Annotated in this window: 48 protein-coding genes (2 of these 48 cut by a window edge); 16 read left to right on the top strand and 32 right to left on the bottom strand. The window is 57.5% G+C overall.

Features of this window, described 5'->3' with window-relative positions:
- Window positions 1-2,195, top strand: the 3' portion of a protein-coding gene (locus tag CKV99_RS02150; RefSeq protein ID WP_092257763.1) for a UvrD-helicase domain-containing protein. Its footprint begins 1,165 nt before the window's first position; 2,195 of the gene's 3,360 nt are visible here — the last part of the coding sequence; the start codon falls outside the window, past its left edge; it ends in the stop codon at window positions 2,193-2,195.
- On the opposite strand, the gene CKV99_RS02145 is transcribed toward CKV99_RS02150, so the two are convergent.
- From CKV99_RS02145 to CKV99_RS02115, 7 genes are all read right to left on the bottom strand, one after another.
- Window positions 2,192-3,100: a D-isomer specific 2-hydroxyacid dehydrogenase family protein gene (locus CKV99_RS02145; RefSeq protein ID WP_092257760.1), complete on the bottom strand. Its 909-nt coding sequence runs from the start codon at window positions 3,098-3,100 to the stop codon at window positions 2,192-2,194. The two genes, CKV99_RS02150 and CKV99_RS02145, sit on opposite strands and share 4 nt — an antisense overlap.
- 16 nt (window positions 3,101-3,116) lie before the next feature.
- A complete protein-coding gene (proB, locus tag CKV99_RS02140; RefSeq protein ID WP_092257757.1) occupies window positions 3,117-4,238 on the bottom strand; it encodes a glutamate 5-kinase in 1,122 nt (373 codons plus the stop codon).
- A gap of 37 nt (window positions 4,239-4,275) precedes the next feature.
- Entirely contained in the window at window positions 4,276-5,787 is a 1,512-nt protein-coding gene (gene obgE, locus CKV99_RS02135; protein ID WP_092257754.1) for a GTPase ObgE, read from the bottom strand.
- Between the two features lie 167 nt (window positions 5,788-5,954).
- On the bottom strand, window positions 5,955-6,233 hold the full coding sequence (gene rpmA, locus CKV99_RS02130; protein WP_092257751.1) for a 50S ribosomal protein L27: 279 nt from the start codon (window positions 6,231-6,233) through the stop codon (window positions 5,955-5,957).
- Between the two features lie 31 nt (window positions 6,234-6,264).
- Window positions 6,265-6,570 carry a 50S ribosomal protein L21 gene (gene rplU, locus CKV99_RS02125; protein ID WP_092257748.1) on the bottom strand — a complete coding sequence of 102 codons (306 nt, stop codon included), beginning with the start codon at window positions 6,568-6,570 and terminating at the stop codon, window positions 6,265-6,267.
- 171 nt (window positions 6,571-6,741) lie between these two features.
- Window positions 6,742-9,945 (bottom strand): translation initiation factor IF-2 N-terminal domain-containing protein, encoded by a 3,204-nt coding sequence (locus CKV99_RS02120; protein WP_092257746.1) that lies wholly within the window; start codon window positions 9,943-9,945, stop codon window positions 6,742-6,744.
- A 235-nt stretch (window positions 9,946-10,180) separates the two neighbouring features.
- On the bottom strand, window positions 10,181-10,753 hold the full coding sequence (locus CKV99_RS02115) for a TetR/AcrR family transcriptional regulator (protein WP_157728343.1): 573 nt from the start codon (window positions 10,751-10,753) through the stop codon (window positions 10,181-10,183).
- Window positions 10,754-10,983: 230 nt separating this feature from the next.
- On the opposite strand from CKV99_RS02115, the gene CKV99_RS02110 reads away from it, so the two are divergent.
- Window positions 10,984-11,292, top strand: a complete 309-nt coding sequence (locus tag CKV99_RS02110; protein ID WP_092257740.1) for a GNAT family N-acetyltransferase — start codon at window positions 10,984-10,986, stop codon at window positions 11,290-11,292.
- An 84-nt stretch (window positions 11,293-11,376) separates the two neighbouring features.
- Here the strand turns inward: CKV99_RS02110 and ndk are convergent, their stop codons facing one another.
- The 8 genes from ndk to CKV99_RS02070 form a co-directional block, all read right to left on the bottom strand.
- Window positions 11,377-11,787, bottom strand: a complete 411-nt coding sequence (gene ndk, locus CKV99_RS02105; RefSeq protein ID WP_092257737.1) for a nucleoside-diphosphate kinase — start codon at window positions 11,785-11,787, stop codon at window positions 11,377-11,379.
- Window positions 11,788-11,876: 89 nt separating this feature from the next.
- Window positions 11,877-12,185 (bottom strand): hypothetical protein, encoded by a 309-nt coding sequence (locus CKV99_RS02100; protein ID WP_092257734.1) that lies wholly within the window; start codon window positions 12,183-12,185, stop codon window positions 11,877-11,879.
- 54 nt (window positions 12,186-12,239) lie between these two features.
- Window positions 12,240-13,022 (bottom strand): ATP-grasp domain-containing protein, encoded by a 783-nt coding sequence (locus CKV99_RS02095; protein ID WP_157728341.1) that lies wholly within the window; start codon window positions 13,020-13,022, stop codon window positions 12,240-12,242.
- Window positions 13,015-13,911, bottom strand: coding sequence for a RimK family alpha-L-glutamate ligase (locus tag CKV99_RS02090; protein WP_231910140.1), 897 nt, complete (start codon window positions 13,909-13,911; stop codon window positions 13,015-13,017). The genes CKV99_RS02095 and CKV99_RS02090 overlap by 8 nt, the downstream gene beginning before the upstream one ends.
- Window positions 13,904-14,320: a DUF4233 domain-containing protein gene (locus CKV99_RS02085; protein ID WP_092257725.1), complete on the bottom strand. Its 417-nt coding sequence runs from the start codon at window positions 14,318-14,320 to the stop codon at window positions 13,904-13,906. The genes CKV99_RS02090 and CKV99_RS02085 overlap by 8 nt, the downstream gene beginning before the upstream one ends.
- Window positions 14,321-15,940 carry a bifunctional folylpolyglutamate synthase/dihydrofolate synthase gene (locus CKV99_RS02080; RefSeq protein ID WP_092257722.1) on the bottom strand — a complete coding sequence of 540 codons (1,620 nt, stop codon included), beginning with the start codon at window positions 15,938-15,940 and terminating at the stop codon, window positions 14,321-14,323.
- A complete protein-coding gene (locus CKV99_RS02075) occupies window positions 15,941-18,673 on the bottom strand; it encodes a valine--tRNA ligase (protein WP_092257719.1) in 2,733 nt (910 codons plus the stop codon).
- Window positions 18,674-18,754: 81 nt separating this feature from the next.
- Window positions 18,755-19,744, bottom strand: a complete 990-nt coding sequence (locus CKV99_RS02070; protein ID WP_092257716.1) for a malate dehydrogenase — start codon at window positions 19,742-19,744, stop codon at window positions 18,755-18,757.
- A gap of 361 nt (window positions 19,745-20,105) precedes the next feature.
- Here CKV99_RS02070 and CKV99_RS02065 point away from each other — a divergent pair, with 361 nt between their 5' ends.
- Window positions 20,106-20,915 carry a TetR/AcrR family transcriptional regulator gene (locus CKV99_RS02065; protein ID WP_092257713.1) on the top strand — a complete coding sequence of 270 codons (810 nt, stop codon included), beginning with the start codon at window positions 20,106-20,108 and terminating at the stop codon, window positions 20,913-20,915.
- A 106-nt stretch (window positions 20,916-21,021) separates the two neighbouring features.
- Here the strand turns inward: CKV99_RS02065 and clpX are convergent, their stop codons facing one another.
- Window positions 21,022-22,299, bottom strand: a complete 1,278-nt coding sequence (clpX, locus tag CKV99_RS02060) for an ATP-dependent Clp protease ATP-binding subunit ClpX (RefSeq protein WP_092257710.1) — start codon at window positions 22,297-22,299, stop codon at window positions 21,022-21,024.
- A 250-nt stretch (window positions 22,300-22,549) separates the two neighbouring features.
- On the opposite strand from clpX, the gene CKV99_RS02055 reads away from it, so the two are divergent.
- From CKV99_RS02055 to CKV99_RS14655, 4 genes are all read left to right on the top strand, one after another.
- On the top strand, window positions 22,550-23,770 hold the full coding sequence (locus CKV99_RS02055) for a benzoate/H(+) symporter BenE family transporter (protein ID WP_092257707.1): 1,221 nt from the start codon (window positions 22,550-22,552) through the stop codon (window positions 23,768-23,770).
- Window positions 23,771-23,787: 17 nt separating this feature from the next.
- A complete protein-coding gene (locus CKV99_RS02050) occupies window positions 23,788-26,085 on the top strand; it encodes a helix-turn-helix transcriptional regulator (RefSeq protein ID WP_231910139.1) in 2,298 nt (765 codons plus the stop codon).
- Window positions 26,086-26,357: 272 nt separating this feature from the next.
- Window positions 26,358-27,251, top strand: coding sequence for an MFS transporter (locus CKV99_RS02045; RefSeq protein ID WP_231910138.1), 894 nt, complete (start codon window positions 26,358-26,360; stop codon window positions 27,249-27,251).
- A gap of 8 nt (window positions 27,252-27,259) precedes the next feature.
- Entirely contained in the window at window positions 27,260-27,679 is a 420-nt protein-coding gene (locus CKV99_RS14655; protein ID WP_231910137.1) for an MFS transporter, read from the top strand.
- Window positions 27,680-28,118: 439 nt separating this feature from the next.
- Here the strand turns inward: CKV99_RS14655 and CKV99_RS02035 are convergent, their stop codons facing one another.
- The 3 genes from CKV99_RS02035 to catA form a co-directional block, all read right to left on the bottom strand.
- Window positions 28,119-29,540, bottom strand: a complete 1,422-nt coding sequence (locus tag CKV99_RS02035) for an MFS transporter (RefSeq protein WP_092257698.1) — start codon at window positions 29,538-29,540, stop codon at window positions 28,119-28,121.
- Between the two features lie 132 nt (window positions 29,541-29,672).
- Window positions 29,673-30,794, bottom strand: a complete 1,122-nt coding sequence (locus CKV99_RS02030) for a muconate/chloromuconate family cycloisomerase (protein WP_092257695.1) — start codon at window positions 30,792-30,794, stop codon at window positions 29,673-29,675.
- A 143-nt stretch (window positions 30,795-30,937) separates the two neighbouring features.
- The gene (gene catA / locus CKV99_RS02025; RefSeq protein WP_092257692.1) at window positions 30,938-31,801 is read right to left on the bottom strand and encodes a catechol 1,2-dioxygenase; all 864 of its coding nucleotides are present in this window, start codon (window positions 31,799-31,801) and stop codon (window positions 30,938-30,940) included.
- Between the two features lie 609 nt (window positions 31,802-32,410).
- Between catA and benA the strand changes: the two genes are divergently transcribed.
- From benA to CKV99_RS02000, 5 genes are all read left to right on the top strand, one after another.
- Complete coding sequence (gene benA / locus CKV99_RS02020) at window positions 32,411-33,934, top strand: benzoate 1,2-dioxygenase large subunit (RefSeq protein WP_169872592.1); 1,524 nt, start codon at window positions 32,411-32,413, stop codon at window positions 33,932-33,934.
- 75 nt (window positions 33,935-34,009) lie between these two features.
- Window positions 34,010-34,504, top strand: a complete 495-nt coding sequence (gene benB / locus CKV99_RS02015) for a benzoate 1,2-dioxygenase small subunit (RefSeq protein WP_092257686.1) — start codon at window positions 34,010-34,012, stop codon at window positions 34,502-34,504.
- A gap of 99 nt (window positions 34,505-34,603) precedes the next feature.
- Entirely contained in the window at window positions 34,604-36,208 is a 1,605-nt protein-coding gene (gene benC, locus CKV99_RS02010; RefSeq protein WP_092257684.1) for a benzoate 1,2-dioxygenase electron transfer component BenC, read from the top strand.
- Window positions 36,208-37,047, top strand: coding sequence for a 1,6-dihydroxycyclohexa-2,4-diene-1-carboxylate dehydrogenase (locus tag CKV99_RS02005; RefSeq protein WP_092257681.1), 840 nt, complete (start codon window positions 36,208-36,210; stop codon window positions 37,045-37,047). The genes benC and CKV99_RS02005 overlap by 1 nt, the downstream gene beginning before the upstream one ends.
- A 232-nt stretch (window positions 37,048-37,279) precedes the next feature.
- A complete protein-coding gene (locus CKV99_RS02000) occupies window positions 37,280-39,712 on the top strand; it encodes a LuxR family transcriptional regulator (RefSeq protein ID WP_231910136.1) in 2,433 nt (810 codons plus the stop codon).
- Window positions 39,713-39,721: 9 nt separating this feature from the next.
- Here the strand turns inward: CKV99_RS02000 and catC are convergent, their stop codons facing one another.
- Genes catC through CKV99_RS01985 form a run of 3 tightly spaced genes read right to left on the bottom strand, consistent with a single transcriptional unit; the run spans window position 39,722 to window position 41,466 of the window.
- Complete coding sequence (gene catC / locus CKV99_RS01995; RefSeq protein WP_092257676.1) at window positions 39,722-40,012, bottom strand: muconolactone Delta-isomerase; 291 nt, start codon at window positions 40,010-40,012, stop codon at window positions 39,722-39,724.
- Between the two features lie 57 nt (window positions 40,013-40,069).
- Window positions 40,070-40,723: a 3-oxoacid CoA-transferase subunit B gene (locus tag CKV99_RS01990; RefSeq protein WP_092257673.1), complete on the bottom strand. Its 654-nt coding sequence runs from the start codon at window positions 40,721-40,723 to the stop codon at window positions 40,070-40,072.
- The gene (locus CKV99_RS01985; RefSeq protein ID WP_092257671.1) at window positions 40,723-41,466 is read right to left on the bottom strand and encodes a CoA transferase subunit A; all 744 of its coding nucleotides are present in this window, start codon (window positions 41,464-41,466) and stop codon (window positions 40,723-40,725) included. Before CKV99_RS01985 ends, CKV99_RS01990 begins: the two co-directional genes overlap by 1 nt.
- A gap of 130 nt (window positions 41,467-41,596) precedes the next feature.
- On the opposite strand from CKV99_RS01985, the gene CKV99_RS01980 reads away from it, so the two are divergent.
- Genes CKV99_RS01980 through CKV99_RS01965 form a run of 4 tightly spaced genes read left to right on the top strand, consistent with a single transcriptional unit; the run spans window position 41,597 to window position 46,706 of the window.
- Window positions 41,597-42,379, top strand: a complete 783-nt coding sequence (locus CKV99_RS01980) for an IclR family transcriptional regulator domain-containing protein (protein WP_092257668.1) — start codon at window positions 41,597-41,599, stop codon at window positions 42,377-42,379.
- Window positions 42,376-43,605 (top strand): acetyl-CoA C-acetyltransferase, encoded by a 1,230-nt coding sequence (locus tag CKV99_RS01975; RefSeq protein WP_092257666.1) that lies wholly within the window; start codon window positions 42,376-42,378, stop codon window positions 43,603-43,605. Before CKV99_RS01980 ends, CKV99_RS01975 begins: the two co-directional genes overlap by 4 nt.
- 6 nt (window positions 43,606-43,611) lie before the next feature.
- Complete coding sequence (pcaD, locus tag CKV99_RS01970) at window positions 43,612-44,376, top strand: 3-oxoadipate enol-lactonase (RefSeq protein ID WP_092257663.1); 765 nt, start codon at window positions 43,612-43,614, stop codon at window positions 44,374-44,376.
- Between the two features lie 20 nt (window positions 44,377-44,396).
- Window positions 44,397-46,706, top strand: coding sequence for a helix-turn-helix transcriptional regulator (locus tag CKV99_RS01965; RefSeq protein ID WP_092257660.1), 2,310 nt, complete (start codon window positions 44,397-44,399; stop codon window positions 46,704-46,706).
- Window positions 46,707-46,832: 126 nt separating this feature from the next.
- Here the strand turns inward: CKV99_RS01965 and CKV99_RS01960 are convergent, their stop codons facing one another.
- From CKV99_RS01960 to tig, 10 genes are all read right to left on the bottom strand, one after another.
- A complete protein-coding gene (locus tag CKV99_RS01960; protein WP_092257657.1) occupies window positions 46,833-48,131 on the bottom strand; it encodes an MFS transporter in 1,299 nt (432 codons plus the stop codon).
- Between the two features lie 93 nt (window positions 48,132-48,224).
- Entirely contained in the window at window positions 48,225-49,418 is a 1,194-nt protein-coding gene (locus CKV99_RS01955) for a 4-hydroxybenzoate 3-monooxygenase (protein WP_092257654.1), read from the bottom strand.
- Window position 49,419: 1 nt separating this feature from the next.
- Window positions 49,420-49,833, bottom strand: a complete 414-nt coding sequence (gene pcaC / locus CKV99_RS01950; RefSeq protein WP_092257651.1) for a 4-carboxymuconolactone decarboxylase — start codon at window positions 49,831-49,833, stop codon at window positions 49,420-49,422.
- Window positions 49,830-50,945: a lyase family protein gene (locus CKV99_RS01945; RefSeq protein WP_092257648.1), complete on the bottom strand. Its 1,116-nt coding sequence runs from the start codon at window positions 50,943-50,945 to the stop codon at window positions 49,830-49,832. The genes pcaC and CKV99_RS01945 overlap by 4 nt, the downstream gene beginning before the upstream one ends.
- 2 nt (window positions 50,946-50,947) lie before the next feature.
- A complete protein-coding gene (pcaG, locus tag CKV99_RS01940; RefSeq protein ID WP_092257645.1) occupies window positions 50,948-51,568 on the bottom strand; it encodes a protocatechuate 3,4-dioxygenase subunit alpha in 621 nt (206 codons plus the stop codon).
- 25 nt (window positions 51,569-51,593) lie between these two features.
- Window positions 51,594-52,298, bottom strand: a complete 705-nt coding sequence (gene pcaH, locus CKV99_RS01935; protein ID WP_092257642.1) for a protocatechuate 3,4-dioxygenase subunit beta — start codon at window positions 52,296-52,298, stop codon at window positions 51,594-51,596.
- Window positions 52,299-54,119: 1,821 nt separating this feature from the next.
- The gene (locus tag CKV99_RS01930; protein WP_269457282.1) at window positions 54,120-55,592 is read right to left on the bottom strand and encodes an aldehyde dehydrogenase family protein; all 1,473 of its coding nucleotides are present in this window, start codon (window positions 55,590-55,592) and stop codon (window positions 54,120-54,122) included.
- Between the two features lie 195 nt (window positions 55,593-55,787).
- Entirely contained in the window at window positions 55,788-56,408 is a 621-nt protein-coding gene (locus CKV99_RS01925) for an ATP-dependent Clp protease proteolytic subunit (protein ID WP_092257633.1), read from the bottom strand.
- A 21-nt stretch (window positions 56,409-56,429) separates the two neighbouring features.
- Window positions 56,430-57,038: an ATP-dependent Clp protease proteolytic subunit gene (locus CKV99_RS01920; RefSeq protein ID WP_092257630.1), complete on the bottom strand. Its 609-nt coding sequence runs from the start codon at window positions 57,036-57,038 to the stop codon at window positions 56,430-56,432.
- 158 nt (window positions 57,039-57,196) lie between these two features.
- On the bottom strand, window positions 57,197-57,671 hold the 3' end of the coding sequence (gene tig / locus CKV99_RS01915; RefSeq protein WP_092257627.1) for a trigger factor. The gene runs 944 nt beyond the window's last position; the window shows 475 of its 1,419 coding nt (coding positions 945-1,419); its start codon lies beyond the right edge, outside the window — the gene reads right to left on this strand; it ends in the stop codon at window positions 57,197-57,199.

The raw sequence follows: 57,671 nt of genomic DNA, 5'->3' as shown, positions 1-57,671 counted from the left end.
CCATTGATGAGTTTCAGGATACAGACCCGGCACAGCTGGACATTATTAATAAGATTGTTGCTGGTCAACCTGGCCATCGCTTCACCGTGGGTGATCCTAAGCAGTCGATTTATCGTTTCCGCCGCGCCGATTTGGACACCTACCTCACCGCCAGGGAGGCGGCCGAGCAGCACGGTGAAGTGCTCAAACTCACCGCCAATTTCCGCTCAGACCAGGCGGTTGTCGGCGCTATCAACTCGCTCTTTGCTGGGATGTTCGACAACCTACCTGAACCGAACCCTGCCCTGCCCGCCTCGCCGAAGGCTGTCCCCTACGTTGCCATGGATGCGACCTCCGCCGCCCCTGGTTACGTGGCTTTTCTCTGCCCCGAATACGATGAAGCAGACGCAGAGCTGTCCATCCTCGATCATCAACGCGCCGAGCTAAACCACATCGCAGCAGCCGTGCGGCAAGCCTATGCCGGCACGCTGATTGGCACCCCTGTCCCACTTAATGACATTGCGGTGCTCGTGCCTACCCACAACAATGCCTTGGCCGTGGTGGAAAAACTCACTGCCGACGGGATCCCGGCGATCACGGAAGGCTCACAAAAGGTGTACACCGCACCCGAAATTGAGAACCTCACCTCGATCCTGCGCGCCATCGCTGATCCCGCCAACCGTTTAGCCACAACGATCGCGCTGCGCTCACCTTCGTTTGGTCTCAGCGACCAGGATCTCGCCGATGCCGCACAAGCACGCTTCGCAGGCAGCGAGCTTGCCGACGACCACCCCTACACGCTAGCCACCACCACACTGAAAGCCCTGCAGCGCGATGCGCAGCGTACTGATGTCGCCACAACGGTGCGCGCGGTAGTGAAAGCTGTAGGCCTCATTCCAGACTTGGCTGCCACCGGTGATGAGCTTGCGATTCGCCGGGTTCAGCGCGTCATCTTCGATGCTCAGGTCTTTTCCGAGGAGACCAACGCAGGCCTGAACGCATTTCTGCGTTGGACCGTGGAGCAAGCTGATGATCGCGACGGGGCCTCCGATCCCGTTCTTGATGACGGTTCAGAGGCAGTCCGTGTGATGACCGTCCACGCCTCGAAAGGCCGCGAATTCCCCGTAGTGATTCTCGGCGGACTAGCAGGCTCCGATTCATCCAGGGCCGGCGCGGTGGGCTTCCACCCCGTCACCCGAGCGGTGGAATTTAAGTTTAAAGACATCGCTACTGCCGGCTACGACGCGTTTAAAGAGTACGACAAGCTGGCTGACCAAGCAGAGGCCGTGCGCCGCCACTATGTGGCAGCCACCCGTGCAGAACATGCGCTCGTTGTTCCACTTGAGTTGAAACGCAACAAGCAGGGTACCCAGTACATGAAAACGAAGGGCAAGCCTTTCGCCGAGGTAGTCGCCCCGTTGAATCCAGACGGCTTGGTGCTTCCACCCGAATCGGACCACCTCGCAGCGATCAGTCCCAGCCAGTTTGGGGATGCCACCGTGGAGATTGCACTGCCGGAGACACCGCAGCCTGACCTGGAACGCATTACCGAAGAGTTTCAGGCCCGCCAAGAGCACCGATTCAACAATGCCAGTGACAGTGGGGGTAGAAAACTCACCGCGACGACCATCGCACACGCGCACCCTGAAACCGAAGACATCGGACACGGCGCATCGTCGCTGCGCGCTGTGGCCAGCAACAACGGGTGGATCAAGGCGGCGGGCCAACCAGAGGTACGCAGAATTGGTGATCACTCAGGCTACGGCTCTGTTTTCGGCACGGTGGTCCATGACCTCATGGACGCCTACACCACCGATGCCCACGTGCCCACCGACGCCGTCAACATTGCGGGCATCCACGAGCTCGACAGCGAGCTGATCCCGGCAGCCATCCGTGCCGTCCGGGCGCTAGCGGCCCACCCGATTGTGGCAGGCGCGTTTGAGGGCACGCACCATCGCGAGATTCCCGTTATTTCTACGGTGGGAGGGATTGCCGTCGACGGCATCATCGACCTGCTCTACTTCGATGACGTGGCCGGCGGCTGGGTCATCGCCGACTACAAGACTGACGCCTACGCGTCCTCACAGCTTGTCGACGATTACTTCACCCAACTGCAGATCTACGCACATCTATTGGGCGAGAAGTGGAAGATTGTGCGCTGTGAACTGCTCTTTATCCGCGGCGATGAGGTGGAGGTGCGCACCCTCAACCTTTAATAGCCAGCTTCGGTGTCTACTTCCGTCACCATTTTTTCGCCGGCCTCAAACGCCGCAGCATTAGCGATGATGCACGGGGCAATGAACTTTGGCGCCGTTGTCCAGGTCGTCGCGATATGTGGCGTAATCAGGCAATTCGGTAACTGCCACAACGGGTGATCCTCCGGCAGCGGCTCCGGGTCCGTCACATCCAATCCCGCACCCGCAATTGCACCGCTTTGCAGCGCTTCGGTCAACGCGTCAGTATCTACCACCGGGCCACGGCCCACGTTGACCAGGATGGCATTGGTAGGCATGGCATCGAATGCGTGCTTATCGACGAGGCCCCTGGTCTGCTGTGTCAAAGGAAGCAGATTGACCACCACATCGGCTGTCGGCCACACCGATTCCAACTGGTCAGTGGTGACCACACGGTCGGCCCCCTCGACGGGGTTACCAGACCGATTCACCGCCACCACGTTCACATTGAAACCGCGCAGCATCTCAATCAGGCGCTTACCAATTCCACCAGCACCCAAAATAACCACGGTGGTGTTATCGTCGGCAAGCAACTGCGTGCGCGAATCCAGCTCGGCGCGCACCCGGAAGGTCGGGGACATGGTGGCCGCCTTGTGCTGGTGCATCACCGACAACATCAAGGCAAGTGCTGCCTCGGCCACCGGGGTGGCATACACTCCGGCAGCATTTGCCCAGCGCACACCGCTTTTCTTAATGGTGGGCATGATGCCGTCGACACCCGAGTAGATAAACTGCACCCACTTGATGTTCTCAGGCAACTCCGGCAGCCGGCCGCCGGGGTACACCAGGAACTCGGCCTCGTTCACGTCATCCACATAGGTGTGGCCGGCGGCTTCAACCTCGTCGACGACGTTCTTCCACGGGTCACCAAGAAAAGTAAACTTCATGCCCCCACCCTAGCTATTACAGGCGGGAGGCGTAGTTGGAGAGGTAATCCGCATGGACCACTGGGCGACGCTGCCCGTCCGGGAGCTCGTCGGTGTGTTTGCCCAGCATCCCAGCCAGCACTCCCGCACTATAGGCCACCTCGCCGCGGCCCACGTTGTGGCCGTCCGGGCCCAGAATTTCCACGATGTCACCGGCATGAAAGTCACCTTCAATAGCGGTGATACCCACCGCGAGCAAACTGGTCCCACCACGGGTCACAGCCTGCACTGCGCCCTCATCAAGGCGCAGCACCCCTTCAGCATCCGCAGCATAAAGCGCCCAGAACTTCCACGCACTCAGCCGTTTGTCAAGGCGAGTGTGAAACACGGTGCCCACGGAGGCGTCGTGAAGCGCTACCTCAATGTTTTCTGCCGACGCCAGCAAAACGGGCACCCCACCACGCGCCGCCAAACGTGCCGCAGACACCTTGGAAGCCATGCCCCCAGTGCCCAGCCTGCCGCCGTCGCCGGCCGCCACGTTAGCCAGGTCATGTCCGCTGCGCACCTCGTCAATAAAACGGGCACCGGGTTCTGCTGGGTTGCGGTCATACAGGCCGTCCACATCAGAAAGCAGCACCAAAGCATCCGCTGCGGTGAGCGTGGCCACAATAGCCGAAAGGCGGTCATTGTCGCCGAAGCGCATCTCGGAGGTGGCCACGGTGTCGTTTTCATTGACGATCGGCACAGTGCCCAGCTGGCGTAGCCTGTCAATGGTGCGCTGGGCGTTACGCGCCCGGTCACGCCGCCCCGCATCGGCTGCGGTGAGCAAAACCTGGCCGGTGGTACGCCCATAGCGGGCGAAGGAACGCCCCCACTGGTGGGCCAAGTGCACCTGGCCGACGGCGGCCGCAGCCTGCTTCGTTGCCAAGTCCAGCGGGCGGGTTTTTAGGCCCAGGGGTTCCATGCCGGCGGCGATCGCGCCGGAGGACACGACCATGATGTCGGATCCACGCCCCATGCGTGACTCAAGAGCGTCGACGATGCGATCAATCTTGTCGCTGCTGACGGTGGAGTCCGGGTTCACTAGTGAGGAACTACCGATTTTCACCACGATCCGGCGGGCGGTGGCGATCTGGCTGCGAAGCTGCGAGCTGGTCATAGCCGTTTAGTCTATAAGACAGCAAAACCGGTTTCGTTTAGCCCTGCCACCGCTCGCGGTCCGCCTCTTCATCCTGGCCATAGTCGTATTCGTCGATAAGCCCGCGACGTACCTGCGATGCGCGTTTGCGTTCAGCCGCCGAGGTCCGCGTGGTGTGCTCCATGCGGGCATCACGGCCACGGCCAGCCAGGGTTGGGTCACCAGCCAGGCTGGGCTCCCAATCGAAAGAGATCTCGCCGATCGTCACCGTCGCACCCTCGCGCGCGCCAAGTTTGCGTAGCTGGTCCTCCACGCCGGCGCGGTTGAGGCGGTCGGAGAGATACCCCACGGCCTCATCATTTTCGAAGTCAGTCTGCATAATCCACCGCTCGGCCTTTTTCCCGGTCACGATGAACGCACCCGGTACCGCTGGGTCTTCTATGACCTGGATATCGGAGCCGTGGCGCTTATCGACGGCCTGCGGGCGCAGCACTGTCGCATTTTCAGCGGTGGCGCGCTGCGGCTTCGGCCGGGCCCGGCGCGCCTGTTTCACGATCTCCCACAACGCCCACTTCAGCTCGTCTAAACCTTCACGCGTGGCGGTGGAAATAATGTGGATGGGCCAGCCGAACTGGGCCTCCACATCTTCGCGCACAAACTCGGCGAGCTCCTTGGCCTCGGGCACATCCGCCTTGTTCAACGCAATGAGGCGGGGGCGTTGGCGGAGATCCCCAAGCCCGGTGTCATGCTCGAGGTCCTTTGCGTAGGCGTCGAGCTCTGCTTCAAGGGCTTCGATATCGGACTGTGGGTCGCGTCCAGGCTCGATCGAGGCGGTATCCACCACGTGCACCAGCACGGCGGTACGTTCGATGTGGCGCAGGAAGTCGAGGCCTAGGCCGCGGCCTTCGCTGGCGCCGGGGATAAGGCCCGGAACATCAGCAATAGTAAAGGTATCGTCGCCCACGGTGACCACGCCCAGGTTCGGTTCCAGGGTGGTAAATGGGTAGTCGGCGATCTTTGGCTTGGCCGCCGACAAGACAGAAATCAGCGAGGACTTCCCCGCCGACGGAAAACCAACTAGGCCCACGTCCGCCATGGATTTAAGTTCGAGTACGAGGTCACACATCTCGCCGGGTTCACCTTTGAGTGCGAAACCGGGTGCTTTGCGTTGCGCGTTGGCCAGTGCGGCGTTGCCCAGCCCGCCGTAGCCGCCTTCAGCTGCGACGAAGCGGCTGCCGGGCACGGTCAGATCAGCCAGGGTTTCACCGTGCTTAGTTTTCACCACGGTGCCTACGGGGACTTCCAACACGAGGTCCTCACCGCGTGCCCCGTTGCGGTGGTCGCCTTCGCCGTTATTGCCTCGCGCAGCGCGCAGGTGTGGCCGCCACTGGAAGTCCAGCAGCGTGTGTACCTGCGGGGATACTTCGAAGATGATGTCGCCGCCGTGCCCGCCGTTGCCACCGTCGGGCCCGCCGAGGGGCTTGAACTTTTCGCGGTGGACGGACACACAACCATGTCCCCCGTCCCCGGCTTGGAGGTGGAGGACTGCGCGGTCAACGAACTGCGCCATGAGTTCTCCTTTCTGCAGCTAACGTATCGGTTGATGGTATCAGGGCGCGCGTGGAGAAAAAAGGCATCCCGCACCAGAGCAAAAAGTTCACCTCCCCGCGGATGATCGTGCGAGGAGGTGAACTTCTTGAAATTCAGCGAGCGAAAACTCTCGCGGCAGCGAGAAGCTTAAGCGGTTGCCGCAGCGGCCTGCTCTTCAGCAGGAACGATGTTCACTATGCGACGGTTGCGCTTGATTCCGAACTTGACGGAACCAGCTGCCAATGCGAACAGGGTGTCGTCGCCGCCACGGCCCACGTTCTCACCTGGGTGGAACTTGGTGCCGCGCTGACGGACGAGGATCTCGCCTGCTTTGACCTGCTGGCCGCCGAAACGCTTGACGCCAAGACGCTTTGCCTCGGAGTCACGACCGTTCTGAGTGGACGATGCGCCCTTCTTAGTTGCCATGTTGTTTCTCCTTTGAGATTACGTTCTCGGCTTACTTGATGCCGGTGATTTTCAGAACAGTCAGTGGCTGACGGTGGCCGAGGCGGCGCTTGTAGCCTGTCTTGTTCTTGTACTTCATGATGTCGATCTTACGGCCCTTGCCGTGATCGACGATCTCTGCAGCGACACTGGCCTTAGCTAGGTCGTCTGCTTTGGTGGTGACGTTGGCACCGTCGACAAGCAGAACCGGGGTGAGAGCCACGGTGTCGCCTGGCTCACCCTCGATCTTCTCGACCTTGACGAGGTCGCCTTCGGCAACCTTGTACTGCTTGCCGCCGGTCTTGACGATCGCGTACATAGAGGGTTACCCCTTATCTATACTCGTGAGACACCGCCACGCATTCTTTAGCAGGCATCCCCAGTGGACATGTAATAAATGTGTTTTGCGGGCAGAATGCGCCCCAAAACAGCGACTGTCAAAGACTACACCGTAATGGGGCCAAACTCCAAACCGTCGTTACTGCTGCAACTAACGCATGCTCCGGCGGACCGCTCGACGCCGTCCCCGGCCACGCGGCGAGGAAGTCTTCGACGAATCTGCCCCCAACTCTTGAGCCTTCGCGGACTCCGCTTTGTCGACATCCCGGTTGCGCGTGGAATGCTCTTTCCGCGGACCCAAGTTCGATGTCCGGGCGCGGCGCACTGCTCGCCTCCGCCCGCGTCGCGAACGGCCTGAAGTGTCACTTGATCGCTTTTCGACGACCACCTCTGTCTTCTGCGACGTGGATTCTTCCACCGGCTGTTGGAAATCTTCACGGCGTGGGCGGTGATCTGACCGCGAGTTCCCACGGGTGCGGCGCTTCCGGCGTGGAGACTTCTCAAACTCGGCGACTGCTTCCTCGTAGGTTTTCTCACCTTCTCCGATAGTGCCTGCACTGTCGTCTGCCACTGCTGGATCGTCAGTATCGTCAATATCGTCAATATCGTCAATATCGTCAACGTTGTCCACGAGATTGTCGGACTGTTCTGGTTGGCGGCCCCGACCACGTCCGCGGCCACGGCGTCCGCGGCGTCGCGACGCGCGGCGGGCCGACTCCTCGAGCTGCTCAGAATCTGCCTCTTCGCCGTCACCATTATCAGTATCAGTATCAGCGTCAGTCTTGGTGCCGATCACAGAATCTGCAAGTTCTTCAAAGTCGCGGTTGCTCCGCCTGCGGCGACGCGATGATCGTGGCTGATCGGCTGCGTCACCGGTGTCATTGTCACCAGCCTCAGCCCCCGAGGTGTCGTCAACGCCCTCAAAGGACTTGTCGTCGTCACGCGCACGCATGGCCTGAGCTGCGGGATGCTCCCCTGCCTTGCGCGCTGGCTTACGGCGGTGTCGAGGCTCGTGCTCGAAGGTATGCTCGACCGGATCATCACTCAGGATGATGCCGCGTCCACCACACGCCTCACACTCGTGCGAGAACGTTTCCAAAAGGCCGGTACCCAGGCGCTTACGCGTCATTTGCACCAAGCCAAGCGAGGTGACCTCAGAAACTTGGTGGCGGGTGCGGTCGCGGCCCAGCGCCTCCTTCAGGCGACGCAGGACGAGTTCCTGGTTCTCGGGCAGGATCATATCAATGAAATCAACGATGATCATGCCACCGATGTCACGCAGACGCATCTGTCGCACGATCTCTTCGGCGGCCTCCAAGTTATTAGACGTAACGGTCTCTTCGAGAGAACCACCAGAGCCGGTGAACTTTCCGGTATTCACGTCGATCACCGTCATGGCCTCAGTGCGGTCAATGACCAGCGAGCCACCAGATGGCAGCCACACCTTCCGGCTCAGTGCCTTCTCCAGCTGCTCATCGACGCGGTGCTCCGCGAAAGCGTCCGCCCCGTCGTGTTCATCGCGATCAAACTTGACCAAACGGTCCTCGAGATCCGGTGCGACCTTCGAGACGTAATTGGAGACCACGTTCCATGACTTCTCGCCGTCAACAACAAGTTCTGTAAAGTCCTCATTGAACAAGTCGCGTACGACCTTGACCAGCATGTTTGGCTCTTCGTACAGGGTGACAGGCTTAGCACCCTTCGATGCCTTTTCCTTCGCCGCCTGTTCCTGAATCGCTTCCCATTGGTTGTGCAAACGGTTGACGTCAGCGCCGATGGCCTCTTCCGACACCCCTTCGGCGGCGGTACGAATGATGGCACCGCCCTTTCCGGGCACAACGTTGTTGAGGATTTCCTTCAAACGGCTGCGTTCAGGTGCTGGCAGCTTGCGGGAAATACCAGCACTGCGGCCACCCGGTACATACACAAGGTAACGGCCAGCCAGGGAGATTTGCGTCGTTAAGCGCGCGCCTTTCTGCCCGATTGGGTCTTTGGAGACCTGCACAACCACCTGGTCGCCGGACTTCAGTGCGTTTTCGATGCGACGCGACCGTCCGCCAAGGCCAGCGGCTTTCCAGTCAACCTCACCAGCATAGAGCACTCCGTTGCGGCCCTGGCCGATATCAATAAACGCCGCTTCCATGCTCGGCAACACGTTTTGTACGCGCCCGAGGTAGATATTGCCAATCATTGAGGTGTTTTCCTCGCTGGTGACAAAATGCTCCACCAACAGCCCGTCCTCGAGTACTCCCACCTGAGTGATGCGTCCGTGATGGTCGTGGCGTTCACGTTCGCGCACAATCATGGCGCGCTCGACAGATTCACGACGCGCCAGAAATTCCGCCTCGCTCACGATGCGGGAACGCTTGCGCCCCTCCGCACGCTTCTCGCTGCGTCGACGGCGCTGTGCCTCTAGGCGCGAGGAGCCCTTGATGGCCCGTGGCTCGTCGATAACATCAACTTCTGCCTCGGGCGCCTCGTCGCGGCTTTCGTCTTTGCCCTGGTGGTTGCCCTGGTCCTTGTCGGGACCCGAGTCGCCAGCGCGATTTCCGTCCAGTTGCTCAGCACCGGTGCTGGAGCTCGTGCGACGCGCGCGACGGCGGTCTGAGCGCGACGGAGCCTTGAAGACGGGCGCGTGCGCGTCCACTGCGGACTCTTCTGCCGGTGGAGGGGTGACATCAGGAATTATTTCGGCCAATAGCTCATCGTCGGTGGCCCCGTCCGTTTCCTTTGATGAGGCGAGGTCTGCATCAACTTTGTTTTGGATTTGGTTGATCTCATTGGCCACGTCCTTACGGACGCGGTCGCGAATCTTCTCGCCTGCTTCGGCGGCGACGTCGTCGGGCACGGTTGTGTCCACGTTGGGATCCGCGTCGGTACCCTGGAGCACATCGACGAGCTGTTCAGCCTCAGCACGGGTCAGCGAAGACTGAGCAACTTTGACCAGACCCATCCCATTGAGGGCTATAACCAGGTCTTTCGACGGCAGACCCAGCTGTTTTGCCAGCGTGAACACACGCGTCTTGTCGCCAAGTTGAGAGCGGTCGAAGCTTTGCAGCGCACTCGTAGTGGTAGTCGCGCTAGTGCCTCTCTGTGTTTGCGTTGCCTTTCTCGCAGTCTTTTTCGCGGTCTTTTTCGCTGTTTTCTTCGCAGTTTTCTTCGCGGTCTTTTTCGCTGTTTTCTTCGCTGACTTACCGGACCTTTTCTGGCCTTCTTTGTTGGTAGTAGCCTTACGCGAGGCCTTCCGGCTGGCCTTCTTGGTAGCCCTCCTCTTTGCGGGCTGGTCAGGGTTTCCGGCTGTGTTTGTTGTGCCAGAATTATCGGTTTGTTCGGTATTTTCGCTGGTATCAGCCACGACCGATCTCCTATTGTTTTCTATCCGCAGAGAGGGCTAACCGGGCGCTGGCACTCAACAGCAATGCGTCGCTGTTCGCCGCCGCCACGCAGTTCGCTAACTTCACGGTACGTATACGGGTATCAAAGCTTATCCGCACACCACACGGCGTCCGCGAAGAAATCACGTCACGCCTATTCCCGGTGCGCTGTCCCCCATTGTTGCACACCCGGGATGAAACCTTTGATCGGACCCGCTACCGATGCCGAGCAATGACCATTGCTGCGGCTTCCACAACTGATGGATGTGTGTCGTGAGTTTCCAGGCGGGAGCGCAAAATGGTCCCCATGAGAGTGTCGAGAATTCCGTCCATGGCATCGCGCGAAACACCTGAGGCATCGAGGATCTTCTCCGCGCTGACCATTGATTCTGCGTAGAGTTCGATCATTAGCGCAGGCAGTTCACCTGGCTCACGCAACCCGTCGATGAGCACGCCGATCAAGCCCGGCAGATCTTGAGTTCTTCCTGCTGTGAGACTGTCGACGAGGCGGCGGGCGACAAGCACGTCGCCATCGTCCGGACTTGCCTGCTCGAGTTGCTCCGCCGCGATGATTGCGCGGTGCTCCGCCATCCGCGTCAGGCATGTCATCAATAGTTTTTCCCGGCTGGCATAGTAGTACCCAATGGATCCAACGGGAACTCCCGCACGTGCTGCAACCTGACGGTGGGTGACTTCGCGGAGTCCTTCTGCCAGCAGGATTTCTGTAGCTGCCCGCAAGATCGATTCACGTTTTTCTACGGCTCGTGATTGCTCTGCTCGCTGCGCCACTCGCCTAGCCTCCTTCATCAACCACGAACATTCCTATGCAGTCAAACTTATATCCTAATGCGCTTAAAAACGAATCGATTGACCTTCAAGCCTTAAAGGAAACTCAACTATCAGCGAGGATAAGCATCTACAACATGAATACTTCTCGGTAGCCCCGCAACTGTCGGAATCAAATCATGGATTCAAACACTAGTGTGAGTCTATAGTGGGGCGAAAAGAAAGGAACCGCCGTGCTCAGCGATAAACAACAACGTAAAGTCCAGGTCGAACATAACGACGATGACAACCGATACACCATCAGCTACGAAGGCGAATCCCTCCCCGCCGGCTACCTCGAGTATGTCGACGAAGGCGACGAGCGCAACTTCAAGCACACCGTCGTCGACGATGAATATGGTGGGCGTGGTCTCGCGTCAATCCTGGTGAAAGTCGCGGCCGAAGATACGGCCTCGCGCGGCTGGCCCATCATTGCGCAGTGCCCCTTTGTCTCTTCCTGGATGGAGAGCAATGACTTTCAAGGGCAGTGGCGCAAGCCATAAACTTTCTGCAAAATACAGCAAAATACAGCAAAATACAGCCAAATCCAAAGGCTCCCCGCCAGCTAGCGGAGAGCCTCGAATAACTTAACTGTTAGGGAACCAGATGGCGATCTCGCGGTCAGCGGACTCTGGCGAGTCAGAACCGTGGACGACGTTCTCGCCCACGGTCAAGGCAAAATCACCACGGATGGTGCCAGGGGTCGCCTTAGAGACTGGGTCGGTGCCACCAGCCAGCTGGCGCCACGCCTCAATTGCGCGCTCGCCCTCGATGATGCCTGCAACCAGAGGTGCAGAGGTAATGAACTCAACGAGCTCGCCAAAAAATGGCTTGTCCTTGTGCTCTTCGTAGTGCTTCTCAGCGGTCTCACGGTCTGCGGTACGCAGATCCATTTCAACAAGCTTGAGGCCCTTGCGTTCGATACGGGAGATGATCTCGCCAACATGGCCGTTTGCAACGCCGTCTGGCTTAATAAGAATAAGTGTACGTTCAGTCATGCCGAATACCCTACCGAACTCACACCCACCGCGCAGACTATGGACCAGTTTTAGATCGGCTTCGGGGCGGTTGGAGAAGCTATCTTGTATCAGTCCAGTTCTCTGACGATTCGCTGGGCGTCCTCATTGCTGGCGTAGCGGTCCCACATCAGCACCTGGCGGATCGCCCCGGATTCATTGCCCTCGGCCTTCAACTCCCGCAGGGTATCTTTTTGCTGCTCAGACAGCTCAAACTCTTTCGGCTTTTTCTCCTCCGCGGTCTTCATAAACCCAAGAATCAGGAAAAACCCCGCCGGAATCAGCGCCGCCCACGTTACCCAACCAGGGCCGTTGAACCAGTTAGCCACCAGTGCGAGCAGGGTCAACACCGTCGCGATCATGAAATAAAGGATGCGCATAGCCCTAACAGTAACCACTAAGGCCTGTTTTGTCGCAGCGTTGTGTCGCAGCGTTTAAGCCTGCGCCAGGTAAGCCAGATGCTTATCGACGATATCCAGCTGCGTCTGCGTATAAAGCATGCGCATACCCACCACATCTTCGATCTCATTGAGCACCCACCTGCCCTGATGGCGGATGAAGTCCACCCCGCACAGCCCCTGGGACAGAATCGGTGCCACCTGCACGAGTTGTGCGATGGCAGCCAGGGCATCGTCGTTAAGCGGGTAAACCTGCGCCGACCCGCCGAGCGAGAAGTTAGACTTAAAGCTCGTGTTAGACCGGCGCAACATCGCTGCCTGCACACTGCCCCCAAGCAGGTAAACACGCAGGTCTACACCAGGAGTATCTGCCAAGGCTTGCACAATCAGGTTCTCATCTGCACCCCGCAAGGACTGCTGCACAGGTTCTCTCACCAACTCCACCCCGGCCCCGCCATGCCCGTCACGGGGCTTCACAACAAACGGTGGTACCAACGTGTGCCCTGCTGCCAGTTGGGTCTCCATCACCGCGCAACCACGCTCCTTGAAGTACTGGTAGGTGGCCCACTTATCGTTGGCAATGGCCGCCAGTTCGGTGCCGTTGTGGCAGACCACACCACGTTGTTCTAGCTGCGCGCGCAGGGCGGGGGCCACGCAGCGAAAAAGCGCCAGCTCCGGCACCGCGTCCGGCAGGGGCCCGTCGGCAAGCACGAGCGTGCACTGCAGGCCGTGGCGGGGCGCGGTAGCGATATAGTGGTTAATCATCCATCGGTTGCGCTGAGCGCGTAGAGTGTCGTAGACCAGCCACATGCTACGCATCGCGCACATACCTCATGATGGCATGTCCAATGTCGATGCCGGTGGTGCGCGACATGTTCACAAAGTGCGCGTTGGAGTTCACCTCACAGACAATGGGCCCATTGGGGCCATCCAGCAAGTCCACACCAGCGAAGTCAGCCCCAACCGCACAAGTGGCGGCGATGGCGAGTTCCTTCTGCTGTGGTGTCGGGATCACGCTGCGGGCGTGCCCACCGTGGGTGAGGTTGGCCCGAAACTCGCCGGGCTGGGCGGTGCGCTCGATCGCGGCGACAACCTGGTTGCCAATCACCTGAAGGCGGTAGTCCCGGCCAGCGGATCCTGCGATGAACTCCTGCACGATGCCAGCGCGGGTTCCCAGGTTGTTCAGCCACTCCACCAGCTCATCACGAGTCCGCGCCAAGTGCACGTGGGCGCCAAAGGAGCCGAAAGATTCTTTGACCACCATGGGCAGGCCGAAGTGCTGGATTGCGGCGTCGACAAAAGGCTGATCGTCCCACTCGACAGGCTGAAAACGCAACGGCACCACCATGGTGTGGGGCTGCTCAATACCAGCACGCAGCAGCACAGTGTAGGTGCGGAACTTATCATCACAGGCCTCAATGGCCGCGGCAGGATTAAAACACCGCACCCCCTGGGCTTCGAGCCAACGGCCCACAGAAACATCTTTGTCCCATAAAAGCACCCACTCCGGGCGCAGCCGCTCGAACTGAACGTGAACTTCAGCATTGGTCACTAGCTTTGCTGCAACGCCCACCTCGTCTGCACAGCGCAGCAACCAGTCGTGTAACTCGTTGAACTTCGCCGAGTGGTAAAAATGGTTCACCACAATCCAGCCCTGTGTCATGGGTGCCTCTCCAGAGGTATCAGTGGTGCGAGATGAATCAGCCAAGATGCTGGGTTGTGAGCAGGCCACGCTTCATCCGCTCAAGCATGTTGCGGCGCAAAGTGAACACAAACCACCACACCACACCAAACATCACACCGATGGCAAACACGGACCAGTGGATCAGCCCGCCGGCCAACAACAACACCTGCAACACGATAGCCACAGGCAACGCCCACTTAAAGCGGGTAAGAAAGGCTAACACGGTGTGCGCAACGCCCAAGGCGGTAATGTAGCCCCAGTTGAACGTGGTCCACAAAGCGCCATCATCAATCTTCAAGATCACCGTCAGTGCCAAGAAGATCGTGATGGCTTCCAGGATCAGCACACCGGAAACCACTCCCTTGAAACCCTTCATGGGGTCTTTGGCAGGCTCGTGGCCTTTGCCCAGTGGGCCGTACTGCTCGTCGCTCATCTACTCCGCATCCTTTGCAAACAACGCTCGTGCCTGCCCGACCACATGGCCAGAACCAGTGAGCACGATACCAGTGCCCGATTGTGCCTCATCCACCCCTGATTCCTCAACCGCCAGCTCACGCGCCGTCGCATAAGCACCGGCCAGTGTCTCGCCGACGAACACACGCTCATCACCGAACACCTCGCGTGCTATGTCTGCCAAATCAAAGACATCCAGAGCACGTGGCGACGACAACCCCGCCACCACAACAACCGACAGCACAGGCTCAAGTGCGCGCAGAATCCCTACCGCGTCTTTGTCCTCCAGCACACCCACCACGCCAATCAGCGTACTGAAGTGAAAGTCGCGCTCTAAAGCCGCCGCGAGCGCCTGGGCACCAGCCGGGTTATGCGTGGAGTCGACGAACGTCGTCGGAGTAGTGTCCATGCGCTGCAGTCGACCCGGAACCTCGACAGCGGCAAAACCGCGCCGGATTGTCTCCACGTCGAGTTGGCGGCCGGCGTGCGCGCCGAAAAATGCCTCCACCGCTGCCAACGCAACAGCAGCGTTCGCCGCCTGGTGCGCACCCGATAGGGGGACAAAGACATCGCCGTAAAGCCCACCCAAACCATTGATCTGCACCGTTTGTCCACCCACAGCGATCGCGGAATCAGCAACGGTGAACTCCACGCCATAGCGCGCCACAGCCGCATCAACCTCAACGGCACGCGCCAGGATCGGCCCCACCGCCTCCTCCGGCTGAGCAGCCACGATAGCGACCGCATCCGGGTTCCGGATAATGCCGACCTTGTTTGCTGCGATCTCCGCTATTGTCTCGCCAAGATAGTCGGTGTGGTCGAGCCCCACCGGTGTGATCACGTTGACATCGGCGTTGACCACGTTGGTGGAATCCCACTGTCCCCCCATGCCGGCCTCAATCACGGCGACATCAACAGGGGCATCGGCAAACGCTGCATACGCGATGGCGGTGAGCACCTCAAAGCGAGACAGCGGAACGTCGTAACGCGCGTCCACCAGCTCCACAAAAGGCTTAATCTCCTGGTAGATCCGCACAAAATCAGCCGGGTGCAGGTCCTCGCCGTCAATGCTGATCATGTCGTTGGCCGCGCTGAGTTGTGGGCTCACAAAGTAACCCACCCGGCGATGGAAGGCCTCCAGCAACGTCGCAATCATCCGCACGGTCGATGTCTTGCCATTCGTCCCAGCAACGTGAATCACCTTATAAATCTGCTGCGGGGTGCCCAGAAAATCGAGCAGCAGCGCGATCTTCTCGGTCGACGGCTCAATCTCGCGCTCCGAGGCACGTTGCGCCAACTCGTTTTCCACAGAAGCCAAAGCCGCACGGTCGTCATCGGTGACCGGCCGCTCAATCGGTTCGACTGTTTCGGTTACCAGCCCATCAACTTCCACGGGGCCATCGCCAACCACCGGTGTCCCACCCAGATTCAGGGTACGGCCAGCCTCGGTGATCTCGACATCGAAGTCCGGCTGTTCGGGAAGCACAGCTTCCGCCTCGTCGGCGTCGTCGGCGTCGTCTCCCCCAAATTCAGCGGCGTCGATCGCCTCTAGGATGCGTTTGATTTGCTCGTCGTCAGAGTGTGGACGATTGTCCGTCATCTACTTCAGGTTCTCCAATCGGGCACTGATGCGCGCCTGCTCTTCGGCAGCCACCTGTTGGCGGTGGCGAATCTTGTGCACCACAGCCTCCGGAGCGTTCGCCAAGAACTGCTCATTGCCCAGCTGCTTTGCGGTGGTTTCCAGTTCTTTCTCTGCGGCGGCCAGTTCCTTTTCAAGGCGCTTGCGTTCTGCTGCGACATCGACGGTGCCGGAGGTATCCAGGGCCACATCGAGGGTGGTTTGGCTCAGTCGCATTTCAATGCTTGCCGACGCTGCAAAGTCCGCGCCCGGTACTTCCACGCGCGCAATGTCGCGCACCAGCGCTTCCTGGCCTTCCAGGTCAGCGGCGGCGAAGTCTAGCGAGCCCGGTACCTTCTGCGACGGTTTCACACCTTGGTCGGCGCGGAAACGGCGCAGCTCGGTGATCAACTTGATGGAGTCTTCAATACGGCGCGCGGCAACTTCATCGGTTTGGGCGCCACCGTTGGTGTCCTCCGCTGTTGGCCAAGCAGCCTGAGTAACGGACTCTTCTTCGGTCAGCGCAGTCCACAGCACCTCCGTGATAAACGGCATGGTCGGGTGCAACAAGCGCAACACGACATCGAGCGCACGGCCCAGCACAATCTGGGTGGAACGGGTGCGTGCTTGTTCCTCATTGTTATCAGGATTGTTATCAGGCTCGCGAGAAATCTGTGTCTTGGCGATCTCCAGGTACCAGTCGCACAGTTCGTCCCACACGAAGTGGTACAAGTCCTCGTTGGCCTTCGCAAACTGGTAGTCATCAAGGCGCTCGTCGACAAGCGCGCGGACCTGCTCGAGGCGGTCAAGAATCCAGCGGTCGGCGTCAGTCAGCGTGTCGCGTGCGGGCAGTTCACCCACTGCAGCACCATTCATCAGGGCAAACTTTGTTGCGTTGTACAGCTTGGTGGCAAAATTGCGGGCGGACTGGGCATTGTCCTCACCGATAGGTAGGTCCACGCCGGGGTTCGCGCCGCGGGCCAAAGCGAAACGCAACGCGTCAGCGCCGAACTGTTCCACCCAATCCATTGGGTTAATGCCGTTGCCCAAAGACTTGGACATCTTGCGGCCCTTCTCGTCGCGCACCAAACCATGCAGGTACAGGTCTGTGAACGGGACCTGTGGGCGGCCGTCACGGCCCTCACCCAACACCTCTGGGGTTTCACGCCCGGCAAAAGTACCGAACATCATCATGCGTGCCACCCAGAAAAACAAGATGTCGTAGGCGGTAACCAAAACGGAAGTTGGGTAGAACTTTTCTAGGTCAGCCGTTTTCTCCGGCCATCCCAGTGTGGAAAATGGCCACAGGGCCGAGGAGAACCAGGTGTCTAGCACGTCTGGGTCTTGCTCGTATCCCGCTGGTGGCTCCTCGCCAGGGCCCACGCAGACAACGTCGCGTCCGCCGCCGGAGCCCTCAGGCCCGTACCAGATGGGGATGCGGTGGCCCCACCACAGCTGGCGCGAAATGGTCCAGTCATGCATGTTGTCCACCCAGTCGAAGTAGCGTTTCTCCATGGACTCGGGGTGGATCCTGGTATCTCCCTGGCGCACGGCATCCCCGGCCATTTGCGCTAACTGCTCCACTTTCACAAACCACTGCAGCGACAGGCGCGGTTCGATCGCCTCGCCGGAACGCTCCGAGTGGCCCACCGAGTGGACGTAGGGGCGAACTTCCTTAACAATACGGCCTTGCTCGGCCAATGCTTCACGGACTTTCACGCGGGCTTCCTCACGGGTCATGCCGTCAAACTGGGTACCCGTGTCGGCGATATGGCCGGTCTTATCCATGATGATCGGCATATCAAGGTTGTGGCGCAGGCCCATCTCATAGTCATTCGGGTCGTGCGCCGGGGTAATCTTCACGGCACCGGTACCGAACTCCATATCCACATAATCGTCAGCGACAACCTTCAGCTTGAGGTCATCACGGAAGGGGTGCGGGAACTGCGTTCCCACCAAGTGAGAATAGCGCTGGTCATCAGGGTGCACAGCAATAGCAACATCGCCCAACATGGTTTCTACACGCGTTGTGGCCACCACCAGGTGGGGTTCATCGTCGGCAAGCGAACCATAGCGGATCGACACCAACTCACCCTCGACGTCTTTGTACACAACCTCAATGTCAGAAACTGCTGTCTCAAGCACCGGTGACCAGTTCACCAGGCGGTAATCCTGGTAGATCATGCCCTGGTCATACATCATCTTAAAGATGGTCTGCACCGCGCGCGACAAGTTCTCATCCATGGTGAAGGAATCACGCGACCAGTCCACCGAATCGCCAATAGCACGCATCTGCGACTGGATGGTGCCACCGTACTTTTCCTTCCAGTCCCAGACATGCGCGATGAACTCCTCGCGACCGTAGTCGTAGCGGTCCTTACCCTCGGTCTCCTTGAGCAAGGCCTCCACCTTCGTCTGGGTAGCAATGCCCGCATGGTCCATGCCGGGCAGCCACAACACCTCGTAGCCCTGCATGCGCTTGCGGCGCACCATCACATCAATCAGCGTGTGATCGAGCGCGTGGCCCATATGCAGCTGGCCCGTCACGTTCGGTGGCGGCAGAACAATCGAGTACGCAGGTTTATCGCTGTGCGCATCAGCGGTGAAGTAGCCCTTGTCTACCCAGCCTTGGTAAAGCTCCGCCTCCTGCGTTTGCGGCTCCCAACTCTTTGGGAGGTTGTCTGCACGATTCTTACCCACGTTTGCTTCAGTCACGCGAACCAGTCTAGCGGGTCCAGCTAGCACAGAAACGCAAGGCTGGCTGAACCACAACTTGACCGCTTCTCGCAGTGAGAGCTACTTCAAAAGGTGTGCGACAGCGTCGCGCTCGCCCTCAAGTTCAGTGATGTTGGCGTCGATACGCTCACGCTGGAAATCAGAAATATCCAGCCCGTCGACGATCTTCCATACACCGTTTTCACCAATCACCGGGAAGCCGAAAACCAGGCCTTCTGGAACGCCATACTCGCCGGTAGATGGTACTGCGGCGGTAGTCCACTTACCGTCGGTGCCCTGAACCCAGTCACGCATGTGGTCAATAGCTGCAGATGCTGCCGAAGCGGCGGACGACTTTCCACGCACCTCGATGATCTCAGAGCCACGCTTTGCCACTCGCGGAATGAACTCGTTGACGTACCAATCATTGTCCACTACCTCGGACACAGGTTTGCCGTTCACGGTTGCATACGCAATGTCAGGAAATTGTGTTGCAGAGTGGTTGCCCCACACAACTACCTGCTCGAACGCGTTGGTGTTCACATCCAATTGCTGGCTCAGCATCGACTCGGAACGGTTATGATCCAGCCGCATCATCGCGTTAAACCGCTCAGCTGGGATATCTTTCGCCGCGTTAGCTGCGATTACTGCGTTGGTATTAGCCGGGTTGCCCACGACCAACACGCGCACATCATCGGCAGCGTGATCATTGAGTGCCTGGCCCTGAGGGCCGAAGATTTTACCGTTATTAGCCAGCAGGTCTGCTCGCTCTTCGCCCTTTCCTCGCGGCTTCGCGCCAACCAGGAACGCGGCGTTAGCGCCGTCAAACGCGGTTTTCACGTCATCAGTGACAGTGATCTTGGTCAGCAGGTCGAACGCGGAGTCTGAGAGCTCCATTGCTACGCCTTCGGCCGCTGTCACCGCGTCTGGGATTTCAAGGAGGGACACCTCGACGGGGGTGTCAGCACCGAAAACGTCGCCGTTTGCGAGACGCCACAGCAGTGAATATGCGATATTGCCGGCGGCACCAGTGACTGCAACTTTGACAGGAGCGTTAGTAGACGAAACCATGTTGGGAAATACCTCTCGCTTGTTTCACTTCATTGTCTGACAATTCTGTCAGACAATATTTGTTAGACGATGCCAGCTTACCCGCGTTTCACCGCCGATGAAGCCACATATAAAGTCCTGTAAAGCCCTATAAAGCCCTGTAAAGCACAGTGCGATTGGTTACACCTGGGAGCGTCGCGTAACGTAACTACCCCCAAAAAACTCAATTTCGAGCTCTTTTGTGTGGGTTTTGCTACAACCAGACACGCCACGGGTGTGGTTCAGGCACTATAGAAGATAACCCTTGAACAATCTTTGGTATAGATTACAATTCTTCAACTCGGGTGGGCATGCGCCCACCGTCGACGGACGAAAGGTGGCCATGTCCCCGACCTCGCAGACCTCGCACCCGCAGGACTCCCGCACCGCGGGCCCTTCCGCCTCCGACGCGCCAAAGCACGTCACTTCGATTGATACGGCTGATACAAGCGATATTGCCACCGTCGACGATGTAATCGATATCGCCCTTGCCGGATTCGCCCAGAAAGGATTCAACGACACCACAATAGATTCCATCGCGAAAAAGTCGGGCATGTCGAAGCGGATGATCCATTACCACTTCGGAGATAAGAAAGGTCTCTATCAGCAGGCCCTTGCTGAAGCTGTAGCCCGCCTGCATCCACCCGCAGAGGTACTGAACCGTTCCTACGCTGTGCCCGTTGAGGGCGTACGCCGGTTTGTTGATGCCCTCTTCTATCGGATGGTAGAGCAGGAAGATGCACAGCGTTTAATCCAGCGAGAAAACATGGATCCTGTGTTGAAACTCACAGAAATATCCGCTATCGCAGACGCGTCTGAGCTCACCCTCCACCTAGAGCGGCTGCTCATGATGGGCCAGGACGCCGGGGCCTTCCGCCCAGGTATCTCTGCAGACGACGTCTTGGCACTGATTGTCGCCTTGGGGGCCTACCGTTTGGGCTACCACGCGCTGTCGGTCAACCTATTTAATATTGATACAGCCAGTCAGGAAAATACCGACGGGATGCGTCGCTTCATTATCGACACTGTCCTTGCCTTTCTCACATCGAATATTCCGGATTCCGGTTATGATGCATACCTCACCGTCTCTCCAGCGCTCCCAGATGTCCCGGTTGATGGCGAGATCTACGAGTTCGGCGACGATATCTACTGAAAAGATTCACTCAGGGTATGAGCTAAGGCTCCCTAGTTCCCTAGTTCCCTAGCTCCCTAGCTCCCTAGCTCCCTAGTTCCGCACTATCTCTGACTGGTGGGAGTTGCTAGGCGGTTTTTTCCTCGTCGAGAAGCACGAAGGTTGGTTCGCCCTCACCACGCACGACGGCGTCAGAGATAATCACTTCGTCGATGTCCTCGCGGTCGGGCAAGTCATACATGATCGGTACCAAGATCTCTTCCATGATCGCGCGCAGCCCACGTGCTCCGGTACCGCGCTCAGAGGCCTTATCGGCGATCTCCCCAAGAGCGTCCTCGGTGAAAGTTAATGTTGCGTCATCCATTGCAAACAGGCGCTCATACTGCTTCACTAGTGAGTTCTTTGGCTCAGTTAGCACCTTGATCAAGGACTCACGGTCCAAATTGTCCACGGTGGCGACGATCGGCAGACGGCCGATGAACTCGGGGATCAAACCAAACTTCACCAGGTCTTCTGGCTGCACCTGCTTCAAAATCTGTTGCTCTTCGCGCTGCTTCTCCGTTTCGATCTCTGCCCCGAAGCCAATCCCTTTCTTACCCACACGCTCTGCGATAACTTTTTCTAGGCCCGCAAACGCGCCCGCCACGATGAAAAGGACGTTGGTAGTGTCCAACTGAATAAATTCTTGGTTAGGGTGCTTGCGCCCACCCTGGGGTGGGACAGAAGCAACGGTGCCTTCCAGGATCTTCAGCAACGCTTGCTGCACACCCTCGCCAGAAACATCGCGGGTAATCGACGGGTTTTCAGACTTGCGTGAGATCTTATCCACCTCGTCGACGTAGATAATGCCACGCTGCGCACGGGCAACATCGAAGTCAGCGGCCTGCAGCAACTTCAGGAGGATATTTTCCACATCTTCGCCAACATAACCAGCTTCGGTCAAGCTGGTGGCATCGGCAATGGCAAAGGGGACGTCCAGCATCCGCGCCAGCGTTTGCGCCAAGTAGGTTTTACCCGAACCTGTCGGCCCCAGCAGGAGGATATTGGACTTGGCTATCTCCACCGCATCATCGCGTTTAGAGCGAGTCGAGGCGACTTCTTCCGCACGGATCCGCTTGTAGTGGTTGTAAACAGCCACCGACAGAGTCCGTTTTGCTTCGTCCTGGCCGATCACATAGTCATCTAGAAACGCAGAGATCTCCGAGGGCCGAGGCAGACGCTGCTTCTTCTGCTCTTCATCTGCTTGGGCGCCCTGCAGCTCCTCCTCAATGATCTCATTGCATAACTCAATACACTCATCACAGATATATACTCCGCCACCAGCGATGAGTTTCTTCACCTGCTTCTGACTCTTTCCACAAAAAGAGCACTTCAGCAGATCGGAGCTATCATGAGTCACTGACATGAGGTATAAACTCTCGCTTTACTTCTAAAACTATGTGTTGTCTCGACGCTGCGGTAAGCGCAGGGTAGCCCGATTGTAGCGAGCTACCCCCTGTTTGTCCTACTCATCCTAGTGCCTTGCGCGCTTTACGACGAACAGCACGGCTGTGCGCGTCTGTTTCAACACCCAGCCGTCCAAACTGGTGTAACCAGAAGTTCGAAAATAGTGCCCCAGGCCACACTATTGCGTGCGGTGAGGTAGGTTGCGTTTCATGACTAAGGTTCTCGGCGCCATCGAGCGCCCCCAGCTTCAGCGACCAACGCTGCGCGAGTTCCTCCGAGATGTCGGCCCCACCGAGATCGGCAATGGGCTTGTGGCATTCATTTTCTCTGCTTCTGGCCCGGTTGCCGTGATTCTGGCAGCAACAGCAGCTGGCAACCTTACTGCACAACAGACCTCCTCGTGGATCCTGGGAGCGTTTCTGGGCAACGGTCTGATCACCTTGACCATGACCTACTTGTACCGGTCTCCCATGGCTTTCTATTGGACCATCCCTGGAACGGTCCTGGTCGGTACAGCGCTTACCCACCTCACTCTCAACGAGGTTGTCGGTGCCTATCTTGTCACCGGGATCCTCGTGTTTCTGCTGGGCTGGACAGGGTTGATTCGCAAGATCATGGACTTAATCCCGGCTACCATCGTCATGGCCATGGTGGCCGGGGTATTCCTCCACTTTGGTGTGCAGTTGATCGGCGCGCTTATCGACGACCCCATCATTGCGATCCCCATGACAGTTTTGTTTGTCATTCTCACGATGATCCCGTGGGCTGCCAAATGGCTGCCACCGGTAGCTACTGCAGCGGTCTTAGGAACGATCATTGCCATATCTTTGGGGCTTTTCGACGCTGATATCACAGCCGCTGGCGTTTTTGCTACCCCACAGTTCGTCACACCTGTTTTTTCGTGGGCAGCGCTGGTTGAACTTGTTATTCCGCTCGCAATTACTGTTGTCTTCGTGCAAAACGGCCAGGGGCTGGCGGTGCTGCGTGCAGCAAACCACAAGCAGGGTATTAATCTCTCAGCCACAGTGTCTGGCCTGTGGTCAATTCCAGTGGGCTTGCTCGGGTGCGCCTCAACCTGCTTGACCGGTCCGACCAACGCGTTGATTGTCTCAAGTCAAGATTCTTCCCGCCACTACGCAGCGGCCATCGTCAACGCACTCGCGGCCATAACGGTGGGCATCGTTGCGCCGGTGTTCGTGGCGTTTATGTTGGGTATGCCCGCATCTTTTATTGCCGCCCTGGCCGGCCTTGCCATGCTCACCCCGCTCAAGAATGCATTCGTAGCAGGGTTTTCTGGCCCATTTTCCACCGGTGCGTTGGTGTGCTTCTTGGTCACTATTGCCGAGGTGACTTTTCTGGGGCTTTCGGCACCGTTCTGGGGGCTGGTTGCCGGGGTCATCGTCGGTAAGCTCCTGGATAAAGACACGTAGCAGCCTTGGCGGTAAAAATGAGTGAAGATCAGGTGGGCGGGTACATGGTTCAGATGGTTGACCGGATTTTGCGCAGGCACGCGGTTGGGACCATTATTAGCAGCCTCGAGGCGCACCCGCAGCGGCTCATCATTGTGCCCATCGATCAAGGCCTGGGTGCCCGGCGGTTTTTAGACGGCTTGGCCACCCAGCTTCCCGCAGAAGATACGCAGGTGGTCACGGTCTTGCCGTGGGATATGAACTATCCCGGCGCGCTGCTTACACAGTTGAAGGATCGGCCCGCTAACGCCATCGTGCTGATTCATGACTTTGATCAGGCCGACGACACCTCGTTTCGCGAGTTAGTCACGGCGTCGAAACGCGAGGGCGTGCGGATTGTGGCGACGGTGTCGTCGGAACGCTTACATGTGCTTGCCGACGAGATCATCACCCTGCCTCCGTTTACTCTGCCCGAAACTGACCAGTTTGCCCGTGCGCTGACGGGCCATAAGCTGCCCGCCCTTTTGCTTGAAGACTTGTATTTTGCCACCCGTGGGCGGCCTGACTACGTCGCGGAGATGCTGGATGTGGCCCCGCGCGATTACTGGACCCAGGCCAACGCCGCCCTGACCATTCCCGATAGTTGGCACACCGAATTCAACAGGCGCATTCAGGGTTTATCGCCGGAGACGATTGAGGCGCTCTATGTCCGTCCGCTTGTCCCTGAGGATCTTTCGGAGGCGATTAGCGCCGGGATTGTTCAGCTGCGCAAGAATGAGATGGGGCAGGAGACGTTCTTCCGCGACCCGCGCTTTAATGCCATTACCCAGGCTTCTATACCAACCCCGCCGCGGGCTACCACTGCGATTGCCCGCGAGAAGCTCTTGCTGTCGAAGGCGCAGGCACATGCCGACGATCTGGGGTTGGGTTCTGCGCAGTTGTTTCTGCAGGATTGCACCGGGGTTGTCAACGCCGAGCACCGCGACACATTGACCGGATATATTGCGTTGTACACCGGTAACCGCCACCAGGCTCAGGCATATCTGGAGCCGGTGACAAAGTCTCTTGAACAGTCTGCAGCCGGATCCATGTTTGAGTTGGCTAACTGGAATCCGCGCGGTTTGGCTGCGCGTTCACAGCACACGATGAGCTTGGCGATGCCTGGATCAGTGCGCTACGAGGAGGCGCGTATTCACAGGTCTTTCGCCTACTGGTTGATCAACCGCACCTTTCCAGAACGTAACCCGGAACTTCGTCATGCGGTATCGCGCGAGCGGCTCAAGATGTTTAGTGGGTGGGTAGCGCTTGCCGACGATGATCCGATCTCTGCCCGGGAGCAACTTCGCCCGGTTCCTGGTGGCGCTCTCTCTGTGGGGATCTGGCGCGACGCGTTGCTTGCCCGCACCCTGTTTGTGCTTGGCCAATGGGATGAGGCCAAGGTAGTTGTGGAGCGTGGGCTGGCTGCTTGCGAGTTGCACGGCGTGGCCTTGCTGGAGCCGTTTTTATTGTGGACGGGTGCCTCGATTGCGTCTATGGAAGGGAATCAAGGTCTTGCCCGGTCCTATGTTAACCGGGCGGCTGCCGGCAGTGACTCGTTTGCTTTGCAGCAAATCCCGGCGGCGATGGCACGCCTGTTTGTCTCGTCGACCTTGTGGGATCTGAATTCGGCGGTGAGTGCGGCGGATGATCTTGCCTCTGCCGCGAAACGGGCGGACACGTACCAGCCTGGGTTTTGGCCGTGGGAAGATGTTTACGCCCAGACTCTGCTGCGCAGTGGGCGTTTGGATGAGGCAGACATGGTGGTAACCGCTGCGGAGGAGCGTACTGCCGATGTTGATTTGGTCTCGTGGTTTGCGCGTCTTGCAGTGCCACGGGCCACGATCATGTTGCAGCGTGGTGAGGTGGAGCCTGCTCTTCGACTCTTCGATGATGCCGTCGATGCCATCGAGCACTCCCCCATGTCTGTTTACGCCACGCGCGTTCTGTTCGAGTACGGCATCACGCTGCGCCGCATTGGTCGACGTTCGCGTGCCGACGATATCCTGCGCCGAGCATCCACCCTGTTTGAAGAGTTAGGTGCCCATGTCATGGTGGAGCGGTGCAATAAAGGACGCCGCCTCAGCGGTGTGGGCGGCCACGTGCACAGCCGCCTGGGGCTGACTGCTCAGGAGGAACAGGTGGCACGGTTGGCGGCCGACGGCATTACCAACCGCGAGATTGCCCTCCAGCTCACCCTGTCGTTGAAGACCGTGGAGTACCATCTGACCAATATCTACAAGAAGCTGGGGATTAGAGGTAGGCCTGAACTGGGGGCAGCACTGAAGTATTCGTCGTAAAGCGACTCTTCTGGTTTCGGGGTGCACATACTCGCGAGCGTTGTAGGGGGCGGGCGTGAATGCCCCTGACCATCTGCGCTGCAGAATCCAGTTGCCTCTGCAGCTTTAGCGCCCACGCCCAGGAAATAATTTGCTTTCGAGGTGGAATGCGCTAGATTATCTCTTTCATAAAAGTGAGTAGTCCGTGACGCCGAGAGCCCTTGTGCCAAGCGGAAGCCACCGCCGTTGGGGCCGGTGGGTCCCTGTAATCGACACGTGTAAAGGATTTCCGCATGGACATTCGGTCCCGCATTGATTCTTCCCGGATGACCGCCTACCAATGGCTGATAATTGCCCTGGTCACCTACCTCAACGCACTGGATGGTTATGACCTGGTTGCTATCGCGTATTCCTCGAACGCAATCACCGACCAGTTTGCTATCGGCCCGGCCGCCCTTGGCTGGCTGCTGTCTTCCGCCCTGCTGGGCATGGGTGTTGGCGCGCTGCTGCTGGGCCCCCTGGCGGATAAATTCGGTCGACGCACAATGGTCATCGCGTCGATCCTGATTGACGTGGTAGGCCTTGTGATGACAGGCCTGTCCACCTCCTTCGGCGAGCTCCTAGCCTGGCGTATTGTTACCGGCGTGGGTGTTGGTGGCATCCTGGCCACCATTACCGTGGTGACTAGTGAGTTTTCTAACCGGAAATTCCGGGGCCTAGCCATGGCCATTTATGCCTCTGGCTATGGACTCGGCGCGACCCTGTGTGGCACGTTGGCCGCCCGCTTCATTCCGACGATCGGCTGGCAGTGGATCTTTTACACCGGCGCAATCCTCACCGTCATCGGGCTGATCGGCGTAATCTTGCTGCTTCCAGAGTCCACCGACTACCTGTCCAACCGCCGCGACTTAGACGCTGTCCGACGCGTATCCGCCCGCATTGGCCATGGCACCGATGTTGAGCTCAACCCCATCGTCAAAGCAGAGAAAGTAGCGCTGCGCGAACTGCTATCCGGTGACTTCCTGGGTGTGACGATCCGCTTGTGGGTCGCGTTCTCCCTGGTCAACTTTGGTTTCAATTTTGCAAACTCGTGGACTCCGAAACTGCTCACCGAGACAGGAATGACGGCCCAGCAAGGAATTATCGGCGGCATCATGCTGTCCTTCGGGGCACCATTGGCTCGCTGATCTTCGGGGTGCTCACCACCAAAATCTCGGCGCGTACCGTGCTCATTGCCTTCTCTATCGCGGGTGCCGGGGTGCTTGTGGCGTTCATCTACTCCACTGGCATTCCTGCACTAGCGTTCGCGCTCGGTGTGCTCGTCGGCATGCTGCTCAACGGTTGTGTCACAGGAATGTACACCGTCACCCCCGCAGCTTATCCCTCGCACCTGCGTGGCACCGGAGTGGGTGCGGCACTGGCTGCCGGGCGTGTAGGTGCGGTGTGCGGCCCGCTACTGATCGGCTATCTTGCGGAAGCAGGATGGTCACCGGAAGCGCTCTATATCACCGTGGCAGTAGTATTCATTTTCACCGCGGTTGCCCTTGTGGGTCTGCGCTCCCCCGGAACCGCAGTGGTGTCGTCGGCACGTGCCCAAAAATCGGTGCAGGTGTAGGCCCCAGCTGGAAGCTATCTAGCGAGGAAACTGTGTTCTCCCCCGACAGAAGGTACCCAGCCTGTTCTTGGCCCGCATGGCATAGTAAGTGATTGTGAAGTCGACAAAGATCCACCCAAAAATAGTGTTCTTATCGGGCCTTGGTGATTCCACCACCGCTTGGGACGAGGTGATTTCCTTTCTACCTTCTGAATGGCGTACATCTACCATGACGCTGGCTAAGCTGTGTCCGCCTGAGAGCTTCACCCTCGACCGAGCAGTCGCTAGCCTGGCTGAGAATGCACAAAACCATGCCCCTACGATTCGCGCAGGGGCTAGAGCGGCACTTTCGGCAAATAATGTAGGCGGTGCTGGGCTGATCTCCTAGGCATCGGTAGGCCTTCCTAGGCCATGGAGAGGCTTTCCTTAGTCTCGATCAGGCCTCGATCGAGGTCCAGCCTTAAGCCGTTGCTACCTTCGGCGCCTCAGGTTCTGTGGTAGCTATGACCTCAACCTCGGCAGGGGAACGCGGGATGAGTGCGGTACAAATGGCACCGAGGATCGCAGCACCAGCAAAGATATAGAAAGCATATGCTGGTCCGAGGTTTGCGCCAAGGATCAAGCCGCCAACAAGTGGTCCAACGATTCCGCCGAGGCGTCCGAATCCAGCACACCACGCCACGCCAGCCGCACGAGAGGCCGTGGAGTAGTAGTTCGATGTCAACCCGTACGTCAGCACCTGGGTGCCAAGTACGCCGAGCCCAGCTAACATAATCGGTACATACATAACCGCTACAGAGTTGAACTGCGGAAGCAGTGCCAGCATGATGCCAGCAAGAGTAAACGTCGAAGTGATAACCAGCTTTGCACCGATTTTGTCGGCCACCCAGGATGCAAAGAGTCCGCCGACAACCGCTCCACCGTTCAGTGCTAGCAACGAGTACAAGGAATCGTGTTGCGTAGCGCCGTTGGCCTGCATGATCTTCGGCAACCAGGTATTTAAGCCGTAAGTAGAGAGCAATCCGATAAAGCTCATCAGACCGATCAACACGGTACCTGGCAGGAAGGAGCGGGAAAAGATTCCAGAAAAACCAGTTTTGTCTACGTCGCGTCGTGCACCGGAAGCGCTTGTTGTCTCAGTAGAGGCTGCAATTGCCTGTGCGGGAGCATCCACGAAGGATTCAGCAGGCAAACCGTACTTTGCGCACACTGCGCGTGCTTGGTCGATCCGTCCGCGGGAGACCAGCCAGCGTGGGGATTCTGGCAGGGCTGCCAGGGCCAGCGGGAAGACGATGATCAGCGGGGCACCACCGATCATAAACAGTCCTCTCCAGCCGATGTGCTCTTCGAGCAGCAGCGCAAGGATGGAGGCCATCACGCCACCGCCGGGAACCCCGGAGTAAACCACAGCGTTGAACAAGTTTTTGCGATTAGCCGGTGCGAACTCCGCGATGATGGCCCCGCCCATAGCGACGATCACGCCCACCCCTAGTCCGGTGATGAAACGGAGGAACCCAAACCAGAAGATTGTGGTAGCCAACGCTGTTGCGATCATTCCGAGAGAAAACCAGACCAGTGCGGCGAGGAACACTTTTCGGCGCCCCAGTCGATCGCCTACAGCGCCTGAAGATAAAGCACCGATCAGAACACCGATCATGGCGTATGAGCCCAGGGAGCCCGCCACTGCTGGGGAGAGCTGGCCGATATGTGACGGGTCTTCCAAGAGGGTGGATAGCACGGCTCCGTAGATCACCAGGTCGTAGCCGTCGAAAAGAATGGCCAGGCCAACAACAGCTAGCACGAGATAAACCGTGCGCCGATGCGCGGGCGAAGCCCAAGTGTCGTGTCGTACCTCAGGGGCACTAGCGCGTGAAGTGCTCATGTGATTTCCTCCAGATAGGTCAAGGGATTTGAGCTACATCACATTCAAGCCGGTACTACAAAGAAGCAAATCAGGAAATTCCCTAAGCCTTACTCGGGGCTGAGGGAATTTAAGGGATAGACCAGTAAAAAATTAGTCGCGGGTGAAGGCCTTCACTTTGTCCCAATCTGGGTCGAGTCCCAAACCAGGGCCTTGTGGAAGCTGCACAACACCATCTTTGTACACGAGATCTTCGGTGGTGTAGGACTCTCGCAGTAGCATTGGGCCGAACAGTTCGGACCCATAATTGACAGCTGGGGTGGCGCACGCGAAGTGCAAGGAAGCAGCCGTGCCGAAAGGCCCCTCGAGCGAGGTAGCCCCATGGCAGGCAAGTCCAGCCGCTTCGGCAATAGCAGCGACCTTCGTGGATTCTTGTAAACCACCTAGTTTGGTGGTTTTCAGCGCAATGACATCAGCCGCTTGAGTGTGCGCCACAGCCAGCGCATCCGCCGGAGAGGCAACAGATTCATCCGCCATGACAGGCACCCCAATGCGAGTGACAATTTCACGCAGCGTAGCAAGGTCATGGGCGGGTGTCGGTTGTTCGAAAAGTTCAATACCTGCCTCTGCTAGGCGGGGTAAATATTTCAGCGCTGTCATCCGATCCCAGCGGGCATTGACATCAATCCTTAACCCAACCTTGCCACCTAAAGCGCCCGCAAGTTGTTCGATGCGTTCAGTATCAACAGCTGGGTCACCTGAGCCCATCTTCAGCTTGAACGACGTGTGCCCATATTCTGCGATGCGTTCTTCGATTTCGGCGACCGCTTCTTCCAAGGGCAGCACTCCGAGTGCCCACGTCACATCGACTTCTTCACGGTAGCAGCCCCCTAATAAGTCCCGGACTTGTAGTCCAAGGGCGCGAGCCCACGCGTCATGCATGGCTACGTCGACAGCGGCTTTAGCAAAACGCATATTTGCTACTGATCGTTCGAAGTCCGCCAGGATGCCCACCAGTTGGTTCACTTCACGTCCGATCATGATGGGGGCAAGGTGTCCATCAATGATCACCTTCATAGTTTCAGCCGACTCACCTCCCCACCATGGACCACCAGGGACAACCCCCTCGCCGAATCCACTGACTCCACCTTCGAGAACTACTTCCACCAGTAAGATTGGCTGTTCGGTTGCGGTGTAGGTAGCAAAACCGTGTGGTCGAAATAGGGGAACATCGAGCAAGGTGGTTTTAACCTGGCTGATAGTTAAATCGGTCATTGAATACTCTCCTCGGCGATTAAATTTTCAATCGAAGCTGATAGTGCTGATAGTACTGAAGTGCTAACAAAACCCCGATGCCTCAGAAATCGGCGTCGGGGTAATGGAACAGCGTACAGATTTAACTATACGCTGCGATTTTTCTAGTCTTCCTTGTCAAGGCGGAAGCCATAATTGACAATATTCTTGCCATCGCTGTCGGTCTCTGGGTACAGAACGAGTTCCGGCTTCACTGCAGTAGCAACGTCGTTTTCTACCCAGTCGCCACCGTCGAAGTAAAGCTGAGTGGTGATTTCGCGGTAGCCGGGGTGCTTGACCCGCAAGTGCAGGTGCGCTGGACGCCATGGGTGTCCACCATAGGATTCGATGTACCAGCCAGTTGGGCCGTCATGAGGGATCCGGTAAGGAGCGGGCTGCAAGGTCTTGATCTTGTACTCGCCGTTTTCGTTGGTGCGAATGGTCGCACGCAGATTCCACTCTGGGATCCCAGGCGCGAACTGGGAGTAGTAGCCGTCCTCGTCAGCGTGCCACAATTCTACGGTCGCACCTCCGAGACCATTGCCATCAATATCGGTGACCTGGCCCTGGAAGATCAGTGGCGTCGCTTCACGGTCCTTGTCGCGCATTGGCATTTCTGCATCCCATGCGATCTCAGGAGCGTTTTCAACGTAGTATGGCCCCTCGATGGAACCCTTGGTGCCGGTGTACTCGTGGCGATCGTAGTTGATCTTTTCGATCTCGTGCTCGAGGAACACGTCGAGCCACAGTGGCCACTCGCCGTATTCGCCAACCTGGATGAGCCAATGCTTAAGTACTCGGTACTCGTCGTAGGTGACTTGATGCTTGTGGGCGACTTCACCGATTGCTGCGAGCAAGTCGGTGTAGATTTCACGTGCACGTTCTTTCGAGGTGTCGGACTTTACTGACTCATGAAGAAACTTATCTGTCGCGGCGGTTCCAGACCCCTTAGCTGATGGGTCTTCGGTGTGTTCGATCTGGTCAGACATTCTGTCTCCTTCAGAAACATTAGTGGTAGTGGTTGAGGCCTAACCCCGGTACGCATCTTCTTGCAAGCTAGGTGGCTGCGATGGAAACAAGCCCTTTTTGCTCACAATTTCAGCACTAGAAAATTCAGCTCTAGAGCTCGATGTGGTACCGAACCGGACTGGCACTACCGAGTGTGCACTAGGTCACTGCGTTTTCCAAGTAGAAATTTAAATCACAAAAGGCGCCAAATTCGACCTACGGTTACATAAGTGCAGCTCACTTATGCAATCTTCAGATTCTTCACCCCAAAACCTCTGATATGTCACTAGGGTTTCCCCTTAACGCGAGGGGTAGCCCCAGTCCATTAACGGCGCTTTCCGACGCCATAGTTTGCTCTACCTCATGCTTTAGCCACTCTCACCCATCCCCTAATCGAAGTTAGGGTTTTCCCCATTGTGACTCATATCGCAAGCAGTCACACTTGTGATACCGCTTCCAGCGCGTCGGCAACGAGCTACCACGAGCTACCACTGTTTACCTCGTCTCGTTCGGCGCCTTGGAGGTACCAGCTTGTATCACCCTTGTTTCACCACCGCCTGCAAAGGCACCCATCTGTAAAGGAGTTGGCTGTGACTGCCCCAACCGACAATGTTCGTGAGATTCTTGATCGCGCGCTAGAGAATAGCCCCGAAGAGGGAATCGTTCGTCTCAATCGTGAAATCTTCACCGACGAAGAGATCTTCGAGCTGGAAATGAAGTACATCTTCGAAGGAAATTGGATTTTCCTCGCCCACGAGTCTCAGATACCCAATGTAGGCGACTACTTCACCACGAATATTGGCCGTCAACCTGTCGTGATCACCCGTTCAAAGGACGGCAAGCTGAATTGCTTGATCAATTCCTGCTCCCACCGTGGCGCAATGCTGTGTCGTCGGAAAGTAGACAACCGCACCACACTGACTTGCCCATTCCATGGTTGGACATTCTCCAATGATGGAACTTTCCTCAAAGCAAAAGACGAACAGAACGGCGCCTACCCGAATAACTTCAATACTGAAGGCTCCCATGACTTGCGCCGCGTTCCAAAGTTCGAGTCCTATCGTGGATTCCTTTTCGGCTCCTTAAACGATGACGTTGTTGAGCTGGAGGAATTCCTCGGTGACACCCGGGTCATCCTCGACATGCTCATTGACCAGTCGCCCGAAGGGTTGGAAGTGCTCAAGGGCGCATCAACCTACACTTATGACGGCAACTGGAAACTGCAGGCAGAAAACGGAGCTGACGGTTACCACGTCTCCTCCGTCCACTGGAACTATGCCGCTACTACCTCACGTCGTAGCACTGGTGAGTCTGCCAATGATACAAAAGCGATGGACGCAGGCAAGTGGGGCGAACAAGGAGGGGGCTACTTCTCCTACCCATACGGGCACCTCATGTTGTGGTCCGAGTGGGCAAACCCAGAAGACCGCCCGATCTTCGACCGCCTCGCGGAACTGAAGGACCTGCACGGTGAAGAACGCGGCACGTTCATGGTGGGTGCTTCGCGCAACCTGTGCCTCTACCCGAACGTGTACATCATGGACCAGTTCTCCACGCAGATTCGTCGCCTTGAGCCAGTCTCCGTTGACAAGACCGAAGTGACTATTTTCTGTATTGCGCCGAAGGGAGAATCGGCGGAAAACCGTGCAGCCCGGATCCGGCAGTACGAGGACTTCTTTAACGCGACGGGCATGGCAACCCCTGATGATTTGGAAGAATTCCGCTCCTGCCAGAAAACCTATCGCGCAACGTCTTTCCCTTGGAATGACATGACTCGCGGCCTCGGCCACCAAATCGAGGGTGCTAGCGAATTGGCAAGAAGTTTGGGCATGGATAGTGTGCTCAGCTCGGGTGCGCGGACTGAAGATGAAGGTCTCTACCCTATTCAGCACGCCTACTGGGAGGAGGTCCTCGAGCAGGCCGTTGAGCAGGAAGAGAAGGACAGCCAGGAGCGCACGTCAAAGAACGTACGTAACGACGCACAAGCGACAAAGGTTACTACCGAGCACGCTCAGCAGCGCGCCGCGAAGAAAGCGGAGGCCTCTGCGAACAAGTCAGCGGATGCTGAGGTCAGCTCGTCTGGCCGTCGTGTTCGACGCAAGCGCAAGCAGTAAAGACCGCGCTCAGCCAGGTTGGTTGAGCTGCACGATACGACTCACTCTCTCACATTTCTGCAAAGGACTTCACTCATGTCTGAAATCACCCGCGACAGCATCCTCGACTTTTTGCACTACGAAAACCGCCTTCTTGATGATCGCGAATTCGAACAGTGGCTCGAGTGCTACCACCCCGATGCTGAGTACTGGATGCCTTCTTGGGATGTCAATGACGAGCTCACCACCGACCCGCAGTCGGAGATCTCTTTGATCTACTACCCCACTCGTGCCGGCATGGAGGACCGCGTTTTCCGCATCCGTACAGAGCGCTCAGCTGCAACATCAATCCCGGAGCCACGAACCGGCCATAATCTGACAAATCTGGAAATTCTTGAGCGCCGCGACCAGCAGGTCGATGTCCGCTACAACTGGATTTCCTACTATTTCCGCTACAACACCACCGACCACTACTTCGGAACAACCTGGGTAACCATCGATTTTTCCGGTGAGAAGCCACAGATTGTGAAGAAGAAGGTCGTGTTGAAGAACGACTATATCCACCACGTGGTGGATGTCTACATGCTCTAGCGGAGAGACTTTCACCAGCCTCCCCACGATCACAGCAATTACGCCCTCTAAGACCAACACTTAGGGGGCGCCACACCCTATTTTGATGAAGGAACCGACATGGCCCAACCGCAAGTAGCGTTAGCTTTTGAAGATGGTGTTACCCGTTTCATTGAAATCGAGGAAGACCAAACCATCACTGACGCAGCTTATAAGGCGCGAATTAATATTCCATTCGATTGCCGTGACGGCGCGTGCGGAACGTGTAAAGCTTTCTGCGAATCAGGAGAATACGAGGAAGGCGACTACATTGATGATGCGCTGACAGAAGACGAAGCTGATGAAGGCTATATTCTGTGCTGCCAGACATACCCAATCGATGACATGGTGGTTAATATCGCCACGACATCGGCTGCAGCAAAAACTGGGGCTGGCACGATGATTGGTCACATCGTCGAACTCGAGCAGCTTTCTAAGTCAACGATCAAGTTTGCCGTGCATATCGAAGATCGCGACCAGCTGTATTATCTTCCAGGCCAATACATGAATATTGCACCCCCGAACGCTGATTTTCATCGGTCATATTCCTTCTCTTCAGGTCCCAGCGACGACATCGTGACCTTCCTTGTGAAAAACACACCAGGCGGCAAAATGTCCACCTACCTCACGGAGGAAGCCAAAGTTGGTGACCGGTTGAACCTCACCGGCCCCATGGGGTCCTTCTTCCTCCGTGAGCCCTTTTCCCCGATCCTGTTGCTGGCAGGTGGAACTGGTCTGGCCCCCATTCTTGCGATCTTGGAAAAGCTCGCCGAAGACCCTGACCTCACCCAACCTGTTCGTCTGATCTACGGCGCAACATTCAATCACGACATCGTGGAAGTAGACCGCCTGAATCAGTACAAGGACATCTTGGCGGATTTTGATTGGTTCTCAGTCGTCTCCGGCGAGGGAGAAGAGCACGACCGTACTGGGTACGTCACGGACCATATCGCCGAGGAATACCTGCACGGCGGCGATGTTGACGTGTACTTGTGCGGCCCACCGGCAATGGTCGAGGCAGTCCGCACTTTCTTCCGCGACCTTGATGCTCCGCCACAGAACTTCTACTACGAAAAATTCACGCCGAATGTGCCGGCTACGTCCGACACTCCGGAAGATTCGCGTATCGACGAAGCACCAGCAACGGATGTCACACAGGCTACAACGGTTGCAAGTGTAGAAGATGGCCTATCAAAGACCATCACGTCTCAAGGTGATGTGGAAACAGGGCATATTTTGACTGCCAAGACTGACTCCGAAGCACAGTTCAACGCCCTCATGGCGTTGGAACTCGGAGTAATCACGTTGATGATCGACCAATTGGACGAAGAAGATTACGCCGAGATGCGTCAACTCGCCCAGGCCTGCAAGGAATTTATCTCGGACACCAAATTCCTTGACGCCACTGGCTACACGGCTGCCAATGCGCAGTACCACAACTACCTCTTTGACCGCTCAGGTAATGACGCGATGAAGCAGGCTTATAACGTCCTCGATGTTGTAGAAGTCATGAACGAGGTGCTTGACGACGAAGGCTTTGTGGTTGACGGTATAGAACAAGATCACTTTGAGCTTGTCGACGCCTTGGAAGCGAAAGACTTTCAAGCGTGCCGGGCAATCGTCGAAAAGCACCACCGTAGCGCCATTGCTACTGTTCACCGCGCTATCGAAGAAGGTGACAAATAATGGCTTTCGGCGAAATGCCCACAGGAGATGGAGTTGCTGAGACTCCAACCGTATTCACCCCACACCGGTTTTCCGGCCAGGTGGTGCTGATTACGGGCGCAGTCCAAGGAATTGGTTTAGCTGTGGCCAACCGCATCGCACATGAGGGTGGCAGCCTATTGATCGTCGATAGGTCCGAACTTGTTAGCGATGTGGCGGCAACACTATCTGAGCGGACTGGGATGAAAGTGCAATCGTGCGCCACTGACCTGGAAACGTACGAAGGGGCCGCCCGCATGGTTGAGCAGGCGGTGGCTGAGTTCGGGCGCATTGATGTAGCGATCAATAACGTCGGCGGAACTATTTGGGCGAAACCATTTGAGCACTACACCCCGGAAGAAATTGAAAAGGAGATCCACCGATCACTGTTTACCACGCTGTGGTCGGTACGAGCGGAACTGCCAGCGCTGATTGATAACGGTGGGGGCACCATCGTCAATGTTTCGTCGGTGGCCACGCGCGGTGTCAACCGCGTGCCCTATGCGGCGGCTAAGGGAGGCGTGAATGCTATCACTGCGGCATTAGCCAAGGAAGCTGCCGAAAAGAATATCCGTGTTGTTGCCACCGCGCCTGGGGGAACAGAAGCCCCGGAGCGTGTGGTCAAGCGCGGGCCAGGCCCTGAAGATCAGCAGGAAAAGCAATGGTACCAGCAAATTGTGGAGCAAACTGTGGAGTCCTCGGAGTTTAAACGCTATGGCACTCTTGAAGAGCAAGCTGGGCCGATCGCGTTCCTCGCTTCGCGGGAAGCCAGCTACATCACCGGGTCCGTGCTCCCTGTGGCTGGAGGTGATCAAGGCTAGACCAAGGCTAGGTCTCACGGTGTGAGACCTAGCCTGTCTAACGGAACGATGACGTTGGCTCCGATAGGATATTGAAATGGCTTTCTCAGCACGGTATGAGTCACGCAGAATTTATACTCACGTGACTTCGTTGACACCGGGAAGCTGTTCGGTCATTTCAATTTCCGGGTCCGACGCGCACTCCGCTGTAGACAGCCTCGTAAGAGAATTGGAAACCTGGACACTTGTGCGGGTGTCCGCGCTCCCGTGGCGTGCTCACGACCCTGGTTGGCTCGTGGACATCATGTGTAGAAAAGCTGGGGTGGCGGATCTCTCCGAGCTTGATCAACCCCAGGTTCGGGTCGTGCTGATCGTCGAAAAGGTGCAGTGGGCCGATCAGGAATCACTCAGGGCGTTACTGGAGTGGTCGCAAAGCATTTCACGGGCCACTGCGGCTGTCGTGGGGTCGACCGATTTGTCAGAAGTGAACGAAGACTTCCACTTACTAGCAGATTTTCGGGTCAATCTGCCTCCCCTGCGCAGCAGCGATATTGCCGCGATGGCGGTGTCACGCCGCGCGGTGCATCTGCGACCGGAAGTGTGTTGGAAGATTCTCGAGGTGACCAACGGTAACGCCGATCTGGTTCGGGATTTGCTCGATGCTGCCTCGGAAGATCATTGGCGCAGCACCCACCCCTACGTGCCGGTACCCCGGCGTTGGCGCACGGCCTTCGAAGCGCGTGCGCAGGGCAACACGGTACTGATTAACGCCACCCAAGCAGCTACGGTCACATCCAGCTACGAGGCATTAGTTGCGATACTCGGTGGTAGTGAGGGTGTTACTACCAGTATTGAGCGCGGGATTTTACAGTCGGTGCCGCAGGGTCGCGGCCGTGTCATTGCGTTTGTCCACCCGACTGACCTTGCTGTCGCGCGTTCTTCGGCTCCGCCAGCGTTGATTCGTGATTTTCATAAAAAGGCCAGTGAGTGGTTTACCCGGCACGATAACAGCACTCAGGCGCTACTCCACCGGGCCAAAAGCATGTCTAGCGGTAACGACGACCTAGCTGGCCAGATGATTGAGCACGCAGAAAAACTCACCAGCGCAGGGCACTGGCGCCAAGCCTTCGAGGTGTACCACCAAGCCTCCGTTACTGCTCAAAGCCCCGTAATCCAGGACCAAGCCAATCTCAATGCGATCGAAGCGCTCATCGCAGATTCCGATATTCCCCAGGCCAACCAGCATGTTCGCCAACTCACCAGTGTTGCCCCTAATGCGCACATTGACTCGATTCGTGGTTACCTGGCGCTGCACCAAGGTCACCGGAGTAATGCACTGAACCTGATCAACCGATCATGGTCTCAACTGGACAGCACCGAAAGCGGAGATACGCAACTGCGCACCCGCGCCGCAAGCCGCCAAGTGCTTCTCAGCCTGTGTGAGTGGCAACCTTCTGAGGTGGTTCGATGGGCACAGACCACCTCGCACTGGGCGTTGCCAGAATCACCCCTTGGTTCGGAGGCCCATTACATTTCTTTAATTGGCACTGCTGCCTGCACCGATGAAATCCCCGACTTGACGCCCCTTGCCTGGGAAACGGAAACGATGGCGCAACGCAGACACATGGCGGCCGGCTGGATTTATTTAGTTCACGATAATCCTTTCGCTGCACGGCAGCATCTTTCCGTCGACGCCCACGGAAAGGGCTCTGAGCGGATCGCGGCCTGGATGGACGCGTGGCGTGCCCGCTCCTACCTGCTGTTGGGCGATCTCATCAACGCCGAGAATGCAGTAGAGCGGGGTTTGGCCCGGTGCGAACGCTACGGTATTAGTTTCTTAGAGCCTTTGCTGCTGTGGAGCGCCAGCGTTGTGGCTGGATTACGCGGAGACCAGTCCTTGATGTCGCTATACAGCAGGCAAGTTAATCTAAGCAATGATGCTTTTCCCATTCAGCAAATCCCTTCTGCGATGGCGCGACTCTATATCGCGTACTCTCAGCAGGATTCAGCTGCTATGCAACGCGCCGGGACTTTTCTTAGCAACCTCAGTGACACGGTGGATACCGCTCAACCTGGTTTTTGGCCGTGGCGCGATATTTGGGCATCACACCTGGTCAACAGTGGTCAACTCGATGAGGCCGAAGCGCTCATCGGTCAGGTCGGCGATCGTATCCGGTCTGCTCCGGTGGTGTCAGCTCAAGCCAAACTGTCTATGTCGGAAGGGCGTCTCGCGTTTGCCCGGGGGCAGCACCAGACCGGGGTGGCAAAATTTGATGAGGCTTTGGACATGATTGAGACGCTCTCGCTGCCGCTGTATTCTGCCCGTGTTCTTTTCGATTATGGCCAGGCGCTGCGCCGTTTAGGTAAAAGGAAGCTTGCCGACGATCTCTTCGCCAGGGCCAGCGAGTACTTCCTGGCGATGGGGGCCGATAATATGGTCGCCCGGTGTGGGAGAGAACGCCGCGCTGGAGGTCTTGGTTCCCGCATCCCTTCGGAACAGGGGCTGACCCCGCAGGAAAAGGAAATAGCTACCCTCGTTGCTGAGGGTAGCTCCAATAAAGATGTGGCTACGGCTCTGTTTTTGTCGCCGAAGACGGTGGAGTATCACCTGACGCGTGTGTACCGGAAGCTTGGCGTACGCAACCGCTCGGAGTTAGGCAATGCGTTACGCCGCTTCGACGCTTAACGACGCACACTAATACGCGCAGGCATCCGTCCAGTTCGGGTGTTTTGCCAAAGGGGTGACTTTGATTTTCATGTATTTGAACATGGGGAATCCCTGGAAGACCTCATGGAGCTGGTCTGTGTTTTCGACGTCGTAGATGGAGTAGTTGGCGTACTCTCCGACGACGCGCCAGATCCCTTTCATGGTTCCTGCGACCTGCAGGTTACCGGAGTATTCCTTTTCGCGGGCTTGGTAGTCGGCGATCTCATCGGCAGTCAGATTGTCAGGGAAGCTGACATCCATCCGGGCAAGAAATAGCATTGCTCTCCTACTTTTCGTGGTGTGTTGTTGATCTTAGGGTAGTGGTCTTAGGGTGTCTTAGGTTGTCGCGAGGTTGTCTGCAACCGTGAATGGTGCTGCAGTCACTTCTCGTACTGAGTCCACAGTTTCGTCGTCGGCAAGCTCAACAAGCGTTAAGCCGGTCTTCGCGTCAACGTCAAAGACGGCGTAATTGGTCACAATTAGGTCGACGCACTTTGCACCCGTCAGGGGCAGTTTGCACTCGGGCAGGATCTTGCTGTCGCCCTTCTTGGTCACGTGATCCATCATCAGGATGATCTTTTTCGCACCATGAACAAGGTCCATGGCCCCACCCATACCCTTGACCATCTTGCCCGGGATCATCCAGTTGGCCAGGTCCCCAAACTGTGAGACCTCCATCGCGCCTAAGACAGCTACGTCGATCGCGCGGGACCGGATCATCCCGAAAGACTGGGAGGAAGAAAAGAATGACGCGCCGGGTGCTGCGGTGATTGTTTCTTTTCCAGCGTTGATCATTTCAGGATCTACAGCGTCGTCTGCCGGGTACGGGCCAACCCCGAGGATGCCGTTTTCAGAATGCAGGACAACTTCAAGGCCTTCAGGAAGGAAACCAGGGATCAAGGTTGGCATGCCGATGCCAAGATTGACGTACTGGCCGTTTTCTAGTTCTTGGGCAGCGCGCGCTGCCATCTGTTCACGCGTCCATGTCATTATTTGCTCACCGTCCGATTCTCAATACCTGTTTCTTGTGGCCCCACTTCAACTACCCGGTCGACATAAATGCCGGGCAGATGAATCTCAGTCGGAGTGATCTCGTCGACAAGCTCTTCTGCCTGGACGATGGTGATCCTGCCGCTCATTGCAGCATCGGGATTGAAGTTTTGGGCCGTTTTGGAAAACACGAGATTGCCGTAGCGGTCCGCTTTGGCCGCATGCACGAATGCGAAATCTGCACGGATGCCTTCCTCCATCACATAGACCTCGCCGTTGAACTCACGGGTTTCTTTCGGCTTTGAATACTCAGCGATGGTCCCGTCCTCGTTGTAGCGGGTTGGGATGCCACCTTCAGCAAGCTGGGTTCCCACGCCCGCCTTCGTATAAAACGCCGGGATGCCCGCACCACCGGCGCGCATCCTTTCCGCCAAGGTGCCTTGGGGTGTGAACTCCACTGTGAGCTCTCCGCTGAGGTATTGGCGTGCGTACTCTTGATTGGAACCGATATAGGAGCCGATCGAGCGGGTAATTTTCCCGTCCTTGAGCAGGAGGCCGAGACCGAAGTCGTCAGTACCCAGGTTGTTAGAAATGATGGTGAGCGAGCCGGCACCGTTTTCACGAAGCGCGTCGATGAGGCGGGCAGGTATCCCCACGAGACCGAAACCGCCCACCGCGATCGAAGCACCGTCTGCGATGTCAGCTACCGCTTCCTGTGCTGAAGTTACTGTTTTATCAAGCATGTCTCCACCCTAACGCCTGTTCGCTAGTTGCACAAGAGTTCACCCAGTGAACTTTTTGGGTATAGTGGTGGGTAAGCCAGAACCCCGCATCGATCGCCCAAGTACCAACAATCACCCGGAAGGAGTATTAGTGCCTCCCCCACCACCCGTTCAGTCCCTCACCAGAGGACTTGCCGTGATCAGCTCTTTCGGCACAGATCGTCCTCGCCAGACAGTGGCCCAGGTCGCCGAATCGACGGGCCTCGCCCGCGCAACAGCGCGACGTTTTCTGCACACCCTGGTTGAAGAAGGCTATGCAGACACTGACGGCTCACTCTTTTGGCTTACCCCCAAAACCCTAGAACTCGGCTACTCCTACCTCTCGTCGTTAGGCCTTCCCGAGATAGCCCAACCCCACCTGGAAAAGCTCGCCCACACCGTCGATGAGTCGTGCTCACTGTCTATCCTGGATCACGGCGATGTGTTATATGTCGGGCGCGTTCCAATCCGGCGCATCATGGCAGTCTCCATCACCATCGGCACCCGCTTTCCTGCCTACGCAACATCAATGGGGCGCGTTCTCCTCGCCGACAGATCAGAAGAAGAGATTGACCACTACCTGAAACAAGCCCCCTTCGAAGCCCTCACCCCTAAAACGTTGACTACGCCCAACCAGCTAGAGAGCGAACTGGCTCGGGTGAAAAACCAAGGCTATTCACTAGTCGATCAAGAACTTGAACTCGGTTTGCGGTCTGTGGCGGCTCCCGTGCGTGATAGCAATGGCACGACAGTTGCTGCCGTTAATATCTCGACGCCGGCTGCGGCCCACACCCCCGAATTCATCATCAACAACTTCATCCCTGCGCTGAAATCTACATGCGCGACAATCTCAACCGACATCCACGCTGCACACCTCGAAAGGATCTACCCATGACCTGCTCTAACAACCCCACGGATATCGTTCTTTGCAATCCTAAGCGCACCCCGGTCGGCCGCTACGGAGGCGCCTTTGTCTCCGTCCCGGTCCAAAATCTTGCCGTGACCGTTGTCAAGGCAGTACTCGACGAGTCTGGTCTCCAACCGGGCCAGGTTGATGATCTGATTCTTGGCCAGGCCTCCCCCGGGGGTTCTGCCCCTGCCCTCGGGCGCGTGGTTGCTTTGGACGCGGGCCTCGGCGAGTCTGTTCCGGGCATGCAGCTCGATCGACGCTGTGGTTCCGGCTTGCAGGCAGTAGCCACAGCTGCCGCCCATATCTCTTCCGGGGCCGCAGACCTGATTATCGCCGGTGGTGCGGAATCGATGTCGCGTACGGAGTACACCATCGACGCAGACATTCGGTGGGGCAAGAAGGGCGGCGACATGGTGTTGCATGACCGCCTTGCTGAAGGCCGCGAGAAGGCTGGCGGGAAAAACCACCCCATTCCCGGTGGCATGATTGAAACCGCGGAGAATCTGCGCCGCGATTATTCCATCGCCCGGGACATCCAAGACGAAATGGCATACAACTCTCACATGCGCGCAGCTCAGGCGCAAGAAGACGGGCTTTTCGACGATGAGATCGTCCCGGTTTCGGTCCCGCAGCGCAAAGGCGATCCTATCGTTGTGGACAAGGACGAACACATCCGCCCAGAAACTACGCTGGAGTCGCTGGCGCGCCTGCGGCCAGTGATGGGCCGCCAGGATGAGGAGGCGACAGTCACCGCCGGTAACGCATCGGGCCAAAACGACGGTGCTGCCGCCATGATTGTGACCACCCGCGCGAAGGCTGAGGAGCTCGGGCTGACACCAATGGTGTCGCTCAAAGGCTGGTCTGTCGCAGGTGTCGCGCCAGAGACGATGGGGATTGGCCCGGTGGCGGCCACCGAGAAACTGTTCAACCGGCTGGGCCTAACCTTTGACGATATCGATGTGATTGAGCTCAACGAGGCATTCGCGGCCCAAGCTCTGGCCTGTCTCGATGAGTGGGGCATTTCGGCTGATGATCCGCGCCTGAACCCCCAAGGCTCTGGTATTTCCCTTGGCCACCCCGTGGGTGCCACGGGAGCTAGGATGCTGGTCACTGCATCACACCGCATGGCACGTACCGACGCTCGCCGCGCCCTAGTTACCATGTGTATTGGTGGCGGACAGGGCCTTGCCGCAGTTATTGAGAAGGAGTAACCCACGATGATCACCCTTGACCACGTTGAACTAGGTAACAAGAATAGTTCCCGCACACTTGTTTTTCTCGGGTCCATCGCGTCAACCACAGCGATGTGGGCCCCGCAGTTTAAGGCACTTGCCGACGACTACCGCATCATCGCTGTCAACCATCGAGGCCACGGGGATTCACCTGTTGCTGATGTAACACCCGGGGTGACCACCATGGCGGACCTGGCGGATGATGTGCTCCACACTCTCAACCAGCTGGATGTTGAAGAGTTCGCAGTGATCGGGTTGTCTTTAGGTGGTGCGATTGCACAGTATCTGGCGGCCCACTGTCCGCAGGTGACCAAAGCAGTGTTCTGCTGCACCGCAGCGTATTTTGGTGGCCCTGAGAAATGGGTTCCGCGCGCTGAGCTGACGCGCCGTGAGGGCCTTGATCCGATGGTCGATGGGGTTGTAGGTCTCTGGTTCACTCCCGATTATGCGGACAAGAACCCCAGTACCGTTGCTGAGGCCCGCGACATGATCCTGAGCACCAGTGGTGAAGGATACGCGCAGTGCTCGGATGCGCTGAGCACGTGGGATTTCACAGATTCACTTGGTAAAATCGCCTGCCCGGTGCTCACCATCGCCGGAGACGGTGACCAGTCAACTCCGCCACAGGTTGTCTCCGCGATCGCCGCAGGAGTGTCAGGCTCGTCGACAAGTGTGGTTGTGCCCGGCGCGCACGTTCCCACCCTGGAATCTCCTGCCGAGTTCACGCAGGCTTTGCAAGCCTTCCTGTAGTTGGTGGATCAGGAACTGACATGGCTGGAAATAATTCGCAACCAGGCAAGTCAGTGCTATCAAAAGTGTCCGATATCCATAGAGACGAAGTGCTGCGTGGCCGCGTGATCGCCTCGATCCTCGAGATCCTTGATACACACCCGCAGCGCTTAGTCATTATCCCGATCGTGCCCGGAGTAGGTGCCCGCCGGTTCCTCAACCGCCTGGCTACCCACCTCCCACAGGACCGTGTTCGTGTTGTTTCGGCTTTGCCGTGGGAATCGGCACACCACGGGGCTTTACAGCGGCAGATTCAGCATGATACCGGCGCTGCTGTTCTCATCCACGATCTTGACCGCGCGGATGAACAGTCCCTGCGGTGGGTCGTGGAGAGCACGAAGCGCGGTGGCTTGCGGGTTGTTGCCACGGTGTCGTCGCAACGCGTGCATGAATTCGCCGATGACATTATTGCGCTGGCCCCGTTTACGCTCCCAGAAACTGATCAGTTCGTGCGCACCCTTGTTGGAACCAAACTTCCTGCGCTGCTTGTTGAAGATGTGCACCGCGCTACCGGAGGGCGCCCCGATTATATTGCGGAACTTCTCCAGGCCACACCCCGCGATCAGTGGTCGGATGCAAATGCGACGTTGAAATTCCCGCAAGCCTGGTACCACGAATGTGAGCATGCGACCGCAGGGCTTGGCGATGACACTCGGCGCGCTCTTTATTCGCGTCCTCTTGAACAGGAAAAGCTCGGCGAGGCCGTCGCCGCAGGGATTATCGATATAGCGCTGACAGAATCGGGGGCTACCCCGGAGTTCCGTGATCCCCGCTTTGCCGCCCTGACTCAAGCTGCCACAGGTTCCCCGCCTCGGGCGACGAGTCCGGTAGAGCGCGAGAAGCTGCTGTTGGCAAAGGCGGAAAAACACGCCGAGGCACTTGATCTGGCTTCTGCGGAGCTTTTCTTGCAGGACTGTTCTGGCACTGTCAACGTTAATTTACGGGACTCGTTGACGGGGTATGTGGCGTTGTATGGTGGCCACCGCTACCAGTCAGAGATTTTTCTTGGGCCAGTGAAAGACCATGCCGCCCAGTCGCTTTCGGGTTGTCTGCATGAATTGGCGGTGTGGAATCCCTCCGGTTTGCTTCAGCGGGCTAGGCATACGCAGTCGCTTACCGCACCGGGGTCGGTCGAATATGAAGAGGCCCAGGTGTATGAAATTTTCGCTACTGTTTTGCTGCACCGCACCTACCCGCCCCAGCTGCCGGATTTTGCTCACCCTATTTCGCATGAACGATTGAAGATGTTTATGGGGTGGGTGGCACTTGCCGACGATGACCCGATCACCGCCCGTGAACAGCTTCGCCCGGTACCTGGTGGTTCCCTCTCAGTGGCACTGTGGCGCGATGCGCTGCTGGCCCGCGCCTTGTTTGTGTTAGGCCAGTGGAATGATGCGAAGGCGGTGGTAGAACGTGGCCTTTCTTCGTGTGAGTTGCATGGGGTTGCGCTGCTGGAACCCTGGTTGTTGTGGACCGGTTCGTTGATTGCGGCGATGGAGGGCAATCTGGGCTTAGCGCGGTCTTACCTCAATCGCGCTACACCCGGTGCGGATGCTTTTACAATTCAGCGGGTTCCTGCGGCGATGGGGCAAATGATCGTTTCGGCGCATGTGCTCGATTTGGCCACATCATTGCGGGCAGCGGAAGACTTGGAGCGGGCGGTCGAAGGGGTGGATACGCAACAGCCCGGCTTTTGGCCGTGGGAGGACGTGTATGCGCAAACGTTGCTACGTGCCGGTCGCATTGCCGACGCAGACCGGGTGATTACTGAGGCGGAACAACGCAATAATAGCGCCAATTTAGCGTCGCTGAGGGCGAAGAATTCGGTTCCGCGCGCCTCAATTCTGCTTCAACGAGGCCAGACTGCTAGGGCTTTATCACTTCTCGACGATGCCACCGTGGCCATTGAGCACTCGGCGATGCCTGCCTATGCTGCCCGCATCTTGTTCGAATACGGTTTGCTGCTGCGCCGTATTGGCAGGCGTTCGCATGCCGACGATATTTTGGGCCGCGCTTCTGATCTCTTTGCCGAGATGGGGGCCCACGTGATGGTGACGCGCTGTAATCAGGAGCGGCGTGTGGGTGGAGTTGGTGGGCACGTGCACAACCATTTGGGGTTGACTACCCAAGAGGAACAAATTGCTCACCTTGCGGCGGATGGAATAACCAACCGAGAGATCGCCCTGCAGCTTACCTTGTCGCCGAAAACCGTGGAGTATCACCTGACGAGTATTTACAAGAAACTTGAGATCACCGGCAGGGCGCAACTTCCTGAGGCGTTGAAATCCTAGGTTTTGGCGTAGGGGTTAATCGCGGAGCCTACCGCTGTCTGGTAGCTGCCCGGTAGCTGCCCGGCTATTTTTGGGCACCAACACGGCGGCACAACGCGGTAAGGCAGTGTCCAGCGCCACGGCGCACTATTCGGCCGACAAATTGAGGGGTTGCTCTGCTACCACCACGGTGCGCTTGTAGATGGGCCGGGTGAACATGAAGATTATTGCACCGGCAAGACCAACGGCGCCGTACGCGAAAAAGCCCCACGGGTGGGCCATGTTCAAACTGATCAGCAGTCCACCGAGCATCGGGCCGGAAATCGCGCCGAGGCGTCCAATGCCAGCGGACAACCCCATCGCGGTTGCGCGCAGGTTTGACGGGTGGTTTTCTCCCACGAAGGCATACACCAGGTTTTGGGAGGAGAACACGAAAATTCCGGTGAGAAAAACGATGATATAAAGCCCAATCATGGGCATGCGTACCGCCATGAGCGAGAGGAAGATCGCCGATAGCAGGAACCACACCATCGCGGTTGGTCGCGGAGAATAACGGTCTGATACTCGTCCAGCGATGACAAGGCCAACCACCGCCCCAATGTTGAGCACCATGAGGAAGCCCAACGAGTTGCCCATGTCATAGTCGGCCTGGCGCATGATCTGTGGCAGCCAGGTATTCAAACCATAAACCAACAGCAGGCCCATGAAGGAGCCCGCCCAGATGGCCAGCGAGTTCCGCAGGTACGGCGGTTTGAGAAGTGCCTTGATTCCGGTGCCTTGGTTTTCGGATGCGGCAGTACGGTCCATCTCGTCGGCAAGCTCAAGCCCGTAGGTGTCGGCGATGTCTTGGGCTTCGCGCGTGCGCCCGACAACGTTGAGGTACTGGGGGGATTCGGGCAGCAGGAAGTACATTACTGGGGCAAGGATGAGCCCCGGAACAGCGCCGATGATGTACATGGAGTGCCAGCCAATTTCGCCGATTACAAAAATGCCCAGCAGTGCTGTGAGCACGGCACCTACGTGGTATCCGGTCATCACCGTGGTTGTAGAAGAACCCGCTCTACTGCGTCCACGGAACTCGGTGACCATGGAAATCGCCGTCGGCAAGCACCCGCCAAGACCTACTCCTGCGAAGAAGCGCAGGATGAGGAAGGCCCAGAAGTTGTAGGTAAAGCCCATGATGAGCGTCAGGATTGAAAATGCTGCGACGGAGACGATCATCACGTTACGACGACCCAACTTGTCTGTTGCAGCACCGATAACTAGTGCGCCGATTGTCATGCCGATGAGCCCAGCTGTTGAAATCTGGGTGCCCTGGGCTGCGGTTAGTTGCCAGTTTGGGTCTTCCATCATGGCGGGCAGAGTTGCACCGAGTACTACCATGTCGAACCCGTCGAGCAGTACTGCGAGCCAGAGGAGAACGACAACAATCGTCGGAGAACGCATAATCGCTATGCCTTTCAATATTTCATGCGGATAAAGAGCCTGGCGCCGCGACTCGGCCAGGCTCTAGGTAACAGTTCTAGGTAACGGAGAGAGTTAGATGTCGAATGTGGGAAGATCCATGCCAACATACTGTTCGGCGTGGTACCGGCGACCTGCCTCGGAAGAGAGCATTGCGCGCAGCTCACCGCGGCGGCGTTGTGCGTCGAAGTGCGACTCACCTGGCACTGCGTGCAGCATGGAGCTCATCCAGTAGGAGAAGTGCTGTGCCTTCCACACCCGCGGCACTGCCAGGGCCGAGTACTGGTCAAGCAGGTCGGTGTTGCTCTTTTTCAAGGCGCGCACCAAGCCCGGTGCTAGAACTGAGACGTCGGCAACGGCAAGGTTTAGGCCTTTCGCCCCGGTTGGTGGCACAGTGTGCGCCGCATCGCCGCAGATGAACAGCCGGCCGCGCTGCATCGGGTCTGTCACAGCGGAACGGAAGCGAAGCACGGACTTGTCAAAGATCTCGCCCTCGGCAACCTGGAGGTTATCGGAGTCGACGCGCAGGTGGAGCTGTTCCCAGATCTTCTCGTCCGGCCACATATCCACGGTATCTTCCGGGTCACACTGCAGGTAGTACCTCTGGATATCGGCCGAGCGGGTGGAGATCAGCGCAAATCCTGCGTCGTGAGTGGCATAGATGAGTTCCTTTTGGGTCTGTGGCCCGTTGACGAGGATGCCAAACCACGCGTAGGGGTATTCGTGCTTGGCTCGCACCGCACCTGGCAGTTCAAGAATGGGCTTGCGGTACGGAGACTTGGAGCCGTCACCAGCTACCACATAATCGGCGGTGAGTTCGTGCTGGGTGCCGTTGTCGTCGGTGTAGGTGACGGTGCACTTGTCACCGTCGTAGCCGGTGACATCGTCCACGGTGGTGTTGAACAGCAGTTCGCCACCGTCTGCGAGGCGCTTGGCGATGAAGTCTTTGAGGTATTCGTGCTGGGCGTAGACGGCCATGTGGTGACCAGTTAGTGCGGTTAGTGCGATGCGGGTGCGCTCACCGTCGATGGCGATTTCGATGCCTTCGTCGATATCTGCTTCGCGTTCCATACGCTCGCCTACGCCGGAGTCACGCATCAGGTTCAGGGTTCCTTGCTCGAGCACACCGGCACGCACGGTTTCTTCAACATCGCGCCGTGAGCGGGTTTCAAACACGATTGATTCGATGCCGTGCAGGTGCAGCAGGTGAGCAAGGGTAAGGCCAGCGGGGCCAGCGCCGATGATGGCGACAGGTACATGGGTGGTCATGTTAATTCTCCTCCTTGACTGCCTTGTCCAGCAGCTTGAATCCGTGATTTGAGTTGGGTACGCCCGCGTACACAGCTGTGTGCAGGATGACTTCGCCGATGAGGTCTGGGTCGACGCCGGCGCGCACAGCGGCGCGGATGTGCATGTCGAGTTCGCCGTTGTTTCCTACCGCTGTGAGCACGGCGATGGTGATCAGGCGGCGCTGAGTGTGGTCCAGTCCGTCACGATTCCAGATATCACCCCACGCGGTTCGGGTGATAAAGTCCTGGAATTTTGCGGTGGTATCGCTGGTGTTCTTGCTGGCCCGGTCCACGTGCGCATCGCCAAGTACTGCGCGGCGATTCTTGTCGCCTACTTCTGCGGCGGCTGCACGTCCATCGATGTAAAGGGCGTGGTTGTCGTTTGTGTTGGTCATGGGTGTACTTCCGTTTCTAGAATCGCATCGACTAGCTCAGCTGCGTGCGCAGTATCGGGGTTGTTGCCACAGGCGGCGACCATTGCTTCGGTATGTACTTCCAGCCCGTCAAGAGCTGCGGTAATCCGGTTGACCGCGCTTGCGGTGACGGCGACGATCTCCCGGATTGGTTGCCATTCGGCATGCCAGCTGCCTACTCCGCGTTGGCCACGGCAGTCGAGTGCGTCAAAGATGGTGGCAACCAGGCCCGGGGTGCGTCGAGCATAGCCGTCGGCGGCGACAGAGGCTGCAGGGTTAGCCTTGTGCGGCATGGAACTGGAACCCCCTGGTGCGGGTTCACGCAGCTCCCCCACCTCGGTTGCTGAATACGCCACGATGTCACCGGCGATCTTGCGCACGGCACCAGCTAATCGCGCCATTGCTGCAGAAAGTTCGGCCAGTGGTTGGCGGTTGGTGTGCCACACCAGCGGTGTTGCTGAAAGACCGAGCCGCTGTGCGAGTTCGTCGTGGATATCTACCCCGCCTGGTAGCGCGCCGACCGGGCCTGCGTATTGCACGGGGAAGTCCACCGCCTGTACAGCTTTGCGCGCGCAACGCACACCATCGAGCCACCCCGCCGCCACCGCACCGAAGGTGGTGGGTAAAGCCTGCTGGCCTAGTGTGCGGGCCATGATGGGATCGTTGCGGTGGGTACGCGCTAGGTTTGCAAGAAGCTTTTCGACGGCGCGGGTGTCCTCGATCAGCAACGCCACCGCGCGAGACAGGCACAATGATAGGGCTGTATCAACCCCATCTTGGCTGGTGGCATCGATATGGATGGCTGTTGGGTCATGGGCGCGTGCTTTCAACTGTTTCACCAGCGGGATCGTCGGGTTCGCGCCACTAGCTGAAGCGATGGCGATCTCTTCTAAATCCGGTGTGAAACCAACGAAGGCAACGCGTGCATCCGCAGCTTGTTGGGCAGTAACTTTGCCGGTGGACTCGGCAGCTTCAACTAGTGCCGCTTCAAATTCAACGATGGCGTTGATGAAGGCATCGTCGGAAAGCGCGGCGTGAACCGTGGTGGAACCTGACGCAAGATCCGAGTAAAGGGTGCGGGAAAGAGAGTCCATTGTTAAATCCGGAAAAATGGGGTTTCGAGGCTCAGGTCAGGGTGCTGCACGTGGATAGTCATGGAGTAACCCTTGTCGGTTTTCTGCGCAACCAGCAGACTGCGGCGCGGTTCGTCGACTAGGTGTAGCACTGGGTCGGTGTTGTTGGCCTCGGTATTTTCTGGGAAGTAGAGGCGGGTATAGAGGCGCTCAAGCATGCCGCGGGCAAAAACTCCAACATTGATGTGCGGTGCCTCATCGCCGAAGCCACCAGGGACCAGGGTGGTAAAAGTGACCTGGCCATTGTCATCGGCCATTGCCCTACCCAGGCCTCGGAAGCCGTCGTGGGAATCGGTGTTGAAGGTGCCGTCGGGGCGGGCCTGCCACAGCTCGATCATGGCATCGGCGATCGGGGCCCCGTCGCCGTCGATGACGGTGAACTCGATTTCCACGGTGCCGTTGCCGTCGCCGGTGCTGTCGTCCGGGTACGCCATGACCTCGGAGTCCGCTAGTGTCAGGCCGATATGGACGTACGGCCCAACCGTTTGTGACGGAGTAATGCCAAATTCCGTGTGGTCTTGGTCGGGGGCGTCATTGGCGGTATCCGGGTAGCGGAAACCTTCATGTTTTCCGGTCTCAATCATGATTGTTCTCCTCCAGTGCTTTGATCTAGTGCTTGTGGGTTTCGAAGAAGGTCTGGTTCTTGCCGCGTAAGACGATGTCGAACTTGTAGGCCAAAGAGTAATTCGGAGCAGTCTTGTCATAATCAAAAACAGCGATCATGCGCTCACGAGCACCCTGCGGAACCGAGTTGTAAATCGGATCCTGGAAGAACATGGGATCATTGGGGAAGTACATCTGGGTGACCAGACGCTCCGAAAACTGGCGGCCGTACAGAGAGAAATGGATGTGCGCGGGACGCCACGCATTATTGTGGTTCCCCCATGGGTACATGCCAGGCATGATGGTGAGGAACTCGTAGTAGCCGTCCTCATTGGTCATGGTGCGCGCCACTCCGTTGAAGTGTGGATCTAGCGGTGCTGGCCAGGAATCATTCTTGTGGCGGTAACGGCCCGCAGCGTTGGCCTGCCATACCTCTACCAAAGTGTTTGGAACTGGTTTGTTGTCCCAGCCCAATACACGACCGTGTACCAGCATGCGCTGACCGATGGCTTCGCCGCCATTTGCTTTGGTCATGTCATTATCAAGGCCGCCTAAGTCACGCTCACCCAGCACAGGGCCGGACAGTTCACCAAGACGCTGCGGGGTGAGAATGAGTTCGTTGGTTGGGTTGCGCTTGATCGTCGTGCGGTATTCGGGGAAGTGCAACGGAGCGAAGACGCCCTCCGTTGACGCGGTGTATTCGACGCTCATGATTCTCCTTGTGAATATCGGTGTTATTCGGGGTAAGCGATCCCAGGATGGTGATGCACGCCACTTTATGGCACTCGACTCGGCCTGACAAAAGCTGCGCGTCCCCTGTCCATGCACGTAGACCCCACTATTCGTCATACCTTGGCCCGGTGCAGGCGATTTCGCTTGACCAGGGATATGACTAGGGGGGTAGGCTAGGGGGTTGAGTGTAAGTGCCGTTACCCGACAATTGGTGAACCAAAAGGGCCCAGCACCTAGCCTTTAAGGCAAGGCCTCACGCCCAGGCGATGAGACCGGGAAGTGGGTATGCGGATGAGCGTGCACCGCAACCAGGAAGTCATTCGGCACTTCAATTCGACGGAAGCCCACAGAAGGTCTTTCCTAAAACACAAGGTGCCCCATAGGGCGCTTGTGACTAGCGGCTTAAAGGGGTAAGCCACATGTTGTTGCGTGCGTACGTTGACGGGATTGGTAGTCCTGGAGCTATCAACTAGTGTGGCGTTTTAGGCCCATCCTGCTGGTTCCACGCTAGATTCTATTGAGACCTTGGCTGCGGAAAGGATTGCAAGCGCGTCGTCTCCTCCGGTTAAGTCCCACGATTATGCGGTGCCTTTGTAGCTCTGCGGAGCAGCCTTTTTTAAAGAGTCTCTCTCAATGTCTTGCCGACTACGCCAGTGTTGGTGCTAGGAGTACCGTCCTGTATAGCGTGATGGAAGTGTTAGCTAGACCCGCTTCTTTTGCCCGGCCCTCTTTTATAATGTGCCCGGCCCCCCTTTTTGTAAACTGTCGAAACTCAAGCCGCGACCTCTGCCACCGGAGGGAACAGGATAGTAACTTGGCAAGTCTCACCAGAATATTTCATTGGTGCTGTGGTACAGGTTGATGTGGTGGGCGTGCTGGTGGTGCCCGTGGTAGCTGATCGTGCTTGTCCGTGCACACACTGCTTGTCCGTGCACAACTGCTTGCGACCGGATGGAATTCAGAGATCATCTTTTCTGAGATGAGATGACATTGCCATCTCATGATTGTGACCTGGTAAGTCCAAGTAGTTAGTAGACATCACTTTGGTAGGATTACCACGGATTACCACGGAAAGTAGGCGCATGAGTTTTTCGATATTTTCTGGGGGTTGAGCGTGGACTGGAGGCTGCTGCTGGCAATGGGGCCCGCCGTGGTGTTGCCTGCTATTTGTTTGGGGGTTAGACTTAAGGTGCCCTTGGGGGCGACGGAAAGCAAGTGAAAAGGCCACCCGCCGTTAACGAGTGACCTCTTCTTTTGACCTAGGAGTTCATCCACTCCCACCCCTTGCGGATCATATCCGCAAGGAGTTTGGATGTAGCTCCGGCCAGAACCCGGCTAGCAAAGTTAAAAACCCCTGCTAGTCGGGGTTCTTCTCTTTTACGATGGCGACCACCGCGAGAAGATTCTGACATTGTCGGTCCTCCTCTCCCTTCGTAGTAGGCTAAGCCTTCGCGTGCGGTGCATCGCACCCACGCTAGACCAACCGCCACAGGTGTGCGGTTGACCTTGTGGAAAGACAAGTACCGCACCCGAAGGCAGAACAGACACAACCCCGAGAAAAGATGTCACCGCACGTCCAGAAAATCAACGATCAACCAACCGTACGATTTCAATGCTTCCCCCGAGGAACGTGCACAGGTCAGCTTACCGTACAGAACCGATGCTGGCATGTTATCTGCGACTTGCGCATCAGTCTGGGCAGTTGGTGTTCACTGGTTAAGTGGCGAACCCGAAAAGACCCAGCTGATAAAGCTGGGCCTTTTAAGCGTGCATTCTAGTCGTGCGACAGGTTGGGGGATATTAGATCGGGAAGTGGGTATGCGGGTGGGCTTGCACCCCAACCCAGTGGTCTGTGGTGAACTCTTCGATTGCCCACTCGCCGTTGAAGCGACCCAGGCCGGAGTTCTTCTCACCGCCAAACATTACGTGTGCCTCGTCATTGACTGTGATGTCGTTGATATGGGTCATGCCTGCCTTGATGCCGCGCGCAAACTGCACGCCGCGCGCCAGGTCAGAGGTAAACACTGCCGACGACAAACCAAACTCTGTGTCATTAGCCAGCTCCAAGGCGTGCGCTTCATCGCGAGCTTTGACAATTCCTACTACTGGGCCGAAAATCTCCTCACGGAACAACTCCATCTCAGGTGTCACGTCCGCAAACACGTGTGGCGGGATCACGCGGCCCTTGATCTCACCGCTGACAACCTCACGGGCACCGTCCGCTCGCGCCTGCTCGATCTTGGATTTCACCGACTCACACTGTTGGTCATTAATAATCGGGCCTACACAGTTGTCCGGGTTGGTCTGATCCCCCGCGCGAAGCTTCGAGACGCGGTCGACATACTTTTCGACGAACGCGTCGTACAAACTCGCATCAACAATGATGCGGTTAATAGACATGCAGATCTGTCCCTGGTGCAAGAATTTGCCCATGGAAGCAGCGGCGACCGCTTCGTCCAGTTGGGCGTCGTCAAGCACTACAAATGGTGCGTTTCCGCCGAGCTCAAGGGCGACCTTCTTGATCCACTTGCCGCCCACCGCGGTTGCACCAACGTTCTTGCCCACAGGTGTTGAACCGGTAAACGAAATGAGCGACGGGACTGGGGATTCCACGAAGTAGCCACCAATCTCAGAACCGGAGCCAACAACCACGTTGAGCACGCCTGCGGGCAAACCCGCGGCCTCGAAGATGGTGGCCAGCAAAGTTCCTCCGACAACCGGAGTGTCGGAGGCCGGCTTGAGCACCACGGCGTTACCGCAGGCTAGTGCTGGGGCGACCGAGCGCATGGACAGCGCGAAGGGGAAGTTCCACGGGCTAATCACACCGACTACACCGAGCGGTTCACGGAACACAAAGTTGGTCTTTCCCGGTGTATTTGACGGATGAATACTGCCGTGGATACGGCTGGGGAAGGTAGCGGCCTCGCGGATCGCACGAATCGCAATCCCAACCTCAGTGCCCGCTTTAATCACGGTGGAACCAGACTCGCGCGAGATCAACTGGGCGATGTCGTCTTTGTGCTCTGCGACGAAGTCAGCTGCCTTAGTGAGCACTGCGGTGCGCTTAGCTGGAGGAAGCGCCGCCCACTCTTTCTGCGCTTCCTGGGCTGAAGCGTACGCTTCGTCGACATCCGCCTGGGAAGCATTCTTGATGGTGGAGATCTCAGCGTCGTCGAACGGGTTCTTTGAAACAGTCGACTTGTCCGACGAGCCATCGCGCCAGCCGCCAATGTAGATCTGGTTGGAGATAAGTTTATTGTAGGTAGTCACCAATTCCGCTCCTCGATTATGGGATAAGTTACTTTCGGTGTTCGAACAATGCTACGTCTCATTGCTGCGGTAGGCAATGGCCCAGCTTTGCCCGCGGGCGAGGAAAGCTGCAAAGCATAAACCGCTGCGCCAAAATTATCGGGACGCAGCGGTTTACACATTTCGCGAAGTTGGTTTCGCGCTCGGTGATGAGCTCTATTATCCGTTCAGCTTGCGGTAGTCGAAGACCTGGTCGATGATGCCATAGTCGACTGCTTCCTCAGCGGTGAGGATCTTGTCGCGGTCAGTATCAATGCGGATCTGCTCAGCGGTACGGCCGGAGTGGCGCGCCAGAGTCTCTTCCATGAGGCGGCGCATCCGCTCAATCTCTGCTGCCTGAATCTCCAGGTCAGACACCTGGCCTTGGGTGCCTTGGGTGGATGGCTGGTGGATCAGGATGCGTGAGTTCGGAAGTGCTGCGCGTTTGCCTGGTGCACCAGCCGCGAGCAAGATTGCAGCTGCAGAAGCAGCCTGGCCCAGGCAGACGGTCTGCACGTCGGGGCGCACATACTGCATGGTGTCGTAGATCGCCATCAGCGAGGTGAACGAGCCTCCTGGGGAGTTGATGTACATGGTGATGTCGCGGTCTGGGTCCTGGGATTCCAGCACGAGCAGCTGCGCCATGATGTCGTTCGCGGAGGTGTCATCGACCTGGGTGCCCAAGAAGATGATGCGCTCCTCAAAGAGCTTGGAGTAGGGGTTGGTTTCCTTGGTTCCGTAACTGGACTGCTCGATAAAGCTCGGCAGAACGTAGCGGGAGTGAGGCATCTGGAAAGTCATCGTTGTTTTCTCCTTCTAGTTCTAGTTGCTAATCGAGCTGTCAGCGTGCTCAATGACATGGTCAACAATGCCGTAGTCTTTCGCCTCCTGGGCGGTGAACCAGCGGTCGCGGTCCGAGTCTTTCGTGATCTGCTCAAAGGTCTGGCCGGTGTGCTCAGCGATCAACTCAGCCATTTCACGCTTGGTCTGGGCGAACTGTTCAGCCTGGATGGCGATATCGGCTGCGGTACCGCCCACGCCTGCGGATGGTTGGTGCATCATAATGCGTGCGTGTGGCAGAGCGTAGCGCTTGCCTTTGGTACCACCGGAAAGCAGGAATTGGCCCATAGACGCCGCGAGGCCCATACCGTAGGTGCGGATATCGCATGGGGAGTATTTCATGGTGTCAAAAATCGCCATGCCCGCGGTCACGGAGCCACCGGGGGAGTTAATGTACAGCGAGATATCGCGGGTGGGGTCTTCCGCGGTGAGCAGCAGGATCTGCGCGCACAGTTTGTTCGCGATCTCATCGTTAACCTCCTGGCCCAAGAAAATAATGCGTTCGCGCAGCAAGCGATCGTACACAGAATCGCCCAGGTTCATTCCCGCACCAGGGGCGGTCATCTGTGGTAAGTGAGTCTCAGTGCTCATTACAACGTGCTCCTTTTGTTCTAACGTTTCGGTCAATGACACCACCTTACTCGGGTGCCATTTGAAAGTCGCGTTTGTTCGCTATGGGCGTAACGACGAGAAAACCCGCCCTTCACCTGCACTAATGCACAGAATAGGGCGGGGCGCTCAGATGGCTTTTACTTCTCTTCTTCCGTGGACTCTTCTGCCTTGGATTCCTCAACGGTCTCCTCAGCAGCGTCCTGGTTGACTGGCTCGTCTACATCCTCGTCTTCTTCGATCTCGCCGAAGTAGATGTTTGGGTCAATGTCGTTGCCCTCATCATCCTTGACGGAGGTACGCGAGATTGCTGCCGCCAGTGCCTTGCCACGGCGCACATCCGCGAATAGGTTCGCGATCTGGCCGGATTGCTGCAGCTGGCCCACGAACTGGTTCGGGTCCATGCCGTAAGACTGCGCGGTGAACAGGATGTGGTCGGTCAGTTCCTGCTGGGACACCTCAGGCTCTTCTTTCTCTGCAACTGCGTCGAGGAAGAGCTGGGTGCGCACGGACTCTTCAGCCTGGCCGCGGGTTTGCTTGTCAAACTCTTCGCGGGTGGTACCCTGTGCTTCGAGCAGCTGTGCAAGAGCGTTCTCGTCGTGAGCCATTTGTCCC

The organism is Corynebacterium cystitidis, assembly GCF_900187295.1.
Classification (GTDB): Bacteria; Actinomycetota; Actinomycetes; order Mycobacteriales; family Mycobacteriaceae; genus Corynebacterium; species Corynebacterium cystitidis.
The sequence above is the reverse complement of the archived record's forward strand: the minus strand, read 5'-3'. Positions and strand labels throughout refer to the sequence as shown.

Coding starts and splice junctions, on each gene's coding strand:
- CKV99_RS02145 (WP_092257760.1), bottom strand. CDS start 3,100: ATGAAGTTTACTTTTCTTGGTGACCCGTGGAAGAACGTCGTCGACGAG.
- CKV99_RS01965 (WP_092257660.1), top strand. CDS start 44,397: ATGGCTGGAAATAATTCGCAACCAGGCAAGTCAGTGCTATCAAAAGTG.
- CKV99_RS02070 (WP_092257716.1), bottom strand. CDS start 19,744: ATGGTTTCGTCTACTAACGCTCCTGTCAAAGTTGCAGTCACTGGTGCC.
- benB (WP_092257686.1), top strand. CDS start 34,010: ATGTCTGAAATCACCCGCGACAGCATCCTCGACTTTTTGCACTACGAA.
- CKV99_RS02080 (WP_092257722.1), bottom strand. CDS start 15,940: ATGACGGACAATCGTCCACACTCTGACGACGAGCAAATCAAACGCATC.
- CKV99_RS01990 (WP_092257673.1), bottom strand. CDS start 40,723: ATGACATGGACGCGTGAACAGATGGCAGCGCGCGCTGCCCAAGAACTA.
- pcaH (WP_092257642.1), bottom strand. CDS start 52,298: ATGAGCGTCGAATACACCGCGTCAACGGAGGGCGTCTTCGCTCCGTTG.
- CKV99_RS02055 (WP_092257707.1), top strand. CDS start 22,550: ATGACTAAGGTTCTCGGCGCCATCGAGCGCCCCCAGCTTCAGCGACCA.
- CKV99_RS02045 (WP_231910138.1), top strand. CDS start 26,358: ATGGACATTCGGTCCCGCATTGATTCTTCCCGGATGACCGCCTACCAA.
- benC (WP_092257684.1), top strand. CDS start 34,604: ATGGCCCAACCGCAAGTAGCGTTAGCTTTTGAAGATGGTGTTACCCGT.
- CKV99_RS01975 (WP_092257666.1), top strand. CDS start 42,376: ATGACCTGCTCTAACAACCCCACGGATATCGTTCTTTGCAATCCTAAG.
- rplU (WP_092257748.1), bottom strand. CDS start 6,570: ATGTACGCGATCGTCAAGACCGGCGGCAAGCAGTACAAGGTTGCCGAA.
- CKV99_RS01925 (WP_092257633.1), bottom strand. CDS start 56,408: ATGACTTTCCAGATGCCTCACTCCCGCTACGTTCTGCCGAGCTTTATC.
- proB (WP_092257757.1), bottom strand. CDS start 4,238: ATGACCAGCTCGCAGCTTCGCAGCCAGATCGCCACCGCCCGCCGGATC.
- pcaG (WP_092257645.1), bottom strand. CDS start 51,568: ATGATTGAGACCGGAAAACATGAAGGTTTCCGCTACCCGGATACCGCC.
- CKV99_RS02005 (WP_092257681.1), top strand. CDS start 36,208: ATGGCTTTCGGCGAAATGCCCACAGGAGATGGAGTTGCTGAGACTCCA.
- CKV99_RS01960 (WP_092257657.1), bottom strand. CDS start 48,131: ATGCGTTCTCCGACGATTGTTGTCGTTCTCCTCTGGCTCGCAGTACTG.
- catA (WP_092257692.1), bottom strand. CDS start 31,801: ATGTCTGACCAGATCGAACACACCGAAGACCCATCAGCTAAGGGGTCT.
- CKV99_RS02050 (WP_231910139.1), top strand. CDS start 23,788: ATGAGTGAAGATCAGGTGGGCGGGTACATGGTTCAGATGGTTGACCGG.
- CKV99_RS02100 (WP_092257734.1), bottom strand. CDS start 12,185: ATGCGCATCCTTTATTTCATGATCGCGACGGTGTTGACCCTGCTCGCA.
- catC (WP_092257676.1), bottom strand. CDS start 40,012: ATGCTATTTCTTGCCCGGATGGATGTCAGCTTCCCTGACAATCTGACT.
- CKV99_RS01920 (WP_092257630.1), bottom strand. CDS start 57,038: ATGAGCACTGAGACTCACTTACCACAGATGACCGCCCCTGGTGCGGGA.
- CKV99_RS02095 (WP_157728341.1), bottom strand. CDS start 13,022: ATGCGTAGCATGTGGCTGGTCTACGACACTCTACGCGCTCAGCGCAAC.
- CKV99_RS02065 (WP_092257713.1), top strand. CDS start 20,106: ATGTCCCCGACCTCGCAGACCTCGCACCCGCAGGACTCCCGCACCGCG.
- CKV99_RS02085 (WP_092257725.1), bottom strand. CDS start 14,320: ATGAGCGACGAGCAGTACGGCCCACTGGGCAAAGGCCACGAGCCTGCC.
- CKV99_RS02030 (WP_092257695.1), bottom strand. CDS start 30,794: ATGACCGATTTAACTATCAGCCAGGTTAAAACCACCTTGCTCGATGTT.
- CKV99_RS01985 (WP_092257671.1), bottom strand. CDS start 41,466: ATGCTTGATAAAACAGTAACTTCAGCACAGGAAGCGGTAGCTGACATC.
- pcaD (WP_092257663.1), top strand. CDS start 43,612: ATGATCACCCTTGACCACGTTGAACTAGGTAACAAGAATAGTTCCCGC.
- CKV99_RS02035 (WP_092257698.1), bottom strand. CDS start 29,540: ATGAGCACTTCACGCGCTAGTGCCCCTGAGGTACGACACGACACTTGG.
- CKV99_RS01945 (WP_092257648.1), bottom strand. CDS start 50,945: ATGGACTCTCTTTCCCGCACCCTTTACTCGGATCTTGCGTCAGGTTCC.
- ndk (WP_092257737.1), bottom strand. CDS start 11,787: ATGACTGAACGTACACTTATTCTTATTAAGCCAGACGGCGTTGCAAAC.
- pcaC (WP_092257651.1), bottom strand. CDS start 49,833: ATGACCAACACAAACGACAACCACGCCCTTTACATCGATGGACGTGCA.
- obgE (WP_092257754.1), bottom strand. CDS start 5,787: ATGGCGCAGTTCGTTGACCGCGCAGTCCTCCACCTCCAAGCCGGGGAC.
- rpmA (WP_092257751.1), bottom strand. CDS start 6,233: ATGGCAACTAAGAAGGGCGCATCGTCCACTCAGAACGGTCGTGACTCC.
- clpX (WP_092257710.1), bottom strand. CDS start 22,299: ATGTCAGTGACTCATGATAGCTCCGATCTGCTGAAGTGCTCTTTTTGT.
- CKV99_RS01955 (WP_092257654.1), bottom strand. CDS start 49,418: ATGACCACCCATGTACCTGTCGCCATCATCGGCGCTGGCCCCGCTGGC.